Annotated in this window: 36 protein-coding genes (1 of these 36 running past the window's edge); 16 read left to right on the top strand and 20 right to left on the bottom strand. The window is 71.8% G+C overall.

Annotated elements, in window-relative coordinates:
- Both AB0472_RS26120 and AB0472_RS26115 read right to left on the bottom strand, forming a co-directional pair.
- Window positions 1-2,343, bottom strand: a 2,343-nt coding sequence (locus tag AB0472_RS26120) for a beta-L-arabinofuranosidase domain-containing protein (RefSeq protein WP_366359516.1), incomplete at its 3' end; no start/stop codon positions are given.
- A gap of 258 nt (window positions 2,344-2,601) precedes the next feature.
- The gene (locus tag AB0472_RS26115) at window positions 2,602-5,217 is read right to left on the bottom strand and encodes a PA14 domain-containing protein (protein ID WP_366359514.1); all 2,616 of its coding nucleotides are present in this window, start codon (window positions 5,215-5,217) and stop codon (window positions 2,602-2,604) included.
- A 157-nt stretch (window positions 5,218-5,374) separates the two neighbouring features.
- Between AB0472_RS26115 and AB0472_RS26110 the strand changes: the two genes are divergently transcribed.
- The 6 genes from AB0472_RS26110 (at window position 5,375) to AB0472_RS26085 (ending at window position 14,415) form a co-directional block, all read left to right on the top strand.
- Window positions 5,375-6,388, top strand: a complete 1,014-nt coding sequence (locus tag AB0472_RS26110; RefSeq protein WP_366359512.1) for a LacI family DNA-binding transcriptional regulator — start codon at window positions 5,375-5,377, stop codon at window positions 6,386-6,388.
- 143 nt (window positions 6,389-6,531) lie between these two features.
- Window positions 6,532-7,629, top strand: coding sequence for an ABC transporter substrate-binding protein (locus AB0472_RS26105; protein ID WP_366359510.1), 1,098 nt, complete (start codon window positions 6,532-6,534; stop codon window positions 7,627-7,629).
- A gap of 1 nt (window position 7,630) precedes the next feature.
- Window positions 7,631-9,148: a sugar ABC transporter ATP-binding protein gene (locus AB0472_RS26100; protein WP_366359508.1), complete on the top strand. Its 1,518-nt coding sequence runs from the start codon at window positions 7,631-7,633 to the stop codon at window positions 9,146-9,148.
- Window positions 9,141-10,103 (top strand): ABC transporter permease, encoded by a 963-nt coding sequence (locus tag AB0472_RS26095; RefSeq protein ID WP_366359506.1) that lies wholly within the window; start codon window positions 9,141-9,143, stop codon window positions 10,101-10,103. The genes AB0472_RS26100 and AB0472_RS26095 overlap by 8 nt, the downstream gene beginning before the upstream one ends.
- A 23-nt stretch (window positions 10,104-10,126) precedes the next feature.
- On the top strand, window positions 10,127-11,131 hold the full coding sequence (locus tag AB0472_RS26090) for an ABC transporter permease (RefSeq protein ID WP_366359569.1): 1,005 nt from the start codon (window positions 10,127-10,129) through the stop codon (window positions 11,129-11,131).
- 71 nt (window positions 11,132-11,202) lie between these two features.
- A complete protein-coding gene (locus AB0472_RS26085; RefSeq protein ID WP_366359567.1) occupies window positions 11,203-14,415 on the top strand; it encodes a TIM-barrel domain-containing protein in 3,213 nt (1,070 codons plus the stop codon).
- A 55-nt stretch (window positions 14,416-14,470) separates the two neighbouring features.
- On the opposite strand, the gene AB0472_RS26080 is transcribed toward AB0472_RS26085, so the two are convergent.
- Window positions 14,471-16,330 carry a glycoside hydrolase family 2 TIM barrel-domain containing protein gene (locus AB0472_RS26080; protein WP_366359504.1) on the bottom strand — a complete coding sequence of 620 codons (1,860 nt, stop codon included), beginning with the start codon at window positions 16,328-16,330 and terminating at the stop codon, window positions 14,471-14,473.
- 209 nt (window positions 16,331-16,539) lie between these two features.
- On the opposite strand from AB0472_RS26080, the gene AB0472_RS26075 reads away from it, so the two are divergent.
- The 4 genes from AB0472_RS26075 to AB0472_RS26060 all read left to right on the top strand — a co-directional run bounded on the left by AB0472_RS26075 (window position 16,540) and on the right by AB0472_RS26060 (window position 20,903).
- Window positions 16,540-17,604 carry a LacI family DNA-binding transcriptional regulator gene (locus AB0472_RS26075; protein ID WP_366359502.1) on the top strand — a complete coding sequence of 355 codons (1,065 nt, stop codon included), beginning with the start codon at window positions 16,540-16,542 and terminating at the stop codon, window positions 17,602-17,604.
- 120 nt (window positions 17,605-17,724) lie between these two features.
- Window positions 17,725-19,068 carry an extracellular solute-binding protein gene (locus AB0472_RS26070; protein ID WP_366359500.1) on the top strand — a complete coding sequence of 448 codons (1,344 nt, stop codon included), beginning with the start codon at window positions 17,725-17,727 and terminating at the stop codon, window positions 19,066-19,068.
- A gap of 12 nt (window positions 19,069-19,080) precedes the next feature.
- Window positions 19,081-20,025 carry a sugar ABC transporter permease gene (locus AB0472_RS26065; RefSeq protein WP_366359498.1) on the top strand — a complete coding sequence of 315 codons (945 nt, stop codon included), beginning with the start codon at window positions 19,081-19,083 and terminating at the stop codon, window positions 20,023-20,025.
- 11 nt (window positions 20,026-20,036) lie between these two features.
- On the top strand, window positions 20,037-20,903 hold the full coding sequence (locus tag AB0472_RS26060; protein ID WP_366359496.1) for a carbohydrate ABC transporter permease: 867 nt from the start codon (window positions 20,037-20,039) through the stop codon (window positions 20,901-20,903).
- A gap of 66 nt (window positions 20,904-20,969) precedes the next feature.
- Here the strand turns inward: AB0472_RS26060 and AB0472_RS26055 are convergent, their stop codons facing one another.
- The 3 genes from AB0472_RS26055 to AB0472_RS26045 all read right to left on the bottom strand — a co-directional run bounded on the left by AB0472_RS26055 (window position 20,970) and on the right by AB0472_RS26045 (window position 25,705).
- Window positions 20,970-21,647 (bottom strand): alpha/beta hydrolase, encoded by a 678-nt coding sequence (locus tag AB0472_RS26055; protein WP_366359494.1) that lies wholly within the window; start codon window positions 21,645-21,647, stop codon window positions 20,970-20,972.
- Between the two features lie 80 nt (window positions 21,648-21,727).
- Window positions 21,728-25,186, bottom strand: a complete 3,459-nt coding sequence (locus tag AB0472_RS26050; protein ID WP_366359492.1) for a phosphodiester glycosidase family protein — start codon at window positions 25,184-25,186, stop codon at window positions 21,728-21,730.
- Window positions 25,187-25,486: 300 nt separating this feature from the next.
- Window positions 25,487-25,705 carry a hypothetical protein gene (locus AB0472_RS26045; protein WP_366359491.1) on the bottom strand — a complete coding sequence of 73 codons (219 nt, stop codon included), beginning with the start codon at window positions 25,703-25,705 and terminating at the stop codon, window positions 25,487-25,489.
- A 178-nt stretch (window positions 25,706-25,883) separates the two neighbouring features.
- On the opposite strand from AB0472_RS26045, the gene AB0472_RS26040 reads away from it, so the two are divergent.
- The gene (locus tag AB0472_RS26040) at window positions 25,884-27,293 is read left to right on the top strand and encodes a peptidase S8 (RefSeq protein ID WP_366359489.1); all 1,410 of its coding nucleotides are present in this window, start codon (window positions 25,884-25,886) and stop codon (window positions 27,291-27,293) included.
- A gap of 62 nt (window positions 27,294-27,355) precedes the next feature.
- Window positions 27,356-27,880, top strand: a complete 525-nt coding sequence (locus AB0472_RS26035; protein WP_366359487.1) for a hypothetical protein — start codon at window positions 27,356-27,358, stop codon at window positions 27,878-27,880.
- 122 nt (window positions 27,881-28,002) lie between these two features.
- Here AB0472_RS26035 and AB0472_RS26030 read toward each other — a convergent pair whose 3' ends face one another.
- Window positions 28,003-28,575, bottom strand: a complete 573-nt coding sequence (locus AB0472_RS26030; protein ID WP_366359485.1) for a TetR family transcriptional regulator C-terminal domain-containing protein — start codon at window positions 28,573-28,575, stop codon at window positions 28,003-28,005.
- A gap of 184 nt (window positions 28,576-28,759) precedes the next feature.
- On the opposite strand from AB0472_RS26030, the gene AB0472_RS26025 reads away from it, so the two are divergent.
- Window positions 28,760-29,779, top strand: a complete 1,020-nt coding sequence (locus AB0472_RS26025; RefSeq protein WP_366359484.1) for an alcohol dehydrogenase — start codon at window positions 28,760-28,762, stop codon at window positions 29,777-29,779.
- A 46-nt stretch (window positions 29,780-29,825) separates the two neighbouring features.
- On the opposite strand, the gene AB0472_RS26020 is transcribed toward AB0472_RS26025, so the two are convergent.
- The 3 genes from AB0472_RS26020 to AB0472_RS26010 form a co-directional block, all read right to left on the bottom strand.
- Window positions 29,826-31,181 carry a mycothione reductase gene (locus AB0472_RS26020; protein WP_366359482.1) on the bottom strand — a complete coding sequence of 452 codons (1,356 nt, stop codon included), beginning with the start codon at window positions 31,179-31,181 and terminating at the stop codon, window positions 29,826-29,828.
- Window positions 31,182-31,298: 117 nt separating this feature from the next.
- The gene (locus AB0472_RS26015) at window positions 31,299-32,198 is read right to left on the bottom strand and encodes an NAD-dependent protein deacetylase (protein WP_366359480.1); all 900 of its coding nucleotides are present in this window, start codon (window positions 32,196-32,198) and stop codon (window positions 31,299-31,301) included.
- Window positions 32,199-32,344: 146 nt separating this feature from the next.
- The gene (locus AB0472_RS26010; RefSeq protein ID WP_366359478.1) at window positions 32,345-34,297 is read right to left on the bottom strand and encodes a hypothetical protein; all 1,953 of its coding nucleotides are present in this window, start codon (window positions 34,295-34,297) and stop codon (window positions 32,345-32,347) included.
- Window positions 34,298-34,597: 300 nt separating this feature from the next.
- Here AB0472_RS26010 and AB0472_RS26005 point away from each other — a divergent pair, with 300 nt between their 5' ends.
- Window positions 34,598-35,038: a VOC family protein gene (locus AB0472_RS26005; RefSeq protein ID WP_366359476.1), complete on the top strand. Its 441-nt coding sequence runs from the start codon at window positions 34,598-34,600 to the stop codon at window positions 35,036-35,038.
- A 31-nt stretch (window positions 35,039-35,069) separates the two neighbouring features.
- Here AB0472_RS26005 and AB0472_RS26000 read toward each other — a convergent pair whose 3' ends face one another.
- Window positions 35,070-35,633: a hypothetical protein gene (locus tag AB0472_RS26000; RefSeq protein ID WP_366359474.1), complete on the bottom strand. Its 564-nt coding sequence runs from the start codon at window positions 35,631-35,633 to the stop codon at window positions 35,070-35,072.
- 615 nt (window positions 35,634-36,248) lie between these two features.
- Here AB0472_RS26000 and AB0472_RS25995 point away from each other — a divergent pair.
- Window positions 36,249-38,321 carry a glycosyl hydrolase family 28-related protein gene (locus tag AB0472_RS25995; RefSeq protein ID WP_366359472.1) on the top strand — a complete coding sequence of 691 codons (2,073 nt, stop codon included), beginning with the start codon at window positions 36,249-36,251 and terminating at the stop codon, window positions 38,319-38,321.
- A gap of 69 nt (window positions 38,322-38,390) precedes the next feature.
- On the opposite strand, the gene AB0472_RS25990 is transcribed toward AB0472_RS25995, so the two are convergent.
- The 4 genes from AB0472_RS25990 to AB0472_RS25975 all read right to left on the bottom strand — a co-directional run bounded on the left by AB0472_RS25990 (window position 38,391) and on the right by AB0472_RS25975 (window position 40,957).
- Entirely contained in the window at window positions 38,391-38,762 is a 372-nt protein-coding gene (locus tag AB0472_RS25990) for a DUF3099 domain-containing protein (protein ID WP_366359470.1), read from the bottom strand.
- 223 nt (window positions 38,763-38,985) lie between these two features.
- The gene (locus tag AB0472_RS25985; protein ID WP_366359468.1) at window positions 38,986-39,882 is read right to left on the bottom strand and encodes an RNA polymerase sigma-70 factor; all 897 of its coding nucleotides are present in this window, start codon (window positions 39,880-39,882) and stop codon (window positions 38,986-38,988) included.
- Window positions 39,883-40,059: 177 nt separating this feature from the next.
- The gene (locus tag AB0472_RS25980) at window positions 40,060-40,266 is read right to left on the bottom strand and encodes a hypothetical protein (protein ID WP_366359466.1); all 207 of its coding nucleotides are present in this window, start codon (window positions 40,264-40,266) and stop codon (window positions 40,060-40,062) included.
- 235 nt (window positions 40,267-40,501) lie between these two features.
- Complete coding sequence (locus AB0472_RS25975) at window positions 40,502-40,957, bottom strand: VOC family protein (RefSeq protein ID WP_366359464.1); 456 nt, start codon at window positions 40,955-40,957, stop codon at window positions 40,502-40,504.
- A 225-nt stretch (window positions 40,958-41,182) separates the two neighbouring features.
- On the opposite strand from AB0472_RS25975, the gene AB0472_RS25970 reads away from it, so the two are divergent.
- The gene (locus AB0472_RS25970; RefSeq protein ID WP_366359463.1) at window positions 41,183-41,974 is read left to right on the top strand and encodes a DUF427 domain-containing protein; all 792 of its coding nucleotides are present in this window, start codon (window positions 41,183-41,185) and stop codon (window positions 41,972-41,974) included.
- Window positions 41,975-42,062: 88 nt separating this feature from the next.
- Here the strand turns inward: AB0472_RS25970 and AB0472_RS25965 are convergent, their stop codons facing one another.
- The 5 genes from AB0472_RS25965 to AB0472_RS25945 form a co-directional block, all read right to left on the bottom strand.
- Window positions 42,063-42,557, bottom strand: coding sequence for a cupin domain-containing protein (locus AB0472_RS25965; RefSeq protein WP_366359461.1), 495 nt, complete (start codon window positions 42,555-42,557; stop codon window positions 42,063-42,065).
- A 135-nt stretch (window positions 42,558-42,692) separates the two neighbouring features.
- On the bottom strand, window positions 42,693-43,874 hold the full coding sequence (locus AB0472_RS25960) for a DNA gyrase subunit B (RefSeq protein WP_366359459.1): 1,182 nt from the start codon (window positions 43,872-43,874) through the stop codon (window positions 42,693-42,695).
- 291 nt (window positions 43,875-44,165) lie between these two features.
- Entirely contained in the window at window positions 44,166-44,933 is a 768-nt protein-coding gene (locus AB0472_RS25955; protein WP_366359457.1) for a copper homeostasis protein CutC, read from the bottom strand.
- Window positions 44,930-46,453 carry a M81 family metallopeptidase gene (locus tag AB0472_RS25950; protein ID WP_366359456.1) on the bottom strand — a complete coding sequence of 508 codons (1,524 nt, stop codon included), beginning with the start codon at window positions 46,451-46,453 and terminating at the stop codon, window positions 44,930-44,932. Before AB0472_RS25950 ends, AB0472_RS25955 begins: the two co-directional genes overlap by 4 nt.
- A 62-nt stretch (window positions 46,454-46,515) precedes the next feature.
- Window positions 46,516-47,718: the 3' portion of an ROK family transcriptional regulator gene (locus AB0472_RS25945; RefSeq protein WP_366359454.1), read on the bottom strand. The gene runs 39 nt beyond the window's last position; the window shows 1,203 of its 1,242 coding nt (coding positions 40-1,242); its start codon lies off the right edge, out of view — the gene reads right to left on this strand; the stop codon is at window positions 46,516-46,518.

Here is a 47,718-nt window from a genome sequence, read left to right as displayed (position 1 = left end):
GTACCAGCCGTCGCCGTTGTCGATGAGTTGCCAGAGGTGGTCGGCGGTGCCGTTGTCGTCGTACTGGACGACGTGTGCGCTGTTGGCGGTGGACATGAGGTCGACGCCGAGGACCTTGCCGGAGTTCTTGTTGCGGATGCGGTACCAGCCGTCGCCGTTGTCGATGAGTTGCCAGAGGTGGTCGGCGGTGCCGTTGTCGTCGTACTGGACGACGTGTGCGCTGTTGGCGGTGGACATCAGGTCGACACCCATGACCTTGCCGGAGTTCCTGTTGCGGAGCACCCGGTACACGGCGACCGGCTGCCACGGGTGGCCGGTCGGTGAGACGGTGGGGAACGCGGAGATCCGCAGCCGGGCGGCGCCCATCGGAATCAGCGTCACGCTCTCCACGGCAGCCGTGCTGCGTGCCGGCGAGTCCTGTACCGAAGACACCACGTGCTGGTCGTCCGCCTGCCATTCGGCGATCCTGCGCGCCGGCGCGGTGATCCGGAGCGGCGTCGTGCCGCTGTCGAACGGATCGTCCGGCAGCGGTCCGCCGCTGCGAGTGAACGTCCAGGTCCCGTCGTCCGGCGCGAGTCCGTAGTTCCACGCCGTGGTGGCGTGCACCTCGTACTCGGGGAACTGGGAACTGCCGCCGTACCGCACGTAGTTCTCACCGATGCTCAGCGAGTACGTGAGCGGTCCCCGGTCGACCGCGGTGACCCCGTGGTTGCCGGGCCAGGTGCGCAGCACCGTCGACTGCGGAAAGCGCAGCGTGACGGTGTCGCCGTCGCTCCAGGTGCGCCGGAGCACGGTCCAGGACGGTCCGGCCGACGCGGAGACGGCCGCGCCCGCCACGGTGACCTGCGGCGACCCGCACCAGCCGGGGATCCGCAGGTACAGCGGGAAGGCGAGCGGGGCGGGCGTGGAGACGGTCAGGGTGACCGTGTCGCCGAAGGGGTAGTCGGTGGTCTCGGCGATGGTCACCGCGGTGCCGTCGGCGACCTTCGCGGTGACCTGGCTGGGCGCGTACATCGCGGCCGCCAGCCCGTCGTCCGGGGTGCCGAGCCACAGTTCCTCGGTGAAGTAGGGCCAGCCCATCCCGTAGTTGTGCGGGCAGCAGCGGTACTGGTCGACGCCCGGCATGAACGCCTGCATGGCGAAGCCGTTCTGGAACTGCCCCTGGGTCTTGGCAGCGTCGTCGAGGTCGACGCTGTTCGCGCCGGTGATGTAGTGGACCGCCCTGCCGGACGGATCGAGCGCCGCGGGCAGCGAGTTGAAGGCCAGGTCCTCGCAGCGGTCGGCCCACACCGCGTCCCCGGTGATCCGGGTCAGCAGTTGGTGGCTGGCCATGAACTCGACGATGCCGCAGGTCTCGAAGCCCTGCCGGGGGTCGCCGAACCCGGGCCGCGCGTTCTCGTCGCCCGCGAATCCGCCGCCCGGGAACTGGCCGTACGAGGTCATCACCGACGTGTAGTTCTGGTACGCCGCCTGGGTGAGCGCGGCCGACGGCGAGCGCAGCGCGTACTGGGCGGGCTCCCGGAACCCCTGCGCGATGTTGACGTTGTGCAGGGACGGCAGGTTGCCGACCCAGTCGGCGCCGTTGGCATGGATCTTGTCCGCGAGGGCGAGCAGGAACGAGTCGCCCGTACGGTTGTACAGCCAGAAGACGCTGTCCAGACCGTCGCCCCAGCGCACCGACACCCAGCTCTGGTCGAACGCCGACGGGCCCTGCGCGTTCATGAAGCGGAAGAAGCCGGTGAGCAGCGGGATGATCCGGCTGTCCCCGCTGTACTCCTGCCAGTTGCGCAGCGCCCAGGTGAGCGGCAGGAAGGGCCAGAAGTCCGGGCCGCCGCCGAGCGACGTGCGCAGGGCGGTCGGACCGAACCAGCCGTCGGACTGCCGGGTGGCGACGATCGCGTCGATCCACTGCCGGACGGCGGCCAGTGCGGTGGCGTCCTGCGTGAGGATCGCCAGGTCGACGTATCCGCGCAGCCAGTACGGGACCTCCTCCCAGCCGGTGAGCTCGGGGTGCACCCAGCCCGAGTCGGACATCACCAGGAAGTGCGAGATCGCGGCGTACTGGCCGCACAGACCGGCGAGTTGCCGGCGCAGTTGGCCGTCGAGCCAGCCGCGCGCGGTGACCGCGCCGGGCGGCAGGCGCAGAAAGGCCGTGGGGGACAGGGGCGACGCGTTGGGGGAGTAGAGCCCGCCGGGGGCAGGCGCCACGCGCGCCGACGCCGCGGCCTGTGCGGTCCGAGGGCCGCGCGCCGCCTGGGCGGGGCCGGCCACGGCGAGCGGGAGACCGCTCGCCCCGGCCGCGGTGAGCGCGCCGGCGACGAAGTGTCTGCGGTTCAGGGGCATGGGGGAGCCTCCTGGCACGATCCGGGACGTGCGGGGACCAGGGCCTGCGAGCGTGTCGCCGAGGCGCCCGGGGCGTTCCAACGTTGGAAGGTAGAGACCAATCGGCATGACAGCACGGACCGGGGGGCGTGTCCAGGGGGTGCGCAGGAGCCGGGGCGGTCCGCCGCCGTTCGGGCGGCGGCGGACCGCACTCCTCCTACAGATGGCTCAGGACCCTCGGCGTGGCGCGGGGAGGCGTGCGCCGACTCCGGACGGGCGTCAGGACGCGCACCCGGCCGGTGTGGCCCGTGAGGCGTCGGAGATCAGCGCCTGCTGGGCCGTCCTGAGCCGTTGGACATCGGGCTTGACCACCTTGCGGTCGTACGTCAGCAGGCCGTTGAGCTCACCCTCGACGTCCGAGATCTGGGTGTACACCGCGCCGTTGCCGCCCTGGCAGGCCAGCGCGTGGACCTCGGCGAGCTTGGCCAGGTAGTCGTCGGTGTAGCTCGCCGGGTCGACGTCGACGTACGACTGCTGCACCGACCAGGCGTGTCCGGGCACCGCGAGGCCGAGACCGCCGTACTCGCCGCTGACCAGGGCGCGCCGGCCGTCTGGGTGGGGCGGCAGGGCCGGACTGGGATAGCCGTGCTCGTCCATGATGTCGCCGGTGCCGCCGTCCTCGCCGAGGTTGAGCCCGGACATGGAGTTGACCAGCCGGGTCGGGTCCCAGGACTTGGCCTGGTCGGCGATGCGGGCCATGTCGTACTGGCCCCATCCCTCGTTGAAGGTGACCCACATGACGACCGACGGGCTGCTGTAGTGCTCGTCGATCATCTGCTTCATCTCGCGCTCGTACTCGGCGCGCGCCTGCGTGGACGGGTTCACCCCGGCCGTCATCGCGGGCATGTCCTGCCACACCATCAGGCCGAGCCGGTCGGCCCAGTAGAACCAGCGGTCGGGCTCCACCTTGATGTGCTTGCGCACCGCGTTGAAGCCCATGCTCTTGTGCATCTTCAGGTCGTAGGCGAGTGCCTCGTCCGTCGGGGCGGTGTACAGCCCGTCCGGCCAGAAGCCCTGGTCCAGGGTGGCCATCATGAAGACCGGTCTGCCGTTGAGCAGGGTGCGCGGGACGCCGTTCACCTTCCCGACCCTCACCGACCGCATCCCGAAGTAGCTGCCGACACGGTCGGCCCCGACGCTCACCTTCAGGTCGTAGAGGAACGGGTCGTCGGGGGACCACAGCCGCGGGTTGCGGATGCGCAGGGTCAGCGGTGTGCCGCTGCGGCCGGTGGCCGTGGCCACCTTGCGCTTGCCCGCGTAGGCGGTCGCCGTGACCGGCAGACCGTCGCGGACGCCCTGCGGCTCGACGGTGAGGGTGCCGGCGTCGACGTCCGGGGTGAGCCTGAGCTGGTCCACGTGGTCGGCGGCCACCGGCTCCATCCACACCGTCTGCCAGATCCCGGAGGTCGGCGTGTACCAGATGCCGCTCGGGTCCAGGCGCTGTTTGCCGACCGGCGGGTTCTCGCCGTCGGCCGCGTCGGTGGGGTCGTAGACGCCGACGATCAGCTCCTGGGTGCGCCCGGGCTTCAGCGCGTCGGTGATGTCGGCGCTGAACTTGTCGTACCCGCCCTGGTGTTCGGCCACCTTGGTGCCGTTGACGTACACCTCCGCCCGCCAGTCGACCGCGCCGAAGTTCAGCTGCAGCCGCTTGCCGGAGCCGATCTTCCAGCCGGCCGGGACGGTGAAGGTACGCCGGTACCACATGCGGTCCTCGTGCCGTTCGAGCCCGGACAGCTGGGACTCGACGGGGTACGGGACCAGGATCCTCTCGCCGAGCTTCCTGCCCACCGGCGGCTGTTCTCCCGCCGTGGCGGCGGCGAACTGCCAGGTGCCGTTGAGGTTCTGCCAGTCACCGCGCGTGAGCTGGGGCCTCGGGTACTCCGGGTGGGCGTTGTCGGGGCCGACCTGGTCGGCCCACTTGGTGCGCAGCTCGTAGGTCGACTTGTTGGCGCCGCTGCTCCAGAAGGAGCTGACAACGTTGCCATCGGCGCCTGCCAGTCCGCCCTGACCGTCGTAGCGCACGTCGGCGAGACCGGAGGCGGTGCCGGTCCTGTTGCCGACGACGGGCTCCTTCAGCGTGATCAGCAGCTTCCGGGGGTCTGCGGAGTCCAACCGGGCCTTCCCCAGCGGCCAGGTGGCGCCCCCGATGACGGCGTCCAGGTGCTCGGCCAGACCGGCCGGCAAAGCGCCGAGCGGCTGTGCGAACTCCAGGGCGAGGGTGCGGCCGTTCGCCTGCACGGCGGTGGAGACGGCGCCGTCGTAGTCGAAACCGTCGGGGAGCCGGAACGCGGACTGCGGGACGGCCGTCTTGGTGCCACCGGGCGGGGTCCAGCGCAGGTGGAGGTTGGAGCCGCCGTAGTGCTCGAAGTACTCGACCTTGATGTCGTAGGCGGTGCCCGCGGTCAGCTCGACCGGCTGGCCCGTCTGTTCGATGTCCCAGTCGTCCACCCAGTGGTCGATGACCAGCCGGCCGTCCACCCACAGGCGGAAGCCGTTGTCGCCGATGATGGAGAAGGTGGTGGGGCCGGTCTTCTCCGGGACGATCTTCCCCGTCCAGCGGACGCTGACGTCGTCCGACTGGCCGGTGGCGAAGTCCAGGCGCGGCTCCAGGGTGTCGAAGTCGAGGTTCGGGTCGAACCCGGTGGCCTTGAGCTCGTGGAAGTCGAAGGCGCCGGGGGCGGACTGGGTGTAGTAGTCGCCCTTGAGGCCGTGGACTTCGACGGGATCGACGGCCGCGGAGGCCGCGGTGGCGGCCGGGGGAGCGGTGAGGCCGGCCAGGCCCAGTGCCGCGGCGAGCAGCAGGGCGAGGCGTTGTCCGAGAGGTCTGATGCGCACGAATCCTCCTTGGGTGAGGAAGGGTGGCGGCTCGTTGCTTCTGTCTGTACAACGTTGGAAGGAACGGCAGTTGGCATGAGAGCACGGCTCTCGGCCTGTGTCCAGGGACATGACAATCCCCGGGGGCGGGGGCACCCATCGACGCTGAGGAGATCCCTTGCGGGTCAGCCTGAGGGACGTGGCGGAACGCGCGGGCGTTTCGATCAAGACCGTGTCCAACGTGGTGAACAACTATCCGCACGTCACCCCGGCGATGCGCGCCCGGGTGCAGGCGGCGATCGACGAGCTCGGGTACCGGCCCAACCTGACGGCGCGGCATCTGCGCAAGGGCCGTACGGGGATCATCGCGCTCGCCGTTCCCGAGCTCGGCAACCCTTACTTCGCGGAGCTGGCCGGCGCGGTGATCGATGCGGCCGCGGAGCACGAGTTCACTGTCCTGCTCGACCACACGCGGGGTGAACGCGAACAGGAGATCCTGGTCAGCCAGGGTTTCCGGGGCGGGGTGATCGACGGGCTGATCCTCAGCCCGCTGACCCTGGAGGCCGAGGACCTGCGGGGCCGGCCGGGCGACGTGCCGATGGTGCTGCTCGGGGAACGCGAGTACGGCCTGCCCTTCGACCACATCGCGATCGACAACGTGGCGGCGGCCCGGTGCGCCGTGCGCCATCTGCTGGGCCGCGGCCGGACCCGGATCGCCTACCTCGGCGTGCGCACCGACTCCGTGAACCGGCCCGCCCACCTGCGCCTGGACGGCTGGCGCGCGGAACTGGCGGCGGCCGGGGTGCCCGCGCCGGACAGCCTGGTGGTGCCGGTCGGCGGCTGGGACCGGGACGACGGGGCGCGGGCCATGGCCGAGCTGCTGGACTCGGGCGTGCGTCCGGACGCCGTCTTCGCATTCAACGACCTGATCGCGATCGGGGCGATGCGCGTGCTCCACGAGCGGGGTCTGCGGGTCCCCTGGGACGTGGCGGTGGTGGGGTTCGACGACATCGCGGAGGGGCGCTTCGGCGCCGTCACCCTGACGACGGTGTCACCGGACAAGCAGGCCATCGCCAGGATGGCCGTGGCCTCGCTGCTGCGCAGCCTGTCGGGCCGCGCGGAGCCCGGCGGCCGCGAACTGACCGCGGACTTCGAGCTGGTGGAGCGGGAGAGCACCTTGGGCCGACGCTGACGAGATTTCGGACGGAAGGCTTTACACGCCCCTTCCAACGATGTAAAAACCTCCCCTGAACGACGAGCACGCCGAGTTGACGCAAGAGCAAGTCTCCCCCGAGAGCGCTCTCAGCTCCGGGGCCGTGCCATTTGGGGACACTCATGAAGCCCACCGCACCTGCCCGTCGCACCGCCGCTCGAACACTTCTCGCCGCCGGCCTGGTGACGAGCCTCGCGCTCGCGACCGGCTGCACCAAGTCCGAGGACGACCCGGACACCAAGCCCTCCGCCGCGCAGCAGGACAACGCCGGCCAGGCCGTCGCCTCGCCCGGCACCGCCACCGGCCCGACCTGCACCGTCGACGCCTACGGCGGCCGGAAGACCGACCTGAAGACCGCCACCGTCGGCTTCTCCCAGTCCGAGAAGGAGGCCAACCCCTTCCGCATCGCGGAGACCGCCTCCATCAAGGCCGAAGCAAAGGCGGAGGGCGTCAAACTGCTCACCGCCAACGCCCAGTCGCAGTTCTCCAAGCAGATCAGCGACGTCCAGGACCTCATCGCCAAGGGCGCGGACCTCCTGGTCATCGCCCCGCTCAACTCCGACGGCTGGGAGCCGGTGCTGCGCACCGCGGCCGCCAGGCACATTCCGATCGTCACCATCGACCGCAAGATCAACGCGACGGCCTGCAAGGACTACGTGAGCTTCATCGGCTCCGACTTCACCGAGCAGGGCAGACGGGCCGCGGACCAGATGATCGCGGCGACCGGCGGCAAGGGCGAGATCGCGATCCTCCTCGGCTCGGCCGGCAACAACGTCACCACCGAGCGCACCAAGGGCTTCGAGGACCGCATCAAGGAGAAGGCGCCCGGTCTGAAGGTCGTGTTCCGCCAGACCGGCGAATTCGCCCGCGAGAAGGGCCAGTCGGTCACCGAGAACCTCATCCAGTCCAAGCCCGGGATCACCGGGATCTACGCCGAGAACGACGAGATGGGCCTCGGCGCCGTCAACGCCCTCAAGGGCGCGGGCAAGAAGCCCGGCGACGTCAAGATCGTGACGATCGACGGCACCCGCAACGCCGTACAGGGCATCGTGGACGGCTGGATCTACGCGGTCATCGAGTCCAACCCGCGCTTCGGACCGCTCGCCTTCCAGACCCTCGGCACCTTCACCAAGGGCGGGCAGGTCGGGCAGGACATCGTCATCAAGGACAGCGCCTACGACAAGGGCAACGCCCAGGCGGACCTCGGCAAGGCGTACTGACGTGCTCTCGGTCACCGGGCTGTCCAAGACCTTCCCCGGCGTGCGCGCGCTGTCCGACGTGGACTTCACCGCACGCGCCGGACACGTCCACGCGCTCGTCGGGGAGAACGGCGCGGGCAAGTCGACGCTCATCAAGGTGCTCACCGGCGTGTACCGGCCCGACCACGGCGAGGTGACCTACGACGGCGAACCCGTCCGCTTCACCACCCCGCTGCAGGCCCAGCAGGCCGGCATCTCCACCATCTACCAGGAGGTCAACCTCGTTCCGCTGATGAGTGTGGCCCGCAACCTGTTCCTCGGCCGCGAACCGTTGAACCGGCTGGGCCTGATCGACTTCCGGCGCATGCACCGGGAGGCCGACGAGGCACTGCGCGGACTCGGCATCCGGGTCGACGTCCGCCGGCCGCTGCGCGAACTCGGCGTCGGCGCCCAGCAGATGGTCGCGCTTGCCCGTGCCGTCGCCGTCGAGGCCCGCGTCGTCATCATGGACGAACCGACCTCCTCCCTCGAACCGCGCGAGGTGCAGACCCTGTTCGAGGTGATCCGCATGCTGCGCGAGCGCGGTGTCGCGGTCGTCTACGTCAGCCACCGCATGGACGAGCTGTACGAACTCTGCGACACGATCACCGTCCTGCGCGACGGCCGCGTCGTGCACACCGGACCGCTCGCCGCACTCGACCGGCTGCGGCTGGTCGCCATGATGCTCGGCCGGGAGACCGGCGAGGTGCGTGCGCAGGGCATGACCAAGTTCTCCGGCTCGCACGGCACCGAAGCCGAACCGGTCCTGACCGCAACCGACCTGACGGCCCGGCACCAGCTGCGGAGCGTGTCGCTGTCGATCCGCCCCGGCGAGGTCGTGGGCCTCGGCGGACTGCTCGGCTCCGGACGCAGCGAGACCGCGAAGGCCATCGCCGGCGCCCTGCCCACCGACGCCGGCCGGGTCGTCGTCGCCGGCGTCCCGGTGCGGCCGGGCTCGACCGCCGCGGCCATCCGCGCCGGCATCAGCCTGCTGCCGGAGGACCGCAAGAGCGAGGGCATCCTGCCGGGCCTGTCGGTCCGCGAGAATATCGCGCTCGCCGCCCTGCCCGGCCTGTCCCGCTTCGGCCTCGTCGACGACGCCCGGGTCGACCGGATCGTGGAGACGTTCACGAAACGGCTCCGCATCAAGGCCGCGGGCGTGCACCAGAAGGTCGGCGAACTCTCCGGCGGCAACCAGCAGAAGGTCCTGCTGGCCCGCTGGCTCGCCCTGCACCCCAAGGTCCTGCTGCTGGACGAACCGACCCGCGGCATCGACGTCGGCGCCAAGGCCGAGGTGCAGGCGCTCATCGACGAACTCGCCGACGACGGCCTGGCCGTGCTGCTGATCTCCTCCGACACCGAGGAACTGATCGAAGGCAGCGACCGCGTGGTCGTCCTCAAGGACGGCGTCGTGGTCCGCGAGCTGACCGGTGACGCCGTCACCGAGGGCGAACTGATGCGCGCCATCGCCGCCGTACCCGCCGGAGGGAGCGATGACTGAACTGACCCTGGCCCGCGGCACGCCGGACCGCGCCCGGCTGCTGCGCCTGCTCCAGGACTACGGCGTGTACACCGGGGTCCTGGTGCTGCTGCTGTTCAACTTCGCCTTCACCCCGCACTTCGCCTCCACGGAGAACTTCCGCACCCAGGCCGTCCAGGTCGCCCCCGTCCTGATCGTCGCGCTCGGCATGGCGCTGGCGATCGGCACCGAGGGCGTCGACCTGTCGGTGGGCTCGGTGATGGCGCTGGCCACCTCCCTGCTCTCGCTGTACCTCGGGTACGGGCCCTGGATCGCCACGCTCGTCGCGGTCGTCGCCGGTGCCGCGGTCGGCGTCGCGAACGGCGCGCTGATCGCGTTCGTCGGCGTCCAGCCCATCGTCGCCACCCTCGCCCTCATGGTCGCCGGACGCGGCCTCGCCCTGGTCCTGCTGCCCCAGCTCAAGGACGTGCACGACCCGGGCCTGGCGGCACTCGGCTCCGGCGACGTCCTCGGGTTGCCCTACCTGGTCCTCATCGCCGCGGCGCTCGCGGTGCTGGTCGCGTTCGTGATGCGGCGCACCACCTTCGGACGTCAGGTCCTGGCCATCGGCGACAGCCGGGCCGCGGCCCGGCTCGCCGGACTCCCGGTACGCCGGGTCCTGGTCGTGGTCTACGTCTGCTCCGGCGCCCTCGCCGCGGTCGCGGGCGTGCTGGCCACCGCCCGGCTCGCCGCGAGCGACCCCACTTCCCTCGGCTCCCTGATGGAGCTGTCCGCCATCACCGCCGTGGTCGTCGGCGGCACCCCGCTCAGCGGCGGACGGGTCCGCATCGGTGGCACGGCCGCCGGCGCGGTGCTCATCCAGCTGCTCACCACCACCCTCATCAAGCACGATCTGCCGCCGTCGTGGACCCAGATCGCCCAGGCCGTGGTGATCGTCCTGGCCGTCTACGCGGCCCGGGAACGAGGCAGGCGATGACCACGCAGACCGAAGAGGCCGGCATGCCGGCCGGCACCGCGAACCACCAGGACGCCGGTCCGGGGCGGGCGAACCGCTCGGAACGACTGAGCGGGCTCGCACAGCAGCACGGCGCCCTCGTCACCCTCGTGATCGCCATGGTGGCGGCGTCGCTGAGCTTCGACACCTTCCTGACCGGCGACAACCTGGAGAACATGGCGCTGTCCTCGGCGTTCCTCGCCGTGGTCGCCCTCGGTATGACATTCGTGATCGTCACCGGCGGCATCGACCTGTCGGTGGGCTCGCTGTTCGCCCTCGGCGGCGTCCTCGCCGCCTGGGGCTCGCGGTACGGCACGGCGGTGGCCCTGCTGTTGCCGCTCGCCGTCTGCGGACTGATCGGCCTGGTCAACGGAGTGCTCATCGCACGGGTCCGGCTCGCACCGTTCATCGTCACCCTGGCCGCGATGCTGGGCGCCCGTGGCATTCTGCTGGCCATCACCGACGAGGGCTCCACGACGTATCTCGTCGACAAGGACTCCTTCTTCGCCACCCTCGGGCAGGGTTCCCTGGGCGGCATCGGAGTTCCGGTGTGGATCACCCTGGCGCTGTTCGTGCTCGGCGCGGTCGTGCTGCGCCGGACCAGATTCGGGCAGTACGTCTACGCGGTCGGCGGCAACGAGGACGCCGGCGCCCTGATGGGTGCACCGGTGGCCCGCACGAAGATCTCCGTCTACACGCTCTCCGGGCTGTGCGCCGGGCTCGCCGGCGCGCTCAACGCGGCCTGGCTGCTGTCCGGCGTGACGATCCTCGGCAGCGGCATGGAACTGGAGGCCATCTCCGCCGTGGTCATCGGCGGCACGCTGCTCAGCGGCGGCTCCGGCTTCATCAGCGGCTCCCTGGTCGGAGTGCTGCTGCTGAAGGTCATCCAGAACGTGATCAACCAGATCGGCTCGCTCGACTCCGCCTACCAGCAGGTCGTCAGCGGTGCCTTTCTGGCCGTGGTGGTAGTCGCCCAGACATGGCTGGGCCGGAGACGGAGAGTGCTGTGAAACCCTTCTCGTCGAGATCCCGCCGCACGCCGACCGCACTCGTGGTGGCCGGCGCACTGGCGGGGCTCTGCCTGACATCACCGGGCGTCGCCGCAGCGGGCACCGCGCACCACAGGCCCCGCACCGCCACGGTGAGCGTGGACAACGCCCGATTCGAGGTCCTGTCACCGACGTTGATCCGGACCGAGTACGCCGGAGACGGCCACTTCGAGGACCGTGCCACCTTCAACGCGATCGGCCGGGACTCCTTCACCCCACCGCGCTACACCTCGTCCGTGAGCGACGGTGTCCTGACCATCACCACCAGTGCCATGACCCTGCGCTACCGGGTCGGCTCCGGCCCGTTCGACGCCGACAACCTGACCACGTCCTTCGAGGCGGGCCGGACGCCGGTGCTGGCGGCGCCCTGGCAGCACGACGTCTGCACCGTCGGCGCCCTGTGCGAGGCCGAGGACCAGCAGTACGACGGTCCGGGCCTCGCCGCCGACCACGGCGGATTCACCGGCAAGGGCTTCCTCGCCGGATTCGAGGTCGACAACAACTCCCTCGCTGCGGACGTGAGTTCACCGGCATCCGGCACCTACGACCTGGCCGTGCGCTACTCCAACGCCGTCGGCAGCGACGGCCGGCACGAGGCCCGTACCCTCAGCCTCGGCGTGGACGGCGGCGCCGACAGGACCTTCACGCTGCCCGCGACAACGGACTGGAACACCTGGGGCGTGGCCCGGCTGCCGCTGACCCTCGGCGCCGGCCCGCACACCGTCCGGCTGCACCGCACCGCCGCCGACTCCGGAAGCGTCAACATCGACAGCCTCGCCCTGCTCACCCCCGGAGCGGACTACCCCACCCGCGCGCAGAGTACGGTCAACGGCTGCCGGTTCGGAACCAGTTGCGAGGCCGAGGACGCCCTCCTGGCGGGCTCCGCGACCGTCGCCACCGACCACAGGAACCACGCTGGCTACGGATTCACCGCCGAACTCAACCAGGGATCACGTGTCTCGGACCGCGTCACGGGCGTCCCCGCGGACGGCACGTACCTGCTGAACCTGCGCTACGCCAACGGCACGGGCAGCGACGGCCTGCACCAGGCCCGCACCATCGACGTCGCCACCGGCGACGGTGCCGCCGAGACCCTCACGCTCCCGGCCACCGACAACTGGGACACCTGGCAATCAGCCTCCGTCCCCGTCGAGTTGAAGGCGGGCACCGACGACCTCGCGCTGAGCTGCCCGCAGACGGCCGACTGCCACGTCAACATCGACACCCTCGCGCTGAGCCGGCAGGGCGAGGCCGCCCCGGCGCCCCACCTCGCCCTGGGCGGCTACCGGCGCAGCCTCGACGGACTCAACGGCGACGACGACCCGACCCCCTGGACCACACCGGGCCTGCTGCACCGCGACGGCTGGTACCTGCTCGACGACACCCCGTCCGCGATCTACGACACCGACACCGAGCAGGCGTCCGCACGCCCTGCCCACGACGGCCGCCCCTACCAGGACGGCTACCTCTTCGCCTTCGGCCACGACTACCAGCAGGGCCTGTCCGACCTCGCGACCCTGACCGGCCCGTCCCAGCTGCTGCCCCGCTGGGCCTACGGCGTCTGGTACTCCGAATACCTCGACCGCACCGCGAGCGACTACGAGAACACCGTCCTGCCCGCGTTCCGCGCCGCGGACGTCCCCCTGGACGTCCTGGTGACGGACACCGACTTCAAGTCGCCCAACACCTGGAGCGGCTGGAACTTCGACCCGGCCAAGTTCCCCGACCCCAGGGGCTTCTTCGACTGGTCAGCCGGCCAGGGGCTGCACAACACGCTGAACGTGCACCCGAGCATCCTCGGCACCGACCCGCAGTTCGCGACGGCACAGGCGACGGCCAAGGGCAAGCTGCGCAAGGGCGGTTGCGCCGGCAGCGCCGGCTCGGACTGCTACACCTTCGACTTCGGTGACCCCGACCAGCTCAAGGCCTACCTCGACCTGCACCGGCCGATGGACCAGGCCGGCAACGACTTCTGGTGGCTCGACTGGTGCTGCGACGCCTCCCGCTCGTCCCGGTCCGGCGTCACCCCGGACGCGTGGATCAACCAGCAGTACGCCGGCCTCACCGCCTCGGAGACCGGCGACCGCGGCTTCGTCCTGTCCCGGGCCTACGGCTCCCTCCAGGCCGGCGGCTACAGCGGCGGCGTGGGCCTGCCCACCGGGCCCTGGGCCGACAAGCGCAGCACCCTCCACTTCACCGGTGACACCACCTCGAACTGGGGCACCCTGCGCGCCGAGGTCGGCTACACGCCGGGAGAGTCGGCCGCCACCGGCCTCGCCGCCGTCAGCCACGACATCGGCGGCCACAACGACGGGTACGGCATCCCCGGGGCCGAGACCTACACCTCGAACGGCCAGACCCACCGCACCACCAGACTGCCCGACGACCTGTACGCACGCTGGGTGCAGTTCGGCACCTTCCAGCCCGTCGACCGGCTGCACAGCAACCACAGCGACCGCCTGCCGTGGCAGTACGGCCCCGAAGCGGAGAAGTCCGCGGAGAAGTTCCTCCGGCTGCGCGAGGCGCTCGTGCCGTACACGTACACCCTGGCGCAGCAGGCCAACACCAGCGGCACCCCGATCGTGCGCCCGCTGTACCTCCAGTACCCGGAGGAGGAGAACGCCTACACCCGGGCGGACAGCGAGTACCTCTACGGCCCCGACATGCTGGTCGCCCCGGTCACCACCCCCGGCACCGCCACGACCACGTCGGTGTGGTTCCCGCCGGGCCGCTGGACGGACTACTTCACCGGCCGCACCTACACCGCACCCGCCGGCGGGGCCACGTACGACATCACGACCACCCTGGACACCATGCCGGTCTTCGTCCGGGCGGGCGGCATCGTCACCACCCGGTCCGACGACGTGCCGAACGACAGCCGGAGCCCGCTCGACAAGGTCACCGTCACCGTGGCCCCTGGAGCGTCCGGCGCGTTCTCCCTCTACGAGGACGACGGCACGACCCCACACCCGGGACGTACGGCAACCACCCGGATCCGCTACGCCGAGCACAAGGGCACCCATCTGCTGAAGATCGCACCCGCCGGAGGAACCTTCCCCGGCCGGGCTACCCAACGCACCTGGACCGTGTCCTTCCTCGGCGTCGGCGCGGCACCGAGCCGAGTGAGCGCGGACGGTGCCCGGTTGGCGGCCTCGGCCTGGCACTGGGACGCCGGCGCCCAGGTGCTGCGGATCACCCTGCCCGCGCGGAGCAGCCACGCCGCCACGGCCGTCTCGTACCGATAGGAGGACAGGATCCGGCAGACCTCGGCGCGGTCGGCGCGCCGAGGTCTGCCGCCGGTCACCGCTGCCCGTCGGCCGGGGCCGGTGACTCGGGCCTCTCCTCGGGGGCGGAGTCGGTGCCGGTGACGATGCGGTGGATCGTCTCCAGCGGCAGCTTCGGCGAACCGTCCGCGTACAGCAGGCCGTTGGTCTCCTGTGCGGTGTCCATGAACTGCGTGTAGCAGAAGCCCGCGACGACCGGGCTCCTGTGCAGCACCCCGAAGACGTCGTCGAGCAGGGCGGCGTACTGCGCGTCCGTGCTGGTCCGCGTGTAGGAGAACTCGTCCTCCTCGGCGCCCACGGACAGTCCGCCGAACTCGGTGACCATCAGGGGGGCGTCACCGGCCCGGTAGCGCTCCGTCTGCCGTGCGTTGAGGGAGAGGGTGCGCCCGGCCGGACCCGGCGAGGCCAGCAGCGCCTCGAACCCGGCGGCGGCGCCGTAGCGGCGGGTGAGCAGCCCGGGGTCGGAGGAGTAGTCGTGCACGCCCATGATGTCGCTGTCGGTGTGCTCCCAGCCCTCGTTGGACATGACCGGCCGGGTCGGGTCCAGCGCCCGGGTGAGGTTCGCGAGCGCCACCGTGTAGGCCTGCTGCGCGGGGTCGTCGGCGATGTCGGAGCAGCCCCAGCTCTCGTTGACCGGCACCCAGGTGACGATCGAGGGATGGCTGCGGTCCCGCCGCACCAGGTCCAGCCACTCCCGGGTGAGCAGCTCCACGGCCTCGGTGCCGTACTCGTACGCGGCACCGGTCTCGCCCCACACCAGCAGGCCGAGCCGGTCGGCCCAGTAGAGGAAGCGGGGGTCCTCGGCCTTCTGGTGGATGCGGACCGCGTTGAAGCCCATGGCCTTGATCAGCTCGACCTCGCGGCGCAGTTCGGCGGTGCCGGAGTTCGCGATCAGGGTGTCGGGGCGGTAGCCCTGGTTGAGGACCGAACGCACGTAGTAGGGGCGGTCGTTGAGCAGGAAGGCGCCCCGGCCCACGCCGGCGCTGCGCAGGCCGACGTAGCTGTCGACGGTGTCGAGCACCTCGGAGGTGGCGGCGTCGCGGACGGTCACCCGGGCGTCGACCAGCGTGGGCCGCTCGGGGCTCCACAGCAGGTCCTCGCGGTCGATGCCGTTGCGCAGGGCGGGCACGACGAGGTCGACTCGGCCGCGCGGGCTGCCCACGGTGGTGGTGGACTCGGCGAGCACCTCGCCGTCGTGGCGCAGCACGATCTCCACGCTCACCGGGGTGGCCGGCACCGAGGCCAGGGTGATCTCGGCCGCGACGCCGCGCCTGGGGTCGGGGATCCAGGCCAGGTCGGTGAGGTGCTGCGCGGAGACGGTCTCGGTCCACACGGTCTGCCAGATGCCGGTGGTCCGCTCGTACCAGACGGCGTGCGGGCGGTCCTGCCAGTCCTGCTTGCCGCGCGGCTGCGCCAGGTCGGCCGGATCGTCCTCGGCGCGGACGACGAGCACGTGCTCCTCGGCGCCGGGGAGCAGCGCGTCGGTGACGTCCGCGGTGAACGGCGTCTGACCGCCCACGTGTTCGGCGACCAGGCGGCCGTCCAGCCAGACCTTCGCGCGGTGGTCGACGGCTCCGAAGTGCACCAGGGCCCGGTCACCGCCGCCGACGGCGAGGACCTCGTGGGGAATGCGGCGGCGGTACCAGACCACCGCGTGCGCGGCGGTCTCGCCGATACCGGAGGCGGGAGCCTCGGGCGGGTACGGGACGGTGATCTCCCGGTCGAACGCACCCGTCGCCGGAGCGGAGAACCACGCGTCGCGCTCGCCCTCGCGGGCGTCGTCGTACCCGAACTCCCAGACGCCGTCGAGGCTGTGCCACCGTTCCCGCCGCAGGATCGGCCTCGGATACGTCCCGTCCTGCTCGCTCGCCTTCACGAACCCTCCTCCTGCCTTTTCCGGAATTCCCGGCATAGGCGTTTCCATGGTCGAAGTCCTGCCATCATGAGTGATCGTTTGCATCGATGCAATACCCAGGTGGGATGCGACGATGAGGCGGGGCTCCCCGGTGCGGCAGACTCGGACAGCCTGCCCGGCGCCGATCGGGGCGGGCCGCCGGGCGCCGGCGCGACGGGAAGGAGGCCCCAGTGGCCAAGGTGCGGATGCGGGACGTGGCCGAGCACGCCGGGGTGTCGGTGCGGACGGTGTCGAACGTGGTCAACGGCTTCTCGCACGTCAGCCCCGACACCCGCGCGAAGGTTCAGCGCTCGCTCGACGAGCTGGGCTACCGCATGGACTACCTGGCCCGTGGCCTGCGTTCGGGCCGCACCGGCTTCATCGCCCTGGCGGTGCCGTTCCTCGCCGAGCCCTACTTCGCCGAGCTCGCCCAGGCCGTGATCCGGGCGGCGGGCCGGCGGGGCATCACGGTGCTCGTCGAGTCGACCGCGGGCGACAGCGAGGTGGAGCGGCGGATCATCGAGGGCGGTCTGACCAATGTCGCCGACGGTGTGCTGCTCAGTGCCCTGACGCTGCCGGCCGGCGACATCGCCGCCAAGAAGCCGGACTTCCCGCTGGTCATGCTGGGTGAGCACAGCGTCGGCGACCAGTTCCCGCGGGTCGGCATCGACAACGTGGCGGCCGCGCGCACGGCCGTCGAGCACCTGCTGGAGCAGGGCTGCCGCTGGATCGTCGCGCTCGGCCGCAACGGCAGCGAGAACGGCCGTCAGCGCACCGAGGGGTACGAGCAGGCGATGTCGGCGGCCCGGGTGCGGCGGGTGAACTGGCTGGTCGTACCGGTCGAGGACTGGACCAGGGAGCAGGGCTACGTGGCCGTGCGCGAGCTGCTGGAGGGCGACGGCCCGCTGCCCGACGCGATCTTCGCCTTCAACGACGCGCTCGCCGTCGGCGCGCTGCGGGCCCTGGACGCCTCCGGGGTGCGGGTGCCCGAGGAGGTCGCGGTCGTCGGTATCGACGCGGTCCAGGAGTCCGCCTACACCCATCCGCCGCTCACCTCGATCGCCCCGGACCTCGACGCCATCGCCGAGCGTTCGCTGGCCCTGCTGGAGGAGCGGATGGCGGCCCCGGGCGAGCCCGAGGAGGCCCTGCCGGGCGAGGACCCGCAGGCGGGGGCGGTGGTGGCGGCCCCCCAGGTGGCCACGCCGTACCGGCTGGTCGTCCGCGAGTCCTCGCGCCGGGCGCCCGCGTCGGAGTGATCCCGGGCCGCGACCGCAGCCGTGGGAGACTTCTTCACGGCGATCTATTGCATCGATGCAAAACGTGTGCGAGGGTCTGCGCCATCGAGTTCACATCGAATTAACGAGGTGAATAACCCCATGAGCGGAGCGATGGCGCGCCGACGGTTTCTTGCCCTCGGCGGTGGCGTTGCCCTGACCGGAGGGCTCGCGGCGTGCTCCTCCCCGCTCGCGTCCGGTCTGACGGGCTCGCAACCGAACACGGCGGACGTCGTCTTCTGGAACCTCTTCACCGGCGGTGACGGCGCCAACATGGTGCTGATGGAGAAGGCGTTCCAGAAGGCCAACCCGGGAACGACGGTCGAGGCGACCGTCCTGGGGTGGGGCAACCCGTACTACACCAAGCTGGCCCTGGCCATCGCGAGCGGCACGCCCCCGGACGTCGGCATCACCCACCTCTCGCGGCTTCCGCTGCTGGCCGCCGCGGGTCTGCTGGAGCCGATCGAGCGGACCCCCCTCGGCGAACTGGGTGTCACCGAGGACAAGTTCACCCCGGCGGCCTGGAAGAAGGCGACCGTGGACGGCACCGTGTACGCGGTCCCGCTCGACACACACCCCTTCGTCCTCTATTACAACGTGGACCTCGCCCGCAAGGCCGGCCTGCTGAACCCGGCGGGCGACGATCTCGTGCCCCTCAAGGGCAAGGAGGACTTCGTCGACGCGGTGAAGGCGATGAAGGACGCGGGCGGCGCCCAGTACGGCGCGGTCATGTCGATCACCGCGGACCCGTCCACGGCCTGGCGCTTCTTCAGCATGGTCTACTCCGGCCTCGCCGGCCCGATCGTCACCGACTCCGGCACGAAGATCGCCATCGACGACGAGGCGATGCGGGAGACGGTCGCCTTCATGCAGAGCCTGACCGGCCCGGAGCTGATGCCCAGGAACCTCACCGGCGCCGGCGCCAACGCCCTCTTCAGCACCGGCAAGGCCGGCTTCCTCTTCGACGGCGAGTGGCAGATCCCCACGTACCGCGCGGTCAAGAACCTGAGGTTCAACGTCGTGCCGTTCCCGGCGCTGCTCGGCCCGAAGCCGGTGGCGTACGCCGACTCGCACGCGCTGGTCCTGCCGCGCAACGACCGCGGCGACGAGACCCGCACCCGCAACGCGGCGAAGTTCGTCAGGAGCCTCCTCGACAGCAGCGCGGTCTGGGCCGAGGGCGGCCACATCCCCGCCTGGCTGCCGACGCAGCGCAGCAAGGCGTTCCTCGACCAGTCGCCGCAACGCAACTACGTCGAGGCCGCCTTCAACGCCCGCTACGACCCGGTCGCCTGGTACACCGGCGCCGGCTCGGACTTCCAGGGCGTGATCGGCGGCACGGTCATCGAGGCGCTCGCCGGGCGGATCACGCCCACGGGCATGGCGTCCGCGATGCGCTCCGCCCTGCAGCGGTACACCACGTCCCGACCGCCGGTCACGATGAAGTAGGAGGCAGCCACCATGACGACCGTCGTCTCTACGCGACCGGCACCCGCCGCCCCCGGCGGCCTCGCGGCCGACCGGCCCACCCCTTCCGAACGCCGGGCGGGCCGGCTGCTCTCCGCCCCCTTCCTCGTGGTCTACCTGCTGTTCCTGGTCGGCCCGCTGCTCGTCGGCGTGGTGCTCAGCTTCTTCAACACCACCACCGTCAAGAGCGGTCTCGGGGACTTCGTCGGCCTGTCGAACTACCGCGAGGTGCTCACCGACTCCCTCTTCTGGGAGAGCATGTGGCACTCGGTGCTCTTCACGCTGCTGACCACGCCCCCGCTGGTGATCCTCGCGCTCGGCGTCGCCGTCCTGGCCTCGCGCATCCGCCGCGGCCGGCTCTTCTACCGCATCGCCTTCTTCGTGCCGTACGTCGTGCCGTCCTCCGTGGTCACCCTGGTCTTCCTGTGGATGTACACCCCGCAGATCGGCCTCGTCCCAAAGGTCTTCGACGCCGTCGGACTGCCGGTACCGGACTTCATCGGCAGCACCTCGGGCGGCTGGACCGCCGTTGTGCTGATGACCGTGTGGTGGACCTTCGGCTTCAACTTCGTCCTCTACACCGCAGCCATCCAGGACGTCCCCGCGGACGTCTACGAGGCGGCGGCCATCGACGGCGCGAGCCCCTGGCAGCAGATCCGCCACATCACGGTCCCGCTGCTCGGCCGGACCACCAGCCTGGTGCTGATCCTGCAGATCCTCGCCTCGCTGAAGGTGTTCGACCAGATCTACCAGCTGCTCGGCGGCGGACCCAACCAATCCACCCGGCCCGTCATCGAGTACATCTACGACACCGGCTTCACCGCCTACCGGGGTGGCTACGGCGCTGCCGCCACCATGGTCTATTTCGTCATCATCGTCGCGATCTCGGCGGCCTGGTACGGGCTGCGGCGCCGTCGCGCGACCGGCAGCGCGGCCTGAGCGGAGGATCCATGACCACCATCACCCAGCCGCGGACCGCCGACCCGAAGGGCGCGGTCGACGGGGCGAAACTCTTCAACCGGCTCTGCGCCGTGTGCCTGACCCTGTTCGCCCTGATCTGGCTGGTGCCCTTCGCCTGGGCACTGATCACCTCGCTGCGCGACGACGCGGCCATCACCCAGAGCCCCACGTCGGTCTTCGCCGGCGGCTGGTCGCTGGACGCCTACGCGACCGCCTGGGACAACCACCCGATCGGCACCTGGTACCTCAACAGCCTGGTCATCTCGACCCTCGCCGTGGTCTTCACGGTGGCGTTCTGCTCGATGGCCGGATTCGCCCTGGCCTTCCTGCGCTTCCGCGGCCGCGCCCTGGTCATGGCCGTCGTCACCGCAGGCCTGATGCTGCCGACCGAGGCGCTGGTGCTGCCCCAGTTCATCGAGTACCGCTCGTTCCACCTGCTCGGCACGTTCTGGGCGCTGGTCCTGCCGTCGGTCGCGGCACCGATCTCGGTGTTCGTCTTCCACTCGTTCTTCCGCGGCATCCCGACCGCGCTGATCGAGGCGGCCCGCATCGACGGCGCGAGCTGGTGGCGCATCTACGCCACCGTCTGCATGCCGATCTGCCGCCCGGCGGTGTCCACGGTCGCGATCCTCACCTTCATCGGCTCCTGGAACTCCTTCCTGTGGCCGCTGCTGGTCCTCAGCCAGACCAGGTCCCAGACCATCCCGGTCGGCCTCGCCTCCCTGGTGGACCCGACCAGCCCCCAGTACGCCGAGATCATGGCCTCCTCGGTCCTCGGCTTCATCCCGCTCGTCGCCGTCTTCCTGGTCTTCCAGCGCCAGATCGTCCAGGGAATCGCCACGACGGGCATCAAGTGACGGGTGATCGGCCCGGTCGGCAACCGCCGTGATCACGGTGGGCACCCGGACCGAACGCCCGCTTGTTCAGGCGGGGCCCGGAGGAAGTGCGGCGAGAACGGCCGCCAGGCTGCGCGGGTCGCGGCGGGCGATGTTGTGGCCGACCGGAATCTCGTGCACCCGCCAGTCCGGGTCGGCGCGCAGCCGTTCGGTGAGGGAGACGAACGGGCTGCCCGCCCACGCGCCACCGCTGATGTACGTCCGACCGAACGTGCCGCCGGTGCCGCCCTCCAGCCTGACCGACTGGACGAGGCTCGGCATCGGATGCGGGCGCGCGCGGGGGTCGAGGCCCTCGGGGACGGCCACCCAGCGACCGTCGCCCCGCACGCCGGCGACGAACAGCTCCCGGAAGCTGTCGCTGGTCAGAGACCAGCACGAGTCGCCGTCGGCGGGCACGTAGGCGTCGATGAAGACGAGCTGGGCGAGCCGGTCGCCGAGCCGGTCCGCGACACCGGCGATCACCAGACCGGCGTAACTGTGCCCGCACAGGGCGAGGGGCGATCCGTCGCTCCGCTCGACCGTCCCGGCCACCTGCGCGATGTGGTCGTCGAGATTCGGCGGGCGGTCCACGTCGGCCGGGGCGTCCGGCTCCAGACCCGACAGGGTCACCGCCTCGACCTGATGACCGTCCCGGTGCAACTCGGCGGCGACCGCGTCGAACACCCAGCCGCCCTGCCAACCGCCCGGCACCATGAGGAACTTCACCGCGTCATCGTAGATCGGCGCGATCCCGCCGGGGGAGGGGGCGCCCGGCCGCGCCGGGCACCCCCTCGTCGGTCAGCGGGTCACCGTACGACGACCTGCGTGCTGCCCGTGACGCCACCGGAGGTCACCGAGACGGTGACGGTGCCGGGGCGGTGGGCGGTGAGGGCACCGGTGGACGGGTCCACCGAGGCGATCCTCGGGTCGGCCGAGGACCACACGTGCGAGGCGGGGTCCGCGATCGGGACGGTGAGCGGTGCGATGTTGTCGCTGGCGACCTGGTCTCCGTCCGCGGTCAGGGTGACGCGGTCGCCCTTCGCGATCGGGTCCTCCGGGCCCCGCACCGTGATCGAGGCGAGCGCGGGTTCGACGGTGTACTGGAGGTCACCGTCGTCACCGATGCGGACCAGCCCGAAGTGGTAGAAGCCGCCCTGGTCCGCGGGCGCGTACGCGGGCATGCCGAGGTCGGCGAAGGTGAACTGCGGGATGCCGCCCTTCTCCACCGTGGTGGGGTGCCCCTCGGGGTCGAGAATCTGCTCGGCGAAGCCGCGGGCGTGGCCGTACATCATGATCACGTGCTGCTTCGGGTGCGTCTGCTGGAAGCGCTGCACCAGCCGCAGGTACATGCGGGCCTCCCAGCGGTCCGTGAACTGGCTGTTCGCGGCCGGGTGCGGGTCGTAGGCCGGCATGTGCGTGATGACCAGGACGTCCTTGGCGGTGGTGTCCGTCAACTGCTGGACCAGCCAGGGGTACTGGGCGCCCGCGGGGTCCTGGAAGGGGTCCGAGGACTGGAGGCTGCCGTGCGAGTTGTCGGTGACGATCAGCCGTGCCGCGCCCTCGCTGTACGCGTAGTGGGTGTCGCCGAAGGTGTCGCTGTAGTTGCCGTTCTCGGCGTCGGCGCCCTGGGTGATCTCGTGGTTGCCGACGATGTCCCGCTCGGGGACACCGAGCGCGTCCATCTTGGCCTTGGCCAACCGCAGGTCGGCGAGTTTGCCGTCGTCGGCCATGTCACCGAGGAACTGCGCGGCGTCCGGCTGGGCCTGGGGGCTCAGGGAAGGCAGCCGCTTCGCGATGGAGTCCATCACGTTGCTGCTGACCGACCCGGGGTCGGAGGCCAGCAGGTGGGCGTCGTCACCGGCGAGCAGGGTGCTGCCGCGCCGGGCGAAGTCCGCCGAGTCCTCCTCGTAGGAGAGCCACTTCGGGTTGTCCGGTACGGCGTGGTAGTCGGGCTCGGTCACCGGCCGGGGCGAGTACAGCGCCTGGAGGCCCGCCACGTTCAGCGAGCCGCTGTAGGCGGTGCTCGGGCTGATGGCCAGGAAGTCGACGAAGCTGATGGTCAGCGGGAACTGCATGCCCGCAGGCAGCTGCGCGACGGCGAGGTGCCAGTCCTTCCAGGTGACGTACGTCGGATACAGCGTGGTCGCCGAACCGTTGACGCCGATGTACCGCTCGGCCAGCTCGATGCCGTTGCCGTCGCCCTTGATCCACATGCCGATCGCGGTGGGGACGTGGCCGCCTGCGGTGTCGGTCTTGAGGGTGACGTTCGGGGTGAGGACGAGCTGCTTGACGCCGGAGCCGGCCGGCATCGCGTAGTCGAGCCGCAGCGATCCGGACTCGGTGGAGCCGGGCGGTACGACCCCGGCGTCGGCGGACAGCGTGGCCGGCTTGCCGGTCGTGTTGTTGCTGAGGCGCCAGTGGTCGAGGCTGTTCATCGGGTCGATGACCTTGCTGACGCTGCCGACCGCGATCGACGCGGTGCCGGTGGACCCCGCGACGCTCGCGCTCACGTCGGCGAGCCCGCCGTCTTCGGCGCCGGCGGTGAACAGCCCGTGGGCGTCCACGCTGCCGAGGCTCGCCGGGTCCGTCTTCCAGGTGGCCGCCTCGGCGGGGATCTGTACCCGGTCGCCGTCCTGGTCGGTGCCGGACAGGGCCAGTTGCTGCGTCCCGCCGTTGTCGAGGTCGGCCTGGTCCGGGGAGACGGTGAGGGTCTTCAGCCCGCTGACGACCTCCAGCTTCTCGGACGTGGACGCGCTGCCGTTCCAGGCGATGATCCGGCCGGTGCCCGAGCGGTGCGGGGTGAGCCTGCCGTCCTCGTAGCCGGCGAGGCTCGCGGGCTCGACGCGGACGTGGGTCTCGCCGGCCGCCGGGTTGGCGAACCGGTCGACGGCGTGCACCGGCAGCGGAACGGAGCCGCCGGTCACGGTGGTGACCGTCCTGCCGTCGTTCACGACCACCTTGCGGGCGGCCTCCGCCTGCTTGGCCGTCGAGTAGAAGAAGATGCCGTTGGCGACCGGTCGTTCGGTGTTGCCGGGCAGGTCGGAGGGCGTGTTGACGACCTCGGCCCGGTCGGCGCCGGGGGCGCGGCTGACCATGCCGGTGGAGCCGCCGCCGTCGAAGAGCATGCCGGTGTACGCGCCGTGCGCGACCAGGTAGCCCGCGGCCTGCTCCGGGGTCACGCCGAAGGCGGTGTCGGCGCCGCCGTGGCCGTCGATGGCGACGACGACGGCGTGCCTGCCGTCCTTCGTGATGCCGACGGCGGTCTCCGGGTTGGCGCCGCTCGGCGGGGTGCCGGTCGGGTCCTTGTAGACCTCGCCGTCCTTGACCAGGGTGTCGACGCCGCTGATCAGCTGCGTGACATCGTTATCGGGGGACAGCCGGGTGGCGATCCGGACCGTGTCGCCGGGGTGCAGCGTGTCGGAGAGCCACTGCCCGCCGTCGTCGGCGCCCAGCAGACCGGTCTCGTCCGCGGCCAGCCGCGGCACGGTGGTGATGCCGGTCTGCACCCGGTCGACCACGAAGCCGCCGGCGGTGCCGTGCCCGGCCACCAGCGTGGACGCCTTGGTGAGGCCGGAGGTCTCGCCGAGGTCGGAGGTCACCTCCGTGATGCCGCCGCCGGCCACGTCGTTCACGGTGTTCACCGAGGTGAGCGCACGGTTCGCGGTGCCGGCGGTGATGGTGCCCGAGAAGGTCTCGGGTCCCATCACCAGGGTGCCGTCGGCCTTGACGCCGAGCTGGGAGGCGAAGCCCGCCTTGGGGCTCTTCAGCAGCCGGCCGTCGGTCATGATGCCGCCGACCGGGCGACCGCTCGCGTGGATCTCGAAGTAGTCGCCGTTGACCCCGGCGACCGCGTGGGTCCGGTGGGCCATCGACGACGGCGTCTCGTCCGCCGGGTCGGTGAGGGTGTCGTCGGCCTCGACCATGCCTACCCGCAGGTTCGGGTCGGTCAGGTCGGCCTGGAGCACCTGGATGTGCTGCCGGCCGCCGACCGTGTCGTAGGTCTCGCTGTAGTGCTTCAGGCCGCGGGTGACGGTCTCGGACGGGGTACGGGTCCGGTCGACCACCAGCGGCCAGTTCTCCGGGGTGTCCGGAAGCCAGTCGCCCGGTGCCGTCCGACCGTGCCCGTGGCCACCGGCGGCCGTGACGGCGTCGGAACCGAAGGCGATGCCCGCTCCGGTCACGGAGCCGATGAGCGCCAGGGCCACCGCGGCCACCGCGGTGCGGCGCGGGACGGCGGGCGAGGGTCTCTTCTCGCGAAGTGTCATGTGGGATCTGTCCTTGCAGTCGTACGCGCCGGTGCTCCCGGCGCGCAACGACCACCGCACACCTGTCCGGCAGACCGCAGGTGTCCGTTCAGGGTGCGTCTGATGACCATCCCGGCGGGCGTTCCGCCCGTTTCCCTAACATCTCGCCAACTCTCGTTCCCGCCCGAACTTTTCGCCGGCCACGAGCATCAAAGCGGCGGTACCCGCCGGGCCCGCTCCCGGCGCAGGCCAGTCGGTCGCGGGAAGAGGAGGGCGCCGCCCCCGGATGCCGGGGGCGGCGCCCTCACACCGGGGGACCGGCTACTTGCACGCCGACCGCCGCGAGCCGCGCAGTTGTGAGAACGCGGCGCGGAGTTCCTCGGTGAAGATGCCCGGCACCTCCCAGGCCGCGAAGTGGCCCCCGCTGCGGGCACGGTGGTAATAGAAGAGGTCGTGGTAGGCGCGGGACGCCCCGCTGTGCGGGGCCTGGTAGATCTCGCCGGGGAACACCGTGATCGCGGCCGGGACGGACACGACCACCGCGCCGACCGGCTCCTGTCGCCCCTCATGCCAACCCGTCAGGAAGGCTTATGACGGTTAGTCAGAAAAAACATGGTCCATCCGGCGAACTCTTCCGCGTCGGTGTGGATCCCACGAGCGTGACGCGTCGTCTCGCGTCGCATCCCATCAGGGAAACGCAGAAGGGATTCGTGGATCCGTGGATCGTAGAAGAGGAAGAACCGCCCTGCGCACGGGCGTACGCGCGATCGTCGGCGGCCGTCGGGCGACCGGAGGAGCGGCCGTCCTGATCGTGGTCTCCGCTCTGCTGGCCGGAGCGCTGTCCTCCGCGCACGCCGTGGCCGCGGCACCCGCGGGCGGCGGCACCGTACGGACGGCTGCCGCCACCGGCGGCGGCGATCCGGTCGTGCGGCTGCGGCAGGAGGTGAGGGCCGGATCCCTGCTGGACGCGCACGGCGTGCGCAGCGTGTGCCCCCGGTGCGCGGCCCAGATCGTCACGGAGAAGAGGGGCAGCAGCACTCCGCTGCGCGCGTCCGCGCCCGCCGGTTATGGTCCGCAGGACCTCGCCAAGGCCTACGGCCTGCCCGCGAAGTCGAAGAGCACCGCGACCGTCGCGATCATCGACGCGGGCGTGGACGCCACCCTGGCCTCCGATCTGGCCACCTACCGCGCCGCTTTCGGGCTGCCCGCCTGCGACACGGCGTCCGGCTGTCTGACGCTGAGGAACTACACCGGCGGCAAGCAGCCGGCACCGCAGAAGAGCGGTGCCGGCGCGGCGTTGGAGGAGGACGTCGCGGTCGAGACCTCGCTCGATCTCGACGCGGCGTCCGCGGCCTGCCCCACCTGCCGCCTTCTGGAGATCTCCGTGCCCTGGCAGGACGGCGAGGACGACAACGACGTCTCGACCGGCGACTTCGCCAAGGCGGTCGACACGGCGGTGGCCGCCGGCGCCTCGGCGATCAGCATCAGTTACGGCTACACCGCGGACGTGACCAACACCAGCGGTGCCTACCTCAAGGCGCTCAGGCACAAGGGCGTCGCGATCACCGCCTCCACCGGCGACTCCGGCTTCAACGGCGGTATCCACCAGGCATGGCCGTCCAACCTCCCCTCGGTGACCGCGGTCGGTGGCGTCACCCTGCCCGCCGACGCTCCCGCGACGGGCTGGTGGGCCGCCGGCAGCGGCTGCGAAACGGACTTCACCGCGGCCACCGGGCAGCCCGCCTCGGCCACCGCCGCCTGTGGCCACCACCGGGCGGCCGCCGACGTGTCCGCGGACGCCGACCCGGCGACCGGCCTCGCCGTCTACGACACCTACGCGCCGAGCAGCGGCGAGCCCGACGACTGGACCATCGTCGGCGGCACCAGCGCCTCCGCGCCATACATAGCGGGTCTCTACGCCCGTGCCGGGCACCTGTCCGCAGTCCAGGGCCCCAACACCCTCTACAAGGCCGCGGCGTCCGGCTTCACCGACGTCACCGGCGGCAACAACGAGGACTACCGGCAGTGCGCCGACTACCCCGGGATCCGCGCCTCGCTGTGCAACGCCGGTCCCGGGTGGGACGGGCTCACCGGAATCGGCATGCCGCACGGCCTCGGCGCGTTCTGACCCGCCTCGTCCGTCACCCCTGACCCGGCTTCCCCCGACCAGAAATGAGAGGACCCGTTCCCATGCGCAGAAGGACTCGGACCACGGCCGTCGCGGCGGCACTGTCCATCATGCTCCTGACCGGATCCGCGATGGCGAGCGCCAGCCCCGCCAAGCCGGCCGTGCGTCCCTGCACCAGCGGCAACGTCTCGTTCTACTTCGGCGGCTACTCCTACGGACTCGGCCACCGCAGCTTCGACCTGACACTGCTCGCGCACGACGGCATCTCCTGCAGCCTCAGCGACACCCCGCTGATCACCCTGAGCTCTCCGCCGGACCAGACCGACAAAATCCCGGTGACCGTCAACGGCCGGGGCGGCACCCTCGTGCTGCGCCCGGACTCTCCGCTGCACACGACCATCGCCTACTCGGTCCCCGACGCACCCGAGGACAAGCTGCAGGTCAGCGGGCTCCAGCTCGCCATGCCCGACGGCAGCAGCCGTGCCACGAGCTTCCTCTTCCCCGGCACCACCGACATCTACAGGGGAGGGGTGTACATCACGTCCTGGTCGACCGGCATCGGACTGGGCCAGGCGGAGGAGCGCTGACCGCCGCGGGCGGGCGTCCGTGACGCGCGGTCGCGGACGGTGTGATCCAGCATGACCGTGGGACCGGCGGCGCACCGCCGGTCCCACGGCCGGTACGCGCGCCGTGACCCGCGCGGGCGGGCTCAGCCCAGCACGACGTCGAACACCATGTGGAAGAACGCGTCGATGGGGGCGGACGACTTGTCGGCGCGGGCCGCGATCAGCGCACCCTCCCAGGCGCTGAGGATGAACAGCGCCGTCGCCGGGACGTCGAGCGAGGCGCTTGCCGCGCCCGATTCCTGGGCCTCGGCGAGTACCCGCTCGATGTGGGACGCCCACTGCCGGAAGCCGCGCCGGACCGCCGTGCGTATCTCCTCGGAGTGGTCGGCCACCTCGGCGCCGAAGTTGCCGACCAGGCAGCCGCGGGCGAAGCCGCTGTCCACAGTGTCCGAACCCATGAACTCGAAGTGCGCCCGCAGGCGCTCCAGCGGTGGGCGTCCGGCCGTGTCGAGCATGTCGAAGCGCAGGCCGACGGCGTAGCGGTCGAGCGCCTCCAGGGCGCTGTCCTCCTTGCTCGCGAAGTGGTTGTAGAAGGAACCCTTCGGGGCGCCGGCGGCCGAGGTGATGTCGCTGATGCCGGTGGCGTTGAAGCCCCGGGTGCGGAACTGTTCCAGTGCCGCCTGCGCGATGTCCTCGCGTTTCGACGCACGTGCCATGCGGATCACCTCTCCGACAATATGGCCGGTCGTCTTGAACGCTGTCAAGCCCGGCGGGCGGGCCCGCGCACCCCTCGGAGCGACCGGGCTTGACGTCAATTAAGACGACTGGTCATATTGAAAATGCATCGCCCACCACCGAGCCCCGTCGGATATGCCCGGCGGTTGTCACCAAGGAGCCTCCATGTCCACCACCTACCGAGCCTTCGAGGCCACCGGAGTCCACAACCTGCGGCTGGTAGAGCGCGAGCTGACCGATCCGGCGCCCGGACACGTCCGCCTCCGGGTGGAGACCTGCGGGGTCTGCCACTCCGACGTCCTCGCCGTGGAGGGCCTGCGCGCCGACCCGTCGAGCCCGATCGTGCCCGGCCACGAGATCGTGGGCGTCATCGACGCCGTGGGGCCGGGCGTCACCGCCTGGCACCGCGGCGACCGGGTCGGCGTCGGCTTCCTGAACGGGCACTGCGGGGAGTGCGAGCCGTGCCGCCGGGGCGACTTCGTGAACTGCCTCGACCAGGCGCAGACCGGGACGACCGTCGACGGCGGCTACGCCGAGGTGACCTTCGCGCGCGCCAGCGGACTGGTCCGCATCCCCGACGGCATGCCCGCGGCCGAGGCCGCCCCGCTGCTGTGCGCCGGACTGACCACCTTCTCCGCCCTCCAGCAGGACTCCGTCCGGGCGGGCAGCCTGGTGGCCGTGCAGGGCATCGGCGGGCTGGGACACCTCGCCCTCCAGTACGCCCGCAGCCTCGGTTTCCGGGTCGCCGCCGTCGCCCGCGGCAGGGACAAGGAGCCGCTCGCCCGGGAGCTGGGCGCACACGAGTACATCGACAGCGCGGCGACCGACCCCGGCAAGGCGCTGGCGGCTCTCGGCGGCGCCTCGGTCATCGTCGCCACGGCGTCGAGCGGTGCGTCCATGAACCCGCTGGTGAGCGGTCTGGCGCCGGGCGGGAAGCTCGTCGTCGTGGGAGCTGCGCCCGACCCGCTGTCGGTCTCCACCGCCGACCTCATCTTCGGCACCCGGAGCATCGTCGGCAGCCTGACCGGCTCGTCGATCGAGAACGAGGACAACCTCGGCTTCAGCCTGGCCCACGGCATCCGTCCCTCCCTCGAGAGAATGCCCTTCGAACGGGCCATGGACGCCTACGAGCACATGCTCTCCGGCAAGGCGCGGTTCCGCGTCGTCCTCGACGTCACCGCCTGATCGGCACCGCCCGGGCGCCTGCGCCGGCACCGCCCGCCACGCCTGACTACAGCTCCAGCAGCGCCTGCTCGACGGCCTCCGTCAGGGCCGGGTGGATGTACATGACGTCGTGCCCGATCCGGTCGACCGTCTGTCCCAGGAACATGGCCTGGATCAGGGGCTGGATGAGCGTGGCGGCCTGGGGCCCGATGATGTGCGCGCCCAGGAGCAGGCGATCGGCGGGATCCGCCAGGAGTTTGACGAAACTGGTGGTGTCCTCCAGAGCCCATCCGTACGCGGTCTGGGCGTAGTCGCGGACGCTCACCAGGAAGTCGATGCCGCGCCGCCGTGCCTCCTGTTCGGTGAGCCCGACACTGGCGATCTGCGGGTGGGTGAACACCGCGTGCGGCGCGGCCGTGTTCGGCAGCGTGCGCACGTCCTGCGGATGGAGGATGTTGTGCCGCACCACCCGCGTCTCGGCGTTCGCCACGTGCTTGAGCTGGAAGTGGTTCACGGCGTCGCCGAGTGCCCACACCCCGGGCACGGACGTGCGGTAGGCGTCGTCGGTGACGATGTGGCCGTGCTCGTCCAGCTCCAGCCCGCCGTCGACGGCCCGCAGCCGGTCGGTGTTGGGCCTGCGGCCGAGGGCCACCAGCAGCATGTCGGCCTCGACGGTACGCTCACCGTCCGGACCCGCCACCCGCGCCGCCACGCCGTCCCCCTGCGGTGCGACGGAGACGGCCTCGGAACCGAGGAGCACACGGTGGCGCCGTGCGGCGAGCTCGGTGAAGCGCCGCGACACCTGCTCGTCCTCCGCCATGAGCAGGCGCGGCCCGCGCTGCACGATCGTGACGTCCACGCCGAACGAGGTGAACACGTGGCCGAACTCGGCCGCGATGAAGCCGCCGCCGAGCACCAGCAGGGAGGCGGGCAGGTCGTCTATCCGCATGATCGTGTCCGAGGTGTGGAAGGGCACGGTGGCGAGCCCCGGGATGTCCGGCACCACCGGCCGCGAGCCGACCGCGACGACGAACGTCTCGGCGGTGACCCGCTCCGCCCCGACCTCCAGCACCTTCGGGGCCACGAAGCGGGCGGCCTCGGTGAACACGTCGACGCCCTGGCTCCTGCGGTAGTCCACCGCACTCTGGTGCAGCGGGTCGATGCGGTCGAACACGCGGTCCCGGACGGACTTCCAGTCGACGTGCGAGACACTCGCGTGGACCCCGAGACGCTCCGCCTCCCGCGCTCCCACCGCGGCGTCCGCGGCGACGACGAACATCTTGCTCGGTATGCACCCCCGGTTCAGGCACGTGCCGCCGAAACGGCCCGGCTCGACGATGGCGATCCGCAGACGGCCGAACTCCTCGGACAGCAGCATGTTGCCGCTGCCCGCCCCCAGAATGACGAGATCGTAATGCCGCATGTCTTCCACCCTCCGTCGGCGGGACGCCGGCCGTGCGGCGTGCGGCTGTGGGACGACGCCCCACGGATCACAATTCTGTTCGCATGTGCCGCTTTCCACCACCGCCGGACATGAGGGTCAGTCCGCGGACCCGCCGTCGACCGGGATGCCCAGCCGGTGGGCCACGGTGGTCAGGGCCGGTCCGAGGGGGAGCGCGACCCTGGCGAGGGCGAGCGGGTCGCCCCGGGTCGGGTCCTGGTTGACGATGAGCACGGGCTTTCCCTCCTGGTGCGCCTGCCGGACGAACCGGAGCCCGGACATCACCGTCAGCGAGGAGCCCAGGACCAGCAGCGAGGACGCCTCGCGGACCAGCCGCCGGCAGTGCTCGACGCGTTGCGGCGGAACCGTCTCGCCGAAGAAGACCACGTCCGGTTTGAGGACGCCGCCGCAGTGGCCGCAGGGCACGACGCGGAAGTCCCCGACCTGCGCGTCGGTGAGGTCGGCGTCACCGTCCGGGTTGATCCCGGCGGCCACCGGGTCGAAGCCCGGGTTCTCGGCCTCCAGCCGCCGGGCGAGTTCCCGGCGCGGGCTGAGGACGCCGCAGGAGAGGCAGACGACCCGGTCGAGGCTGCCGTGGAGTTCCACCACGCCCTCGCTGCCGGCGGCCTGGTGGAGGCCGTCGACGTTCTGGGTGATCACTCCCGAGACACGGGCGTACCGCGCGTAGGCGGCCACGGCCCGGTGCCCGGCGTTGGGGACGGCACGGCCGAAGGTGCGCCAGCCGAGGTGGCTGCGTGCCCAGTAGCGGCGCCGCGCGTGGGCGCTGCCGGTGAAGTCCTGGTAGGTCATCGGCGTGTGCCGGGTCAGGCTGCCGCCCTTGCCCCGGTAGTCCGGGATGCCGGACTCCGTGGAGATGCCCGCGCCGCTCAGCACGAGCACACCGCCGGTGCTCAGCGCGTGGACGACCGGTTCCAGATCGGTGGTGCCCGGCGGCAGGTCCGCGGCGGGGGTCCAGCTCAGGGTGGGTCGCATGCGCATGCCGCCAGGGTACGGAGTCGGTGGCGCCCCACAGCCTGCTCCGGCCCCGAATCCTGCCGGAGCGGGCCCACCGGGACCGCCGCGGCATCCGGACGGCGTCGGTGGGCGAGGGCCCCGCGCCCGCGGGGCGGAGCCTTCGCCGGGCGTCAGCCGTGCTGCTTCAGGCCGTCCAGGATCTCCCCGGTGGCCAGCTGCGCCCGTACCGCGACATGGGGGCGTTCGGGAGCGGGCAGCGCCAAGGTGCGGCCGCCCCGAGCGGCGGAGACGTCCCCGGTCACGCGCAGGGCCGTCACCGCCCGGCTCCCCGCCGCCAGCACGAACCAGTGACCTCGCGGCGACCGCCAGCCGGTGGCGGCCACCACATGCCGGCCGAACCGGCTGCACGCGGCGGTGGACCGGGCCCGGGCCACCGTGCGTACCGGCTCGGCCGGGGTGTCACGGCTGGTGCGCAGGCCCACCGTGACATCGCCGGGGCCGCTCCAGGAGTCGGCGCGCGCGCAGGTCCACACGGCCCGCCCGCCGCCGTCGGGCAGCTCCTGCTCGGCGAAGTCCCAGGCGTTCACCGCCCGTACGCCGGCCCCGCGCAGCGACGTCAGCGCGCAGGCCTGGTGCGCCCAGGCCACCAGGGCGGCGCCACCGGTGGCCTCCCGGGGCTGCCGGGGCGGACTCCCGCGTCCGGGCGGCGGCGTGTAGGTCAGGTGCACGGGGGAGAGGCCGCCGAGCGGGGCGAGCAGGAAGGCGTGGTGCTCGGCGATGCGCTCCGAGGACCGCAGCTGGAGCACGGGACGGCGCGCGCAGCCGTCGCCGGCCGGTACCGCCGGGACCGGGGCGGTGACCCCGTCCTTCGCCACCCCGAGCGGCCGGCCGAGGACGTCCGGGTGCAGCAGATCGCGGGTCTGCGCCTCGGCGACCCACGGCGCCAGCAGGAACCGCGCCGACCCCTGCGAGGCGGTCAGCGTCACGGCCGCCGCGGTCGTCACATCCGCCTCGTCGACCCGGGCCACGCTCAGTTCGGCCCGGCCGTGAGCGGGCTCGTCGTAGCGGGCGAGGCGTTCACCGTCGTACAGCACCACCACGCCGCCGCCGCCCACGTCGCCCGCGTACAGCAACCGGGGCGCGGTCACCGGGGCGCCGGCGCCCGTGCCGGGGGCGACGGCCGGCCGGATGCCGGCCCCGGCCGGGCTGCTCCACGCGGACACGGCCCGGCCGAGCAGCGCCTCGTCGTGCACCCGGGATCCACGGGCCGGCCAGGCCGTGAAGTCGACGCGCGAGGTGTTGTCCCACACCGTGTCCCCGGTGCGTAGCAGGTCCGCCGGGCCGTAGGCGGCCCGCGCCGCGGACGTCGGCGTCCCGTCGGAGCGCGCCGGGCCGCCGGACAGGGTCGCCGCCAGCACCGTTCCCGTCACCGTGCAGATGGCCGCGGCGGCCAGGCCCAGCCGTACCCGGCGCCTGCGCCGCAGCAGGTCGGTGGGGCTCGCCTGGAGCGCGCAGGCGTTGAACTCCGGCGACGCCAGCAGCCCGGCGGCCGACGGCCCGACGCTCTCGCCGAGCGCGTCCGCCGCCTGCAGCGCGGCGTCGGGCCGTCGTACCCCGGCCGCCGTCATGACCTCGCGCACGGTCTCGTCGGACAGCCCGTGCATCGTGCGCAGCAGGAACGCCGCACGGCCCGCCGCGGTCACCCCCGACAGCCGCAGGGCGAGGGCGAGTTCGTCGGCGCCACCGGACAGGGGGAACAGTCTCAGGCCCACCACCAGCGGCAGCCGGGGCAGCAGCGGTATCAGGCGCCGGCGCGGGCCCCGGTCGTACGAGAGCGCGCCCCGCACCACCGCGACGAGCAGCGCCTGCCCGACCGGCGCGCCGCCCGGCCGCTCCCGGCGCGGGGGCGGGACCGCCGCGCCGGCACCCGGCCGCGCTCCCGTCAGCGCCCGCTGCACCACGGAGTGGGCGACGACCACCCGGCGGTGGCGGCCGAGAGCGGCGGGCAGGAGGAGATGGGCCAGGCGGACCAGATCCCCGTACTGCTCGACGAGGACGGACTCGACCTCCTGGACCGGCGGCCTGGCACCGCGTGCGGGACGTCCGAGCGGGCGAAGATGCATGGAGTGGAACGCTTTCGGGCGAGGTGGGTGACACGGTGGTATGCCACTCCGTCAAACGAGTGAATCCGGCACGGGTCACCGCCCCCGCCGTGACCTGCGACGGCCCGGCCCCCGGCCGTGCGCAGCCGGCCTCGGACGTCCTGTTGCCGGGTGCCTTGTGCCGGATGCCGAGTGCCGGTGCCGAGTGCCGAGTGCCGAGTGCCGAGTGTCGGATGCCGGATGTCGAGAACGTGCCACCGGCTCCGTCCCGGGAAGGACGGCGGCCGTCACCGGCCGCACCAGGAAGAGGGAGAGACCAGCATGACGATTCAGCGGATGGACAACGTCGGCATCGTCGTCGACGACATGGACGCGGCCATCGCGTTCTTCGTGGAACTCGGCATGGAACTGGAGGGCAGGGCCGAGGTCGAGGGCCGGTTCGCCGACCAGTGCACCGGACTCGACGGTGTCCACTGTGACATCGCGATGGTCCGGACTCCGGACGGTCACAGCAGGCTCGAACTGGCGAGGTACCGCAGCCCCGCCGCGATCGGCGGCGGGCCGCGCAACCGGCCGCACAACGTTCTGGGCACGCACCGCGTCATGTTCGCCGTGGACGACATCGAGGACACCGTCGCCCGCCTGCGCCCTCACGGCGCCGAACTGGTCGGCGAGATCGCCCGGTTCGAGGACAGCTTCCTGCTCTGCTACCTCCGTGGCCCGGAGGGCATCATCGTCGGACTGGCCGAGCAACTGCGCTGAGAAGGAGTACGCCGACCAGGTGGGGAACCAGTCAGCAAGGTCTGCCGACGAGCCAGAAGCAGGTCCCGGCGCCCAGACCGAACACGAGATGCGCGCCCAGGTCGTCGGCCAACGTCCGCGGGCTGTACCTCCAGATCGGCTCGTAGAGCCCGGCCTGCGGCAGGACCAGGTACGCGCTGGCCCAGACGGCCGCGCCGAAGGGGATGCCGAGCAACGGGTTCGGGCGCCGGACCGATCCGGCGGCGATGCCGTACAGCGCACCCCAGGCGGAGCCGTAGGACCAGTGCATCGCGGTGCTCAGGAGCCACGCCCACCGGTCGGGGACCTCGCGCTGGGTGAACCCCTCCAGGAGCCGCTTCGCGACCTTGCCCGGATCCGGGGCCTCTTCCCAGTTTCCGACCGGCGCGAACTCCCAGTCCTTGGGGCTCTCGGTGCCTCCTGTGCGGCGGTATCGCAGATAGCGCGTGGCGTCCATGCACACCGTTCCCGCGATGCCGGCGAGGACACCGTCGACGACGGCGGCCAGCGGCGTGAGGGGCCGTCGTCGTGGAGGTCCTGCTGTCCTGATGCCCATCACCTCAACCACCTCGGGCAACTGCCGGAGCCTTGGGTCGCGCCGTCGCCCCCCTGGTTTCCGGGAAGTACAGAATCCCACCTGTCACCTTCGCCCGCACTCCGGGAACGCGCCACCGTGGCGCCGGTCCTGCGCGGTCGGGGGCATGAGGGGCGGTGGCGGTCCAGGGCGGGGGTGTCCGGAGGTGCCGTCGCCGAGGGTCGGGCCTCAGCGCAGAGGGGCTGTCGTCACAGTGATCGACACGGCTGAGCTGGTCCAGCGGAACGCCGGGTTCGGCGACGGCGGATCATTCGCCGGCCGGAGACCTCGACGCCAAGACGGTCACCGACCCGGTCGCCGCCGTCCGCGTCGACGTCGTCGTCCCGCCGGCGCGAGTGGACGTACGACACCGCGCGGCGCCCCCGCCGGCCCGTCCCGAGACGTCAGCGTGTCACTCCGCGGAACGTAAACCGGCGCAAGTAATCTACAATTACTTGCAGAAACCCTACGGCGTGATGGAAAGAAGTGTCCGCCGTCTTGTCCGGCCGTCCGGTCGCGCCCTAATGTCCCGGTACGCAGCGGCACGGCCCGTCCCGTCGTGCCGCCGCGCACCGAGCTGCCCTCGGTGACCTCCGCTCCCAGAGAAACGAGAATCCGATGGCGCGGTACACCCATCACAAGGCTGCGGAACGGCTGAGCGACCGTGTGCGAAGACCGGCCCGGACCCTGGTGGCGCTGACCGCGGCGACCGCCGGACTCGTGCTCGGACTTGGCGCTCCGGCCCCGGCGGCGCCGTGGCACGCCGGCCGTGCGGGCTCCCCGGCGGTGACCCGCGCCGGACTCGTTCCCGCCCTCGTCGCGGGGCGGGGCGCCGCGGTGGACTTCGACGAACAGGAGGCGGAGAACGCGGCGACGGACGGCACCGTGATCGGCCCCGACCGCACCGCCTACACGCTGCCCTCGGAGGCGTCCGGCCGCTCCGCGGTGCGCCTGGAGCCCGGCCAGTACGTCGAGTTCACCCTGCCCCGCGCGGCCAACGCTCTCACCGTGCGGTACAGCATCCCCGACGCCCCCACGGGCGGCGGCATCACGGCACCCCTCGACGTCTTCGTGGACGGCCGCCACCCCACCACGATGACCCTCACCTCGCAGTACTCCTGGCTCTACAACCAGTACCCGTTCAGCAACGACCCCCAGGGCGACCTGCTGCACCCCGACTGGTGGATCACCGAATGCGGGTGCGTTCCCGCCGCCACCACCCCGGCGCCCACCATCGACAAGCCGTTCCGGCCGAGCCACTTCTACGACGAGCAGAGACTGCTGCTCGGCAAGCGGTACGCGGCCGGGGACACCGTCCGCCTCACCGTGCCCAGGAACAGCAGGGCCGCCTGGACCGTCATCGATCTGCTCGACACACAACTCGTCGGCGCGCCCCACGTCGAGAAGCACGCCGTGGACGTCGTCGCCTTCGGAGCCGACCCCACCGGCCGGCGTGACGCGGGCGACGCCTTGGACCGGGCGATCGCCTACGCCGGGAAGCGGCACCTCAAGGTGTACCTGCCGCCGGGCACGTACCAGGTGAACCGTCACATCATCGTGGACGACGTGACGATCGTCGGGGCCGGCAGCTGGTACACGATCGTCAAGGGCCACCAGGTCACCCTCGACAGCCCCGCCCCCGACGGCTCGGTCCACACCGGGGTCGGCTTCTACGGCAAGGACGCCGCGGACGGCGGCAGCCGCGACGTCCACCTGTCGGGCTTCGCCGTCGAGGGCGACGTACGCGAACGCATCGACACCGACCAGGTCAACGCCATCGGCGGGGCGCTCAGCGACTCGACGATCGACGGCCTCTACCTCCACCACACCAAGGTCGGCATGTGGTTCGACGGCCCGATGACCCGTCTGCGCATCACCCGTACCCAGATCGCCGACCAGATCGCCGACGGCCTCAACTTCCATACCGGCGTCACCGATTCGAGTGTCTCCGACACCTTCGTCCGCAACACCGGCGACGACGGCCTGGCGATGTGGTCGGAGAAGACGGGCGACGCGCGCAACGTCTTCGCCCACAACACCGTGCAGACCCCGGTCCTCGCCAACGGCATCGCCCTGTACGGCGGCACCGACAACACGGTCACAGGGAACCTCATAGCCGACCCGATCAGAGAGGGCAGCGCCATCCAGGTCGGCTCCCGGTTCGGCGCGGAGCCGTTCACCGGCCGCCTGAGGATCACGGACAACACCACCGTCCGCTCAGGGCCGTTCGAGCTCAACTGGAAGATCGGCCTGGGCGCGATCTGGTTCTACGCCCTGGAACGCGACATCGACGCCGACATCCAGGTCACCGGCGACCACTTCCTCGACAACACCTACAACGCGATCATGCTGGTCTCCGACTTCCCGGTGAAGGACAAGTACGCGATCCGAGGGGTCCGCTTCAAGGACATCCGCGTCGACGGCACCGGTACCTCCGTGCTCAGCGCCCGCTCCGCCGGATCCGCGTCCTTCGAGAACGTGGACGCCCGTGGCGTCGGAGCGGTCGGCATCAACAACTGCGGATCCTTCAACTTCCCCGCCTCCGGCTCCGAGTTCGCCGTGAACGACCTCGGCGGCAACGACGGCGGCGGGACGGCCGGCCCCTGGCTGGCGTCCTGGGAGCTGCCGAACACCATCACCTGCGACGACCGGCCCCCGGTGGTCCCGCCACCGGCCCCGGCGCCCTGGTGAGACACGACGGGTGAAGCAGCCGGGCCCTCGCGGGACCACGGGCCGCCGCCACCGGTGGGAGGCGGCCCGCTAACCGCGAGGGCCGCGCCCGCCCTCGCGATCGTGGGGAGGCGGCGTCGTCGCGGGTGCGCCGTCGGGCGGCAGGGAGAGCATCGGGCGGGAAGGGGCGGGGTCGAAGGTCGGCAGGGGTGCGGCGGCGCCGCCTTCGCGGCCCGCGTTGGCGACGACGACGGCCGCACAGGGCAGCAGGACGCCGAGGACCAGGGCGACGAGCGCGACGTACCGTTCGACGTTCCATAGGGTGGCCGCCAGGATCACCGAGACCGTGCGCACGGACATGGAGGCGACGTAACGGCGCTGACGGCCGCGGACGTCCTCGTGAAGTCCCTGCCTCGCCGTGGTGATGCGGAAGACCTGGCTCCCGCCGTGTCTCGTGATCATGTTCCACCGCCCGTCTGCCCCGGGCACCCGGCCGCGCCGGGCGTCCTCGGAAGTCGTCGTCGACATCCCTATGGACAGCGCCGGCCTCGCATATGTGACAGGGACCCGTGCCGCGGCGCCTCGGCGGTCGTCGGGCGGGGCAGCGCCCGAACCGGTCGAGCGACGCGCACCGCCCCCGCGCCGGCCCGGTCGCCGTCGGCCGGCCGCGCGGCAGGTGCGGCCCTCAGTCGGCCAGGGACGCCGTGTACGGCAGGAGTTTGGCGGGATTCATCACCCACATGAGCCGGTCGATGCCGGCCACGGAGACGTCGACGCAGAGCAGGGCCACGGCCTGCCCGTCGGACGACACCAGCACCGCGGGCCGGCCGTTCGCCTCGACCCAGCGGATCTCCTTCCCCGGCCAGAAGCGCGGCGCGAACGCGGCGAGGTACCGCGAGACGTGCAACCGTCCGACGACCGGGATCCTGGACGCCCCGCGCATGCCGCCGCCGTCCGCGTAGCTGACCACCTCCGCGGTGAGCACGTCCTCCAGCACCGTCATGTCCCCGGTCTGCGCGGCCGACAGGAACACCTCGAGGAAACGCCGATGGGCCTGCGGGCTGACCTGCTCCCTGCGCTCGGCGGCCAGGTGCCTGCGCCCGCGGCTCACCAGCTGGCGGGCGTTCGCCTCGCTGGTCTCCAGCATGTCGGCGATCCGCGCGTAGGAGTAGTCGAAGGCCTCCCGCAGCACGTAGGCGGCGCGCTCCACCGGGTTCAGCTTCTCCATCAGCAGCAGAACGGCCATCTCCACGGCCTCGCCCCGCTCGGCCCCGAGCTGGGGGTCGTTGCGGGTGTCCACGGGTTCGGGAAGCCACGGGCCGATGTAGGACTCCCGCCGCACCCGGGCGGACCGGGCCACGTTGATCGCCAGGCGGATCGCGGTCGTGGCGAGGAAGGCGGCGGGTTCGTGCACCTTCGAGTGGTCGGTGTTCTGCCACCGCAGCCAGGTCTCCTGGACCACGTCCTCGGCCTCCGCCGCGCTGCCCAGCACACGGTAGGCGATGCCGAAGAGCCGCGGCCGGGCCGTGAGGAATTCCCTGGTCGCTTGATCAAGGGCCTCGGATCCGGCGCCGCCGTGCATGAAACGTCCCCTCTGACCTGGTCACCGCCCATGCTAGCAGTGTGTCCCCAGCATGCCCTTCGAAAGGTGTGACTGCTGGGTGAGGGGCGCCCATGATGTGACACACGCTGTCACACGGGGTCGCCTCATGTGTCCGCGCGTTCCGGGCGGCCGCGGCCTGGTCGACGCGGCACGAGGTCAGGGAAACCGGCTGCGCGGACTCGGCGGGGAGGCGACGGCGTCCGGGCCGGAGCAGGCCGCGTCGCGCAGCCGCGCCAGGCGCTCCCTCGCCGCCTTGATGTCGGCGTCGAGCATCTCGATCGCCTCCCCGAGCAGCACGGCGTGGGCCGCGAGCGCGGCGGCCTCGGCGGCCAGGGGAAGCGTGACATCGGAGTCCGGGTTCATGGCGGGCGTCCTTTCGGCGTCGGATCGTCGCTACGGCCGTCGTGGGCCGTCACTCACCCTGACCGCGCAGCCGGCGCGGCTGTGACAGGAGGAGGCGGACGTCACGGCGGGCCGCAACACGGTCGGGCGGCCGCCTCCTGGCCCCCGCCCGGCCCGCCGGGGCGAGCCTTCGCCACCTCGGGCGCCCGGACGGGAACGGAAGCAGGCGGCGAACGGAACGGTGCGGTGCCCGCCCCTACTCCTCCGGACCTGCCGGGGCGGCCTTGATGCCCTTGACCAGGCCGGTGGACTGGCCCACCTCGATGAGGTAGCCGTCGGGGTCGCGCAGGTAGCAGCGCAGCTCGGAGGCGCGGTCGACGGGTTCGGTGAGGAACCGGGCGCCCTGGGCGACGGCGTGCGCGTAGAAAGCGGCCATGTCGGCGACGCGCACGTTGAGGAACGCCGACACCCGCGCACCGTCCTGCGGCACCTCCAGGGTGACGCCGGGCTTGTCGGGGGTCGGTCCGCCGCCGGGATTCATGATGATCCAGCTGTTGGCGATCTGCACGATCGCCGGGTTCTCGTCCATCACCACCTCGCCGCCGAAGACGTCGGCGTAGAACCGCCGCGAGACGGCGACGTCACGTACGGTGAGGAAGTGGGACAGGAGGAGGCCGTGCTCAGGAGCCGGGAGCTCGCCGTGAGACGCCATGGTGCGTCATCCCTTCGTTGCCGGAGGCCGGGCACCAGGACTGACCGTGTACGAGTTCGCTCTGTGACAGCGCGGTCCGGCGGTTCGGCCGCAGCACCTGACGCCGTCACGGATCCGGCGCCCGTTCGGTCTGTGGAAGGGGCGGCGGGCGGTTCTCGCGACCACGGTCAGCGCGGGCACGCCACCGAAGCCCATGATCCGTTCCGATCCCGGAGAGGTACCCCCATGGCAACCGAAAGCGTTCTGCACCCGAGCCTGATCGTCCCGGTCGGGCACGTCGAGCCCGTGCCGCGTCGCGTCCGGGGTGTCATCGGAGGCAGGGTCGTCTTCGACAGCCGCCGTGCGCTCTACGTGTGGGAATGGCGCGCCTACCCGCAGTTCAGCATCCCGGTCGAGGACCTGGTCGACGGAGCGCTCGTCGACGACCATCACACCGAGCACCACGGTGCGGGTTCCGCCCGCCGGCACACCCTGCGGGTCGGCTCCGAGGTCCGCGAGGGCGCGGCATGGGTGTGGGACGCGGACGCCCCGAGTTCCCTGCACGGGACCGTGCGGTTCGAATGGAACGCGCTGGACTCCTGGTTCGAGGAGGACGAGCCGGTCTTCGTGCACCCCAGGAGCCCCTACTCCCGGGTGGACGCCCTGCGTTCGTCGAGCAGCGTCCGCGTGGAGGTGGACGGGGTCGTGCTGGCGGACGCGCCCAACTGCGTGAAGCTGTTCGAAACGGGGCTGCCGACGCGGTACTACATCGAGCGCATGTACGTCGACTGGGCCGAGCTGCGACACTCGGCCACGGTCACCCAGTGCCCGTACAAGGGGACGACGAGCGGGTACTGGTCCTTCGACGGCCCGAACGGCGCCCACGAGGACATCGCCTGGGCCTACGACTTCCCGACCATCCACGCCAACCGCGTGGCCGGCCTCGTCGCCTTCTACAACGAACACGTCGACCTGTACGTCGACGGAGTCGAGCTGCCGCGGCCCGCCGATCCCTCCCGCGCGACCGCTCCCCGGTAGCACTCCGCCGGACCGCGCAGCGACCGGGTCGAGGCGTGCCACGGGGCGCCGGCCCGACGACTCGGCCGGCGCCCCGCCGCTGATCCGGCTACTCCACGAAGTAGGAGTCGTGCTTGTCGAAGAACGCGGCGCGCTCCTCCTCCGACGCGTGCGCGAGCTGCGACACCTGCTCGAAGTATTCCTCGCGCGGCGCGCCCGGCGTGAACAGCAGCAGCATGTCCGCCGGGGCGTCGGAGTCGTTGCGGAAGGCGTGCAGGCCGCCTTGCGGCACATGCAGGAAGTCACCTTTGCGCGCGTCGACCCACTGCACACCGTCGAACACGCGCACGGTGCCTTCCAGGATGTAGAAGGACTCCGAGATACGCCGGTGGAAGTGCGTCTTCGGACCGCCGGCCCTCGGCCTCATCTCCACCCGGTACAGACCGAACTCGCCCCGGGTGACGTCCGTGGTCGCCAGGTAGTGGAGGGCGTCCTTTCCGGTGCCGCTCACCCCGCTGTCCGGCGGGGTGAGCGCAGGGCGGAAAACGGCGCTGACCTCCCCGTCCACGCCCCAGTACTTCTGCTGCGGGTAGGGATACGACATGGCTCGGGTCCTTTCCTGCGACATGCGCGGGTGACGCGCCCGTGCGGCCCGCCGAAAGCCGGGCCTCTCCCATCAGACCGCCGAGCACCGGCCGGTGTGACACCCGGCTTCCGCGCGGATCCGAGGCGCGGACGATCAGGTCACCGGCCCGCCGGATCCCGGGAACGGGTCGGCGCCGGTGAGCAGGGCCGCGGGAGGGTTCGGGTTCTCCCGCAGCCACGCCGCCATGTGGTCCTGGACCGCTTCCCGGACGCAGTCGCGTACCAGGGTCCCGCCCAGCAATCCACGGGTGGCGCCCTTGAACTCGGGACGGTCGAGTCTCACCGAGACCACCGCCGTGAGGTGTGCGCCGATCCGGTCGGGGCCGAGGTCGGGCTCCTCGGGCGCCAGCAGCCGTCGCTCCCGCGCGAACGCGTTGACCGCGGCTGCCAGCCCGTCGAGCAGGCCTGCGACATGGGTGCCGCCCTGCGGGGTGGATGAGCTGTTGGCGAAGCTCCGGATGTGCCCTCCGGGTGTGCTCGTCCACGTCATCGCCACCTCCATCGTCCCGGCCATCCGAGGATCCTCCTTCTCGAAGCCGGTGATGTCCGGTTCGGCGGCGGCCGCGGTCCGCCCGGTCAGGAAGGCGGCGAAGTCCCGCAGACCGTCGGGGAACCGGCACCGTACGGACCGGGTCGTGCCCGTTCCGCGCCGGTCGGTGAGGGAAAGCTGCACACCCCGGTTGACGAAGGCGAGTTCCCGGAAACACTCCGCCAGCGCGTCGAAGGAACACCGGGCAGTGCCGAAAACCCCGGGGTCGGGCCGGAAGGTGATCGTGGTTCCGGTCCGGGTCGTCGGTCCGTACGGTACCGGCGGCCCGACAGGCGCACCACGCGCGTACTCCTGCACCCAGTGGAACCCCTCACGCCACACCTCGGCCCGCAGACGGGCGGACAGCGCGTTGGCCACGGCAGGACCGAGGGCGAAGCGGCTTGCGATCACGCTGTGCCGGTCCAGGGGCCGCGTGCCCCCGGCGTACAGGAGCGTCATCTGCGACTCGAGTCCGGCGCCGGGCCCACCCCCGGCGGCCTCGACCTGAACCCCCGGCCCGTCGTCGGCGACCCGCACGCGGCCCTCGGGCAGCAGGGCGACGTCGACGGTACGTCCACGGCCGGCCGGCGCCCCCTGCAGAGCCCGGCCGACGAGCAGGAACACCAGCTCGTGCAGCCCGTGTTCGCCGGTCGAGCCGACGTACATACCGGGCCGCTTCCGAACGGCCTCCAGCCCCTCCAGCACCTCGATGTGGGTGGCGTCGTACCCGACGGCGTCCTCGCTCACGAAATCCCCCTGCGTGACTGTCCGGCAACAGGGCTCCAGCATAGGGATTTTCAGAGGAAAGGCCAGGTCAGAGGCTTGATGGTGAAGCCGTGACCGGACGCCTGAGCCACTGCCGGGCACGCGGTGCCCCAAGGGGCACGGACCGTCCCCGGAGCGCGCCCAGGGTGCCCTCGGAACCGCGCAACACCCCTTCCCCGGTGGACCCGTGGCCAGGGAAATCGAAGGAGCCCTGCCGCGACCGGCCCCGGCCGGCTCACCGCGGTCTCGGCCGACCGCGGTTCGCCGGGACGGTCAGACCGTCGTGCCGGTCTCCAGCATCCTCCTGGCCTCGGCGACCGCCGCCGGGTCGGTGACGAAATGCGTGTCCTGGTCGGCGGTCGAACTGGAGGCGCCGAGCGGAACCCACGCGGCCCCGCGCCGGGGCTGCGCGCGGCGCTTCGCCGACAGGTGCACGGCGGCCACCCCGGTGGCCGTCAACGCCGGGATGTCGGACGGCCGGACCCCGCCGCCCGCCATCACCTGCACACCGGGCGCGGCCTCGACCATGGCGGCCAGGCGCTCCAGCCCCTGTCCGGCGGCCGGGGCGCCGCCCGAGGTGAGCACCCGGGTGAGCCCCAGCGCGGGCAGCAGCGCCGCGGTGGCCACGGGGTCCGCGGACACGTCGACCGCGCGGTGCAGCGTCACCTCGACGGGCCGGCCGGCGTCCTGCGCCGCGGCGGCGAGGCGGACGACGGCCTCGGTGTCCAGGGTGCCGTCGGCGGCGAGCGCGCCCACCACCACACCGGAGGCGCCGGAGGCGATCACGGACCGCACCTCGGCTGCCATCAGCGCGATGTCCTCGGCGTCGTAGACGAAGTCGCCCGGCCGGCACCGGACCAGTGCCTGGACCGGGAGGCCCACGGCGGCGACCGCCTCGACCAGGGCGGCCGACGGGGTCAGACCGCCGAGCTCCAGACCGGTGCAGAGTTCGACGCGATCGGCTCCCTGGGCCAGGGCGACGCGGGCGCCGGCCGGAGAGGTGACGGCGATCTCCAGTGCGGGCACGGTGGGCCCGTTCACTCGTCGTCCCCGGTGAGCGGCCGGTCGGAGGCCGGGATGATCCGGGCCGTCAGGTCCGGCGTGGCCATGCCGCGGTCGAAGGGGAACATCGGGCGGCGGATGCGGCGGTGGCCGAGACGCACCAGGTCCTGGTCGACGCCGCCGGGGGTGAGGGCCATCTTCCAGCCGACCGACATGTCGAACAGCTCCGGCTCCAGATAGCCGATCTTGACGATCACGATGTCGGCGGAGCGCGGGTCGAGGTCGAGGTCGGTGAAGTCGTGCTCGTGGTGGTACGGCTTGCGCAGCCTGGTGAGGATCGCGTGCACGCTGCCGACCCGGACGACGACCTCGGTCTCGGCGTCCCGGTCGCCGTGCCGTATCGCGTGCACCACACCGGTCAGGGTGACGGGTCCCGCGTGCCGGTCGTCGACCTCGGCGCCGGCGGTGACGGTGACCGTGGCGCCGACGCCGGCCGCGACGGCGGTCTCGATCGCCGCGGGCCCGGGCACCGAGGCGTAGATGACGGTCGGGCCGTCCTCCTTCTGGAACTCGGGCCGCTCCAGCAGCCGGGTCAGCCCCCAGGTGACGTCGCCGGCACCGCCCGCGGTCGGGTTGTCACCGGTGTCGCTGATGAAGTACGGCCGCCGGTCGGAGGCGAGGGCCTCGTCGAGGAGTTCGTCGTACGTCCCGGTCGGGGCGACGAAGTCGAACGCGTCCCGGGCGTCCCAGAAACCGCGGGCCAGCCGTTCGGCACCGGCCGAGACCGCGGCCGTGTCGTCGCCGGTGACGACCACCACCGCGCGGTTGCGGGGTTCGTCCGCCCAGGCGTAGCCCACCCAGATCGCGGCGTCCGTCACGCCCGCGGTGGCCTCGACCTCGTCGACCGCCGCGTACACGCTCTTCGCGGGTTCGATCCGGGTGGAGGTCTGCTCGCCGGCCAGCAGCACGGGGACCGGCACCCACGCCTTGACCGGGCGGGGGGCGCCGGAGACCAGGAGGTCGACCAGGTTGCGCACGGCGCGCTCCTTGGTCTCCATGTGGTCCTCGTGCGGTGCCATCCGGTAGCAGGTGATCAGGTCGCTGCGGTGGGCGAGTTCACGGGAGACGTTGCCGTGCAGGTCCATCGAGGTGGAGACGATCACGTCCGGGCCGACGGTGGCGCGCACGCGCTCCAGCAGCACGGCTTCCGCGTCGTCGATCCCTTCCACGGTCATGGCGCCGTGGATGTCGTACCAGAGGCCGTCCAGCCGGGGGAGCGCGGCGAGGCGCTCGATCAGTTCGTCGGTGAGCGCGGTCCAGGCGGCGGCGGTCACGGTGCCGCCCGGCAACGACTTGCCTACCAGCGCGCCGTGCCATTCCGCGGCCTCGCGCAGCTCCTCGCCCGGGGCGAGGAAGGGGTACCGGGCGAACACCTCGTCGCCGCGCGCGGGATGGAAGGCGGGTGCCCCGGTGCGGGCGGGGGAGAACGTGGAGGACTCGATGCCGAGACCGGCGACGGCGATGACGGGGCGGGCGACGGCGGTGCGGGTGTGCGTCATGGCTCCTCGTGCGGAGTGGTGCGGAGTGGGCGGTGCTGGGGGGTGGAGGTCCCTGCGGCGTGTCAGTTCCTGCGGGGAGGTGCGGCGGTGTGGAACCGCTCGGTGCCGTCGCCGCCGGCGTCGCCCAGGGCGCGGGCCAGGGCACGCTGGAGGGCGAACAGCCCGACCCCGACGAGACCGGCGTCGGCGCCGAGGATGGCCCGCTCGATGGTGAGGTGCTCGGTGGACAGCGGGTGGCAGCTCTCGTAGAGCTGACTGCGCACCGCGGCGACGAACGGCTCCAGGGTGGAGAGGATGCCGCCGAGGTAGACGGCGTCCGGGTTGAAGAAGTTGACGTTGGCCGCGAGCACCCGGCCGAGGTGGTCGCCGGCCCGGCGGACGGCCCGGGTGGCCTCCGGGTCGGCGTCGGTGGCGAGCTGGACCACGTCCTCGGTGCTGGCCACGTCCACCCCGCGCTCGTGCAGGATGCGGACGAGCGCCGCGCCGGACGCCACGGTCTCCAGGCAGCCGGTGTTGCCGCAGGAGCAGGGGATGTCGGCGCCGTCGGCGATGCGGATGTGGGTGATGTCGCCGGCCGCCCCCGTCGCGCCCCGGTAGAGGTTGCCGTCGATGATGACGCCGGCGCCGATCGCCGTACCGATCTTCACAGTGATCGTCCGGCGGTGCTCGGCGGGCCGGACGCTCTGCTCGCCGACCGCCATGCAGTTGGCGTCGTTGTCGACGACGGCCGGGACACCGAAGCGTTCCTCCAGCCAGGCGGCCACCGGGAAGCGGTTCCAGCCGGGCATCCGCGAGGGCAGGACGACGGCGCCGGCGCTCACGTCCACCGGTCCGGGCAGGGAGAGCCCGACGCCCCGGAGCCGGTCGCGTCCGCGCTGCTGGGCGAGGGACTCCAGGTGCTCGGCAAGCCTCGGCAACGCCGCCTCGGGGCCGTCCGCGACCTCGAAGGGCACGTTGGTGACGTCGCGGACGCCGTTGCCCGGCAGCACGACACCGATCCGGGCGTGCCGGCCGCCGACGTCCGCGGCCACGGCGTACTCGTCGGTGCTGCCGGCCCTGAGCACCCGGCGGGGGCGGCCCCCGGTCGAGGACTGGGTGCCCTCCTCGGCGATGAGCCCGCGCTCGACCAGCTCGGCCACCGTGAGGGAGATGGTGGAGGGGGCCGTGCCGAGGAGCTGCGCGAGTTCGGCGCGGGACGACGCCTGCCCCGACGCGACGAGTTCGAGGACCCGGGTGGCCAGGGCGGCGCCCTTCGGGTTCACGCC

Source organism: Streptomyces sp. NPDC086777 (genome assembly GCF_040702065.1).
Lineage (GTDB): Bacteria > Actinomycetota > Actinomycetes > Streptomycetales > Streptomycetaceae > Streptomyces.
This window is presented reverse-complemented; position numbering and strand designations above follow the sequence as displayed.

What these genes read in the sequence shown, in the direction of transcription:
- AB0472_RS26105 (WP_366359510.1), top strand. Translation starts at nt 6,532, where the DNA reads ATGAAGCCCACCGCACCTGCCCGTCGCACCGCCGCTCGAACACTTCTC.
- AB0472_RS26095 (WP_366359506.1), top strand. Translation starts at nt 9,141, where the DNA reads ATGACTGAACTGACCCTGGCCCGCGGCACGCCGGACCGCGCCCGGCTG.
- AB0472_RS26090 (WP_366359569.1), top strand. Translation starts at nt 10,127, where the DNA reads ATGCCGGCCGGCACCGCGAACCACCAGGACGCCGGTCCGGGGCGGGCG.
- AB0472_RS26070 (WP_366359500.1), top strand. Translation starts at nt 17,725, where the DNA reads ATGAGCGGAGCGATGGCGCGCCGACGGTTTCTTGCCCTCGGCGGTGGC.
- AB0472_RS26065 (WP_366359498.1), top strand. Translation starts at nt 19,081, where the DNA reads ATGACGACCGTCGTCTCTACGCGACCGGCACCCGCCGCCCCCGGCGGC.
- AB0472_RS26060 (WP_366359496.1), top strand. Translation starts at nt 20,037, where the DNA reads ATGACCACCATCACCCAGCCGCGGACCGCCGACCCGAAGGGCGCGGTC.
- AB0472_RS26050 (WP_366359492.1), bottom strand. Translation starts at nt 25,186, where the DNA reads ATGACACTTCGCGAGAAGAGACCCTCGCCCGCCGTCCCGCGCCGCACC.
- AB0472_RS26035 (WP_366359487.1), top strand. Translation starts at nt 27,356, where the DNA reads ATGCGCAGAAGGACTCGGACCACGGCCGTCGCGGCGGCACTGTCCATC.
- AB0472_RS26030 (WP_366359485.1), bottom strand. Translation starts at nt 28,575, where the DNA reads ATGGCACGTGCGTCGAAACGCGAGGACATCGCGCAGGCGGCACTGGAA.
- AB0472_RS26025 (WP_366359484.1), top strand. Translation starts at nt 28,760, where the DNA reads ATGTCCACCACCTACCGAGCCTTCGAGGCCACCGGAGTCCACAACCTG.
- AB0472_RS26020 (WP_366359482.1), bottom strand. Translation starts at nt 31,181, where the DNA reads ATGCGGCATTACGATCTCGTCATTCTGGGGGCGGGCAGCGGCAACATG.
- AB0472_RS26015 (WP_366359480.1), bottom strand. Translation starts at nt 32,198, where the DNA reads ATGCGCATGCGACCCACCCTGAGCTGGACCCCCGCCGCGGACCTGCCG.
- AB0472_RS26010 (WP_366359478.1), bottom strand. Translation starts at nt 34,297, where the DNA reads ATGCATCTTCGCCCGCTCGGACGTCCCGCACGCGGTGCCAGGCCGCCG.
- AB0472_RS26005 (WP_366359476.1), top strand. Translation starts at nt 34,598, where the DNA reads ATGACGATTCAGCGGATGGACAACGTCGGCATCGTCGTCGACGACATG.
- AB0472_RS25995 (WP_366359472.1), top strand. Translation starts at nt 36,249, where the DNA reads ATGGCGCGGTACACCCATCACAAGGCTGCGGAACGGCTGAGCGACCGT.
- AB0472_RS25990 (WP_366359470.1), bottom strand. Translation starts at nt 38,762, where the DNA reads ATGATCACGAGACACGGCGGGAGCCAGGTCTTCCGCATCACCACGGCG.
- AB0472_RS25985 (WP_366359468.1), bottom strand. Translation starts at nt 39,882, where the DNA reads ATGCACGGCGGCGCCGGATCCGAGGCCCTTGATCAAGCGACCAGGGAA.
- AB0472_RS25980 (WP_366359466.1), bottom strand. Translation starts at nt 40,266, where the DNA reads ATGAACCCGGACTCCGATGTCACGCTTCCCCTGGCCGCCGAGGCCGCC.
- AB0472_RS25975 (WP_366359464.1), bottom strand. Translation starts at nt 40,957, where the DNA reads ATGGCGTCTCACGGCGAGCTCCCGGCTCCTGAGCACGGCCTCCTCCTG.
- AB0472_RS25970 (WP_366359463.1), top strand. Translation starts at nt 41,183, where the DNA reads ATGGCAACCGAAAGCGTTCTGCACCCGAGCCTGATCGTCCCGGTCGGG.
- AB0472_RS25965 (WP_366359461.1), bottom strand. Translation starts at nt 42,557, where the DNA reads ATGTCGTATCCCTACCCGCAGCAGAAGTACTGGGGCGTGGACGGGGAG.
- AB0472_RS25950 (WP_366359456.1), bottom strand. Translation starts at nt 46,453, where the DNA reads ATGACGCACACCCGCACCGCCGTCGCCCGCCCCGTCATCGCCGTCGCC.